Below are 57671 nucleotides of genomic sequence, written 5' to 3' on the forward strand. Positions count from 1 at the left end.
GCAGACGACCCGCTGACTTGTGTTGCTCGTGGCGGTGGTAAAGCCCTTGAAATGATTGATGTGCACGGTGGTGATTTGTTCTCTGAAGAGACCTAATTATCATCGGCTGAGCGGCTTTGTTAATGGCATTTTATGGGTTAACAAAGTTGCGAACAATTTATGAAACCAATTTTCGTTCGTGGCGTCTCTAGTCAATTTAGATTGACACTGGCAATTATTTTGTCGGTGGCATTACTGATGACTAATCATCGCCTGGATCCCATTCGCCAGTCTTTATCCTCGGTGTTAAGCCCGCTTCAATATTTAGCCAATGTACCAGGTGTGATGCTCGACTGGTCAGCCGAGGCATTTGCAACCCGCAACATGCTTGAATTGCAAAACAAACAACTATTACGCCAACAGCTGCTCATGTCAGAGCGTTTACAACGTTTTGAGCATGTTCGCCAAGAAAATGAGCGTTTACGGGCATTGCTCGGTTCACCTGTGCATATGGATTCTCGTAAAATGGTGGCCGAAGTAATGGAAGTGGCCAGCGATCCATTTAGACAGTTTGTGGTGTTAAATCATGGTTCGCAAACCGGCATTTATGTCGGTCAGCCTGTGGTTGATGGCCAAGGTGTTGTCGGGCAGGTGGTTGAAGTGAGTGAGTTTACCAGCCGTGTGTTGATGGTGTCAGATGCAACGCATGGTATTCCGGTGCGTGTTACCCGTAACGATGTGCGTGCAATTGCTAATGGCATGGGCGATATTGATCAAATTGAATTACGCCATGTGGCTAAAAGTACTGACATCATAGTGGGCGATTTATTAGTCACTTCAGGGCTAGGTAGTCGTTTTCCAGAAGGATATCCAGTAGCCCGTGTTATCAGTGTATCCCGTGATGATGGTCAGAGCTATGCAGTGATTAATGCTCAGCCTTTAGCGGCACTTGATCGCATACGTTACGTATTACTTATTTGGCCGGATGAAACCAAACCTTTTACGCTTCCAGCTGACGTACAAGAGTTGATAAAAAAGGCAGCCGAAGCCGCTGCGAATGAATCAGTATCTCAAGCTCCACCTTCAGAAACCACGACTACGCCAATAACCAGCGAGATAAACCAATGAGCGCGCATATTGCAAATGGTCGCTTAGTGGTATGGCTGACTTTATTTATCGGGATGATGTTTCAGATTATGCCGCTGCCCACAATGGTAGAAGCGTGGCGACCTGACTGGCTGCTTATGGTGATGATGTATTGGGCGATGGCATTACCGCATCGTTACAGTATTTTGACCGCGTGGTTGCTCGGCGTAATGCTTGATGTGCTATTGGGAGCCCATTTAGGCATCCGTTCATTAGCACTGTCGTTGGTTATTTATTTGGTGGTGATGTTGTGTCAACAATTACGCAATTATCCTCGCTGGCAACAGTCATTACTGCTCGCGTGTTTTATTTGTATTTATCATGTGGTGATATTTTGGGTACAGTTTGTTGTTGTTGGGGCTGCACCGTTTAATCTTGAGATGTTTTTACCCGCGATTTCGAGTTTATTTATTTGGTGGTGGGTGTTTTGGATACTACGCAATATGCGTCGCCATTATAAAGTACGTTAATTCACCCGATAGGGTGAATATTGTTTTTATGTTCGTTAATTAGAGTAAATATCAGATGACATGGGTACTGGCTTCAACATCGCCAAGAAGAAAAGAATTACTGGCTCAAGCAGGCTTTAGTCATCCCGGTTTTACGTTCGAGCTCGTCGCACCCAATATTGATGAAACGCCTTTATCGACTGAAACGGCAGAACAATATGTATGCCGTTTAGCGCTTGAAAAAGCCCTAGCAGGTTTGGCGCTCAGTGGTCATATTATCGCCCCTAAAGTACTGGGTTCAGATACAATCGTGGTGTTAAATCAGCAGATATTAGGTAAGCCAATGGACCAAAATGATGCCAAGCGTATGCTGACATTGTTATCCGGTCAAACTCATGAAGTGATGACAGCGGTGGCGTTAACGGATGGTGAACACACCTTTAGCCGATTATGTCGTACCCAAGTGAGCTTTTGTGAATTATCCGCTGCCGACATAGACGCTTATATTGCCTCAAATGAACCAATGGACAAAGCTGGTGCGTATGGAATACAAGCCTTGGGTGGTTGTTTTGTTCAATCTATTAGTGGTAGTTATTCTGCCGTTGTTGGTTTACCCCTAGTAGAAACGCGTGAATTATTAGCCTGCATGATGCAGCACACTTAATAACCTTTTGCTTTAATCGGGCATCTACGGTGGTGCAACTACTGTCAATATTCCCATTGAAGCATGACCCGAATACTGGTGGCTTATGAACATAAAAGCACAACGTAAAAAAGGCACAGAATTGCTCATCAATGTCACGCCAACTGAAGCGCGTGTTGCATTAGTCGAGCATGGTGTTTTACAAGAGGTGCATATTGAACGCCGCATGAAGCGAGGTTTGGTCGGTAATATCTACAAAGGTAAAATCAGTCGAGTATTACCTGGTATGCAAGCCGCGTTTGTTGATATAGGCTTAGAAAAAGCCGCTTTCTTACATGCTTCAGATATTGTTCCTCATACCGAATGTGTTGCCGATGTCGAAAAGGGCAACTTTGTGGTGCGTGATATTGCCGAGTTAGTGCGTCAAGGCCAAGACATTATGGTGCAAGTGGTCAAAGATCCACTCGGCACTAAAGGTGCCCGCCTGACAACGGATATTACTTTACCCTCGCGTTATCTAGTGTTTATGCCTGGCTCTAGTCATGTTGGCGTATCGCAACGTATTGAACTTGAAGAAGAACGTCAACGCCTTAAAAATATTACCCTACCTTATGTTGATGATGACGGCGGCTTTATTATCCGTACCGCAGCTGAAAATGTTGGCGAAGATGAACTCGCCCAAGATGCGGCCTTTTTGCGTCGGGTGTGGGCTAAGGTCAGTGAACGACGTAAGCGTAAAGGCGTTATATTACTGTATCAAGATTTGGCATTACCTGTGCGGATCATTCGTGATTTTGTCGGTACTGAACTTGACCATATTCAAGTCGATTCGCGCCGTACTTATGCTGAATTACAACACTTTGCCCAAGAGTTTATGCCTGAAATTGCTGAAAAAATTGAGCATTATGCGGGCCCAGCACCTATCTTTGAATTGTATGATGTTGAGAATGAAGTTCAACGGGCCTTAGGCCGTAAAGTTGAGCTTAAGTCTGGCGGATATTTGATTATCGACCAAACCGAAGCCATGACTACGGTCGACATTAATACCGGTGCATTTGTTGGCCATCGCAACTTAGAAGAAACCATTTTTAATACTAATCTTGAAGCCACTCAAGCGATAGCAAGGCAACTGCGGTTACGCAATTTGGGTGGGATTATCATTATCGATTTTATCGATATGCAGATTAAGGAACACCAAGCGCGGGTGTTAGAAAGCTTAAACGCGGCATTGGCGTTAGATAGAGTCAAAACAAGCGTCAGCGGTTTTTCGGGTCTGGGCTTAGTTGAAATGACCCGCAAACGTACTCGCGAAAGTTTAGAACATGTGGTGTGTGGTGAATGTCCGTCTTGCAAAGGCACGGGTACCATGAAAACGATTGAAAGTGTGTCATATGAAATTTTCCGGGAAATTATTCGTTTAGACCGAGCTTATAAAGCCGATGAGTTTTTACTGTATTGCTCGCCGGCAGTGTATATGAGCTTTAGTGGTGAAGAATCGCATTTGCTGGCAGAATTAGAAGTTTACATCGGTAAGCGTATTCGTTTGCAAAATGAACCCTTATACATTCAAAGTAAATATGATGTGGTGATGATGTAGTGTCGACAACTCAGGCGGTAACGATTAACAGATTATCTTGGCAAATTTTGGCTATTGCACTGGTGCTATTTGCATTGGTAGTTAGCCTTATTCGTGGTTTATTGCCTCATATTCCTGAAGTCCGTACTGAATTAGTTCATTATCTTCAAAACGAATACCAACTGCATGTGCAGATGGGTGAACTCAGTGCCGAATGGCAAGCTTTTGGGCCAGCACTGACCGTGAGCAATTTAGTGTTACTGCCACAAGATAATCTGCCGATTACCGTTATCAGCGAAAATGTACATATCAAACTCGATTTTTGGCAGTCACTTTTAACCTTGAGCCCGCAGATTGAAACCGTGGTATTTGATGGTGTTAAAGTGGCATTAAATCTCGATGAGTTGGCATCTACGGATGAGAACGCTACCGCGGGTGATATGACTAATCTTGATTGGTTGTATGGATTGTTATTAGAACAGTTAGGGCATTTTTCAATCACCGATGCGTCATTACAACTGTTTAGTAAACAACAGGATTATCGGCCGATTTTTATCGATAATCTGCTGTGGCAAAACAGTGCCAATAGTCACCAAGCGCAGGGTATGATCCATGTGGATCAACTTGAGTCGCAGCAAGAACAGTTAACCTTACGTATTGATCTTAGCGGTGATGGTTATCAACCTGATACGGTCGCAGGCCAACTTTACGTTACCGCAGATTCATTAGACTTAGGTGAATGGGCGTCTAGACAACATATTGCGCAAGAAAACACTGACAACATTGAATTTCAAGGCGTGATTAACCTTGATGCGTGGATGACATTTGCACATCGTCAGATCCAAGATGGTGTATTAGTGTTTAAACCCAGTTGGTTGCAATGGAGTGACGCTGATACCCAGCAAAAATTTGCTATCAACTCAGGTTCATTGCAATGGACACCGCAGCCTGATGGCTGGAAAATCGCCAGCCATGATTTAGATTTATCGACTAATGATCAAACTTGGCCGTCTCTTAAGTTAGCGATAGGCACTCGTGATGGTGATTTTTTTGGTTATGCCAACCAGATTACTCCGTCGAACTTAACGCCAATGCTGCCGTTAGTGCCCGGTTTGGGCAAACAGCAAGTGAACCTTTGGCAACAACTCAATCCTCAAGGTCAAATTGGCCCCATTAGGCTGTATAAAGCGGCCGACAAACCGCTTATCGGCAACGTTGAAGTTCAGCAATTACAGTGGCAAGCTTATCAGTCGATACCGGGTGTGAGTCCGATTGATGCTCAATTGACATGGGCGAATAGCCTGCTTGAATTTAGCTTGCCAGAACAAGAGTACAGTGTCGATTTTAACGGTGGTTTTAGCCAACCATTAGCGCTTCACGGCAGCGCAATGATGGGCCGTTATGATGTAGAACAACAGCGTCTTACCGTGGCTGATATTGAATTAATTAATGATGATATTACCTTGCAAGCGAGCCTGAATCTTGAGTTTGTTGACGAGATTCATATGGGGTTGGCGGCTCACTTAAGCATTGATGATGTGGCCGATGTTGGACGTTATTTCCCACAGATGGCCATGAGTCCAAAATTAGTCAGTTATCTTAATGATGGTTTAGTCGCAGGGCGAGTCAACGACGCGCAGGTAGTGTGGCATGGTGCGTTAGGCGGTTATCCCTATCAAGATCACAGTGGTGTATTCCAAGCTGCATTTCGCCTCGACAGTGGCACCTTTAAATTTCAACCTAATTGGCCAGAGGTCAGCGAACTCACGCTATCAGCCTTGTTTGAAAATGCCATGATGGATTTGCATATTGATCAGGGCAAACTCGATAACGTTGCGGTTGACGGCGCGCGAGTCTCTATCCCGCAGTTGGGTAAACAGTCTTTATTAAGAATTGAAGCGGATATCACCACCGACGCACAAGCCGCGGCCAAAGTGATTAACGCCTCTTCACTTCGTGATTCAGTAGGTGCCACGTTAGATGTGGTACAAATTCGACAGCAAATCAATACCCAATTAGATCTGGCGATCCCGTTATACAAAGGCGGTGAAAAATTGATTAAAGGCCAGGTGACCTTTGATAATAATCCGCTGTTTATAACCACTCCCGGCTTAGATTTACAAGGCGTATCTGGACAAGTTAATTTTGTGAATCAGTTGGTTGAAGGCAAAAATATCAAGGCGAGGTTATTTCAACAACCGTTGACGTTTAGTGTAAAAACCAAGAAAAACAATAGCAATTTTAGCTTAAATGTTGATATGAATGGTCGCTGGGATCTCGACACATTACCCGCCAGCTTACACAATCCATTGAGTGACACTTACCAGGGCAAAATGGACTGGAATGGTGGCTTAACCATGATTTTTGACCCAAGTGGTTATAGCTTACAAGTCTCTGCTAATTCCGATCTTATCGGCACCTCACTGGATTTACCGATGCCTTATCAAAAGTCGGCCGCTGAACCTAGAAAACTAAGCGTGGATCTTATTGGCGATAATAAACAATCATCGTTAAGCATTAAGTTGGCTAATGATGTCGAGTTTTGGGGGGAATTTAATGCCGACAGTGGCAGCCGGCTTGCTTTTTATGACGTGATGATTGGTCGTCATTTTAAATTGGGTGACAGATTAAATAAACAACAAGGCCATATACATGTAGACCTGCCTAAAGTCGATTTAGCGCAGTGGTTGCCGATTATTAATCGCTTCAGTGTTAGCGCTGAACCAGATGTTGTGAGGTCGTCGGTACGCGATCGTATTTTAACAGCAGATGAGTTGCCGGGGATGGCAACTCAAGACAATCGAGCTGAAACCACAGCGATTATTAATGCCGCAAGGTCATTCCCTCGATTAGCTGGGATTCATGCCGACATCGAGCAATTAAATGTGTTGGGACAATCATTTGATAAATTACATTTTTATGCCGAACCCACAGAACAGGTGTGGCGCTTTGACGCTGAGTCGCAACAGTTTGATGGCCGTATCGATTTTTACCCTAACTGGCGCGATCAAGGGATTAAAGTGGTCGCTAAAAAGTTGTATTTATACCCTAGCGTCAGCATGGCTGAACAAACAGAGCCGACAGCGGCATCCATGCTGCAATATCTGCCCACTTTAGCAATAGATGTGGATGATTTTAAGGTTAATGACTTATCGTTAGGGCACTTAGTGTTACAAGGCTTACCCCATGAACTAGGATACCAATTTCAAACGCTGTCATTAACGCAACCTACTGTTACCTTACAGGCCAATGGGTTATGGTCGCTTGAAAATGGCACCGATAAAACCGTGTTCGATATCAATTTACAGGCTGAAAAGTTTGATGACCTATCAAGGATATTAAACATCAATCCTGGACTACAAGATGCGCCATTGGATCTCAGCGGTCAGTTATCTTGGCAAAGTGCGCCCTATTACTTCACTCTCGACACGCTAAACGGCCAACTCAAGTTTGCACTAGGCAAAGGTCATCTTTCGGAGATTAGTGATAAAGGCGCGCGAGTGTTTTCATTGTTTAGTTTAGATTCATTATTGCGTAAATTATCGTTAGACTTTTCGGATGTGTTCGGCAAAGGCCTATATTTCAATACCTTTAACGGCAATCTTATGATCGATAATGGGGTGGTTAAAACCACCGATACTGAAATGGACGCCATTGCCGGTAACATGCGAGTACGAGGTTACACCGACTTAACCACCCAAAGCTTAAATTATGACATTCGTTTTGTGCCGCAACTTGCGTCCAGTGTGCCAACCGTGGTGTTATTGAGTACCAGTGCGTGGACTTTGGGGTTAGGGGCATTTGCCCTGACAAAAGTGTTAGAACCGGTTATTGAAGTGATCTCAGAAATTCGTTTCCGAGTCACCGGTACCATGGACAATCCGCAACTAGAAGAGCTTGAGCGTAAGAGTAAAGAAATCGAAATCCCAAAGGCAATATTACCGCAGGTAGACGAAACCAGTATAGAAACTAACCTTAATACTAACGCCAATGCTAAAGTAGAGGCTAAAGTAGAGGCTAAAGTCGAAACTGAAGTCGAAACTGAAATTGACTCAGATGTTAAAGCTCAGTAATAAAAGCTCAGTAATAAAAGCGATAGATCGTGAGGCCATACTCCATCGAGCGCGCCATCAACTCAGCTCGTTCCGGTTATCGATAATTGACCTTAAGCTGACCGACTGCCAGGTAGCGATGCTGAAGTCGGTCCAATGAGACAGGCTTGGGTTTACTCATCAACTAATGTGTTTATGCGATAAGGAGTTCGAGATGCAAATCAGCTTATTACAATCCCAAAGCGGCCGCGATGTCAAAGCCAATCTTGCGTTTATCGACTCGCAACTCAACGCCTTACCCCGTGATGCCAATGAGCCACAATTAGTGGTGTTACCTGAGTGTTGTTTATTGTTTGGCGGCCATGAAAGTCAACAGCTTGAATATGCTGGCAGTCAGCATCAAAGCGAACTAAAAAGCGCATTAGCCGCGTTGGCAAAGCAGTACCAAGTGTATGTTATTGCCGGCACCATTCCCATGCGTGCCGACGATGGTAGAGTGTTCAGCCGCTGTTATTTTTTTGATGATCATGGCGCCACCCTAGGTCATTACGATAAACTGCATTTATTCGATGTTGAGGTGAGTGATGACACCAAAACTTATCGCGAAAGTGATACCTTTCATCCCGGTGATCACATTAGTGTCATTGATACACCTTTTGGCAAAGTTGGTCTAGCCATTTGTTATGACATTCGCTTCGGCGATATATTCCGGGCTTTGCGTTTGGCGGGGGCAGATTATATTGCCCTACCTTCGGCATTTACTAAAGTCACCGGTGAAGCGCATTGGCAAGTGTTATTACAAGCGCGTGCAATTGAAACTCAATGTTATTTGTTGGGCGCAGGCCAATGGGGGCAACATAATCAAGGTAGTAGAGAAACATGGGGTCACAGTATGATAGTCGACCCTTGGGGCCGAGTCATTGCTGAGCGAGCCACTGAATGTGGCTGGGTACAAGCTAAAGTCGATTTAGCCGAATTACGCCGTATTCGTCAACAAATGCCGGTGATGGGCCATAATCGATTTATGGCGCCACAGTTGAAATAACACTGGATACTACTATTAACACTGAATTCGCAGTATGCGTTACCCATTAATAAAGAGAATTTTAATGCCATTTTTAACCCAAATAGAGCAGAGTTTATTGCAAGATGGATTAACCTTAGATGGACTACAAGGTTACTTAAATACCATTCATCAACACAATATCGATTTTTCAGACCTGTATTTCCAAGGTAGCCGTCATGAGTCTTGGGTATTAGAAGATGGCATAGTCAAAGAAGGCAGTTTTCACATTGAGCGTGGTGTGGGTGTGCGTGCCATTAGCGGTGAAAAAACCGGTTTTGCTTATGCAGACGAGATTACTCCGGCCGCCCTTGATGCTGCAGCAAAAGCTGCCCGCGGCATTGCTAGCGCAGGTGAACAACACAAGGTGCAAGCCTTTAAACGTCAAACGGCTCATAAACTGTATGACAGTGCCGATCCGATTGCGGCTATGGACGAAGTCAAAAAAATCGACCTATTAAAGCAAGCCGATGCCTATATTCGTAGCCTCGACAGCCGTATTATTCAGGTAGTGGTCAGCTTATCTGGCGTGCATGAAGAAATATTAATTGCCGCAAGTGATGGCACGTTAGCGGCAGACATTCGTCCGTTAGTGCGTTTTAACTGTAGCGTTATCTTAGAAGACAAGGGCAAACGCGAGCGTGGTAGTGCTGGTGGCGGTGGTCGTCACGATTACAGCGCCTTTTTAGCCACAGATGAAGCAGGCTTACCGTTAAGCTTTGAATTTGCCCGTGAAGCGGTGCGCCAAGCACAGGTTAATGTTAACGCTATTGATGCCCCAGCAGGTGAAATGCCAGTGGTACTAGGTAATGGCTGGCCAGGTGTTCTACTGCATGAAGCGGTCGGTCATGGTTTAGAAGGTGACTTTAATCGCAAAGGCAGCAGTGCTTTTAGCGGTAAGATGGGTCAACAAGTGGCGTCCACTTTAGTCACCATAGTCGATGATGGCACCATGGAAAATCGTCGTGGTTCATTAAGTATTGATGATGAAGGTGTGCCAAGCCAAAAAACCACCTTGATTGAAAATGGTATTTTGAAAGGTTACATGCAAGATAAGTTAAATGCCCGTTTAATGGGGCAAACACCAACCGGGAATGGTCGCCGCGAATCTTATGCGCATTTACCTATGCCGCGTATGACCAATACTTACATGAAAGCCGGTGATTCCAATCCAGCAGACATTATTAAGTCAGTGAAAAAAGGCATTTACGCACCTAACTTTGGTGGCGGACAGGTAGATATCACTTCAGGCAAGTTTGTGTTCTCGGCTTCTGAAGCATATTTGATTGAAGACGGTGAAGTCACTCAGGCGATTAAAGGCGCGACCTTAATTGGTAACGGACCTGAGGCCATGGGATTAATTTCAATGGTGGGTAATGACTTAGCCCTAGATAAAGGCGTCGGCGTGTGCGGTAAAGACGGACAAAGCGTGCCTGTTGGTGTGGGACAACCAACATTGAAAATTGATCGTCTAACGGTCGGCGGTACAGCTTAACGTTAAGCTTCTATTATTAGTATTTTGACGGCTTGCTGAGTGTGTTTACTCAGTGAGCATTTGTGATCTGAGCATCATTTAATGGCTTATCGTGGCTCATGTCAATTTACTGGTATCGATGCCAATTCTATTCGTGTCTGGGTATGTGTGGCCACTGGCGCTTATTTCTGAACCATCGGTATTAGCATCTCAAATTATTCCTGCAGTGCCTGCTATTATGGGAATGCTCGAGCTGAATCAATTAGGAGTCGGTTGGTTGGCTGTCATGCCTAAATGGCAGCAATTATGGGGTTTGTTTGCGCTATTCGTCACCATGGTCATTATGGCAATTGCGCGTAAACAGCAAGATTTTAAGGTTGCATCATAAATACCTACTACACCTGCATCATACTAAAATCAGCACCATAGCCGGTGAAGTCCGTAAGCTAACGTCACTCGGTTTAACAGATGGTATAAGCGGTGGTATCAGTAAGCTAAAATCAGCCTCTTTCACCTATTTCATCTCCAACATCCCTTTTTTGTTAACAAGGTGCCTTCACGTGTTAATAGCAGCGCTAATAGTGGGTCTGTTACAAGTTATTGCAAGGTAGTTAGCAGGGCAAAGGGTTGCTGATAACCGTTTATTATCTCGCAGTGAGGTGAAGTAAGCAGGGCTAGCGCTTAGTTAATGTGTCTGGTTAAAAGTACAATGTTTCTTGCTTGGTGCCATCGATAAAGATGTCGCACTTATCTGCCGTGCTCGATTTTGCCGATTGTATAATGCTAGCAACAATACCAAAGCGTCCACCTTGATCACCGAGTACCGAGCCAAAGTAACAATCACCTTTAAACTTCATGTCCTCAAAGTTTGCATTGAGATTTTGTGTAGGCGTCATAGGCGGGAATCTGCCTTGCATGATCGCGTCACCATTGGCGGTCAGTAGCAGTTTCTTCTTTTCTGTATCATACGAGCCGCCAAGCACGATGGTTTGTTCATTGACGACAACCGTTTTATTTTGAGCCACGATCGGTGGCTTAGCTGCACAAGCGGTGAGTAGTACGCCTGCTGTAAAGGTAAAAAGTATAGAAATTATGCGCATTATTATTCCTTAGTATGCGTCGAGAGTCATAAGTCGGTCCCTCGTGATAGTAAACTAGCCCTGTCTACATATTCATTGTAACAAGTTATTAACAAATTCCAATAAAAAAACAGCCTGCTAAATAGCAGGCTGGTTAGTTAGTTTATCGTTGTATTTTGGTTAGTTACAACAAGGTGACATAAAACGACAGCACAGTTTCAATGCCTTTAGGCGTAGTGGCTGTTAGTGTTACCAAGCTTGTACCAGCAGTACCATCATTTTCAATGCTAAATGAGGTTGATGTTCCACCTGCAGCGGTCTTGTTTGGCACGGTATAGCCAGAGAATTGCAAATCACCCTCTGTGCTAGCCACGGTTAAGGTCGTGCCAAAGGGTAATATTTGCTCAGCATTGTCGGTTAATACCACAGTAAACTGAGCAATATCGCCATTTGCAATTTCTTCATTGTTAGTGATCAAACTACCATCTCTGCTTACTGTCATCGTGGCCGTTGAACCTGACATTGTTAACACCAACGCCTTACGGATATAAGTGGTCATGGCATTGCTATCGCACAAGCTACCTTGGCACTGTGGGCCGTTAAACTTACTATCAGCCGCTTGGTATGTGTCACTCGCTTGAATATTAAAGTACGGTTCACCTGATTGATGTGTTCCTGACTCATCGTCATCTCTAAAAGCATCAGGCAAATCAACAAAACCGCCGTCATGGTAGGTTTCTACATCCATGCCGTTACCACTACACACTACAGGCGTTGTACCGCTTAAGCAGCCGTTAACTACGCCGCCATCAGCATCGTCAAATACATTATTGCCATTGGTATCGAAGAAGGTTTCGTGGCCTAAAGCATAAGCTAAAATGGTGATGCGGTGATCGCTCACCCTAGGCGATGTTGAAGTCCAAGTGACTGAACATGTTCCGTTTACTATGGTACACGATGGCTCAATTTGGCCACCTTCTGCGGTAAAGTTGATGGTGGTGTCGTCCGGTGCTGGGTTAGCAAAACTGTCAGAGGCATAAGCTGTAATAGTGACTTCTTCACCATTGTTATCTCCAGCTTCTGGGTTACCGGTCGATCTTGAAAGACTAAACCCCAACTGTTGCGGTAAACCAGTATTAACCGTTAGCTGTTCTGATTGGCTGGTAATGGTTTGATTAGTGTCGGCGTCAGTGGTTGATGCCACCACTCTTACCGGGGTAGGAATGGTGCCAGCTTGCACTCTTACACTCACTAAACCTTCTGAGTTAGTGATGCTGCTATCCGTTTCGCCGCCATTAGCAAATTGTAAGTCGCCAACTATGGTGTCGAGGCTAAAGTTAACTGCTTGTTGCGCCGCTGGTTGGCCATTAGCACTGCTCACTAAGAAGGTCACTAACGATGATTCTGTTGAACCAGTGCCGCCTGAACCTTTGATGCGGATTTGGCTTGGGTCGGCTGACACAAAGCTCACATTAGATAACGTTTGGCGTGCTAAGGCAAAAGGCAAACTTGCACTTAAACTGGTGCCATTAACGGTTGCTGTGGCGGTAATAGTATCACTGCGCTCACTATTGCCACTGCAGCTGACATCTGAAAAGGTTGAGCTAGCGGAGCCTGATAAGCTGGTAATAGGCGAGTCGAGTGAGGCATTATCATTGGTGGAACAGTCTGAGCTAAAGCTGATGCTGGTTGGGCTTTGCAAGCGTGTTAATGTGCCATCGGTGCTTTCGGTAACCAAGGTAGCAGTAATCCCAAATGTGCCACCGGCGCTAATGTTATAACGGCCATCAGTTGTTGCGACTAACGTTGTCGCTAATTCACTTTCAACAAACTCACCATTAGCATTATACGAGCCCATCTTAACATTACCATTCGTGGCAATATCGTCAGACGCTAACACTTCAAAAGCACTGCTGCTGGTGAGAGTGCTACCTTGATATTCTGTGGTGACGGTTAACAGGCTGGCACCTAACTCTGCCTCGGACGGCGTGTAGTTAAGCGAAGCAATACCTGAGGATTTTGTCAGTGCAGTTGCTGGCGCTAACGTAGCGCTACCGGCATTGAATGTCACAATTTGGTTAGCAATAGCTTGATTATTACTGTCAGTAAGCAAGGCATTGAGCTGAACTGTTTTATCAATATTAAAGCGAGTAATCGGACCGGTTGCATCACTTATCGAAACGGTTAATTTAATCGCTTCGACAGGGGTACTGGTGTCATATTCTTTAAATTGATAATTACGAGTCGCACTGACTGAATCGTCATCACTTGATGTATAAGTTGCGGTGAGGACGCCGGCATCGCTGCTGCTTGATGTGACAACTGTTGTTGCAAGACCAGAAGATAGGGTTAACACCGTTGTAGGGGCTATTGCTGCATTGGTTGTGCTAAAAGTAATGAGTGCCCCACTGACGTTGGTATTACCGAACTTGAGGTGAGCTACGGCACAAAAACTGCCATCGATATCAAAAATAAGTCCATCGGTGCTGGAATCACATTGGCCATTAACCACATTTTGATAACTAACCGATAAACCATAACTGTCATCTGATGTATCTGAGTCGGTGCCGTCTGCGGCACCGTTACAAGCTGTCAATAACAACACTGAAGTCAGTAATAACCATAGTGTACGAGCCATCATTTTGAGCCGCATTAGCAACATCCCTATTCTATTAAACGGTTTAGTCTTTTATTTCAGCTCGCAAATACTTAAACAACTCTCTTGATGATTTTGATTCAGCACCTTTAGCCAGTTCTTTATTGGCTTGGCGGATCAATTGACGCATTTTTTGACGCTCAAGTTGTGGGTATAGATCCAATAACACTTGGATTTCATCATCGCCATTAGTTAATAAGCGTTCGCGAATTTTTTCAAAAATCTGCACTTGAGCTGCTTCATTATTGTTTTTATTCAACACTTTATCGAGTGCAGCTTGAATAGGTTCATGCTCAAATCCGCGCATCAACTTACCAATGTATTGCAAATGGCGACGATAGGCTTCAGTTTTTTGTTTAATCAGTTTTGTTTTTAGAATCGCATCATACAGAAATTCATCTAAACCCATTTTGTCTAATTGAGTTTTGCTCAGGGCAATCAAACGCATGCCAAGTTCTTGAGCATCCTCACTTTCTTTTTTTACACCCGTTCTGCTGACATAGTTGTCATCATTATCATAGGGCTGCTGAAATAGCTCAGAATCGCCAACAATTTTCATAGTCATAAACCTCAAATCAATATGCATCAATGATAACATTTATTCGGCCTAGAATATGCAGAATTTATTGCTGATAGGCAGCGATATAAATGCTCGGTTATCAATCGCCATTTGAATTTGATATGCTAAGGTCAATTAGACTAATCAAAGAGTAAATTTGTGGCTTCTCATCCTTCTCCAGCGCCTAGCGCAAGTGAACCAACCCCTAGAATTGATGCTGAATTATCGGCGTTAAAAGACGCTGTCACTGTTGCGTTAGAATACGCAAAAGTGTTGGGGACTTCGGCCGCTGAAGTGGCCATCAGTAAGCAGCAAGGTTTGTCGGTTTCGACCCGTGAAAAAGAAGTTGAAACCGTTGAGTTTAATAAAGACGGTGCATTAGGCATTACCATTTACCGTGATGGCCGCAAAGGTAATTCATCAACTTCAGACTTAAGCCCTGAGGCGATTCGCCAAGCGGTAAAAGCGGCCGATGGTATTGCGAAATATACCTCAGAAGATCCTTTCAGTGGCTTGGCTGATCCCGCTTTGATGGCGCAAGATATTCGCGACTTAGAGTTATATCATCCACAAGATATCGATGCAGAAGAGCTCGCTCAGTTGGCCATTCGTGCAGAAGAAGCCAGTTTGTCAGTTGATAGCCGTATCCGTAACTCCGATGGTGCCAGCGCGAATGCGCATACTGCCGCCAGAGTTTATGGTAACAGCCATGGTTTTCTTAACGGTTATTGCAGCTCTCGCTACAGTTTAAGTTGTGTTGTAATAGGCCAAGAGTCTGATGGCAATATGCAGCGCGACTACGACTATACGGTGGCCCGTAAGTATCATGATTTACTGTCACCTGAAGTGGTAGGTTTGCAAGCAGCAAACAAAACCTTAAGTCGATTGGATGCGCGTAAAATTCCTACTGCAAAAATGCCAGTGTTATTTGCGCCTGAAATTGCCACAGGCCTCATGGGTCATTTAATTGGTGCGATTAGTGGTAGCAGTATTTACCGTAAGTCGAGCTTCTTAATGGAAGCTTTGAACACTCAAATATTCCCTGACTGGTTTAGCATTGAAGAGCAGCCGCATTTGGTTGGGGCCCTGGCTAGTGCTAATTACGACAGTGAAGGCGTGGCAACTCAAGACCGACGTATTATTGACCGTGGCCAACTAGAGACCTATTTATTAACCAGTTACTCCGCACGTAAATTGGCGATGACTAATACAGGCCATGCCGGTGGTATTTATAACTGGACCTTGAGCCATTCAAACCAAACATTTGACGACTTAGTGAAAGCCATGAATACCGGCTTAATTGTGACGGAAGTGATGGGCCAAGGCGTTAATGGTGTCACCGGGGATTATTCTCGCGGCGCGGCGGGGTTTTATGTTGAAAACGGCGAGGTGTTATACCCCGTAGAAGAAATTACCATCGCAGGCAATTTAAAAGACATGTTTATGGGAATACAAGGTGTAGGTAAAGATCGCGATTTACGTTCATCAATCCGCACCGGCGGTATTTTACTGAGCGAGATGAAGGTCGCGGGTAATTAACACCTTTTGCTGAAAAACGCATTTATGGTTTAAATGTAAAAATAATTAAAGCCTCTTATCTAATTGATTAAGAGGCTTTTTTTTGGCTTTAATTTGTCTCTTGACGCTTTATATCTTTACTTTACCTTTCTTGACAGTCGTTTACAGGCAAAGGTTGTCATAACTCTTGTAAATGTAACTAGATGGTTAATGGAGTAAATATGTTTAACAAAAAAATAAGTCGATTGATGATGGTGTCTGCAATGGGAGCCTTGTTATTAGGGTGTGGCTCAGACAGTGAAGAAAGCAGTGATGATGTCGCATATGTGCAGTTTTATAATGCATCACCTAATAGCACATCGACCTCGTTAGTGCTCGATGACTATTCATATACTGCGGTTGATTTTGCTGATTCAATGCCGCGTTATGCTTATAGTACAGGGAGTACAGAACTGGACATTTATGGTCAAGATGAAGATAGTGAAACGGTAACCGTTTACAGCGATACCATTGATTTAGCGAGCGACTCGAACCATTTGTTTGTGCTCTATGGTGACTATCACGATCCCGAACTATTGGATATTAACTATTCACGCGATGAAATGGACGAGTTAAATGCCGACGAGGATAATGACTACAGCAAAATGGAAGTGCTGGTGGCTAACGTAGCGACTGATGAAGGTACTTTTGATACCTATATTTCACTCGATACCCAAACCATTGACGAAGCTGTGATGCTCGGTAATGTGCCGTATAGCAGTTACACCAGCGAACAGATATTCGATACTGATGATTATATTGTGTATCTGACCGAAACCGGCACTAAAAATGTGATTTACACAACAGGTAGCATGAGTTTAACCTCGGAAACTGCCTATAAATTGATGATTCGCAACAGTTTTGGTGCAGGTGATATTAACGTCACTATCGACAGCATTGACTCAACTACAACGCCTGTTACTTACGCCGCGTTAGAGGCAACGGCCGATTATCGCGTGTTTAATGGTTTAGAAACTCAAAGTATTGACGTTGATGTGGCCAGTAAGCAAGAGACACAATACTTGTATGGTATTTCACCCTTCACAGTAACGGGTTACCAATCAACATCGTTTAATGATTATGGTATCACTGCTAAGGATGCGACGAGCAAAGCCAAGTTGTTCGATAACTTGCTAGTAACGTTTAACCAAGATGAAGTGAAGTCCTTACTGATTTATCAACAAGAAGACAGTTCTGTCAAAGGTATGGTGATCGAGCAAGACTTACGACCTCGAGCTTTTGAATATAAAGTCGATGTGGTCAATTTGGCTTACGATTATGATGATCTAACCGTGTATTTTGTCCGCGCTTCAGAAACTATCGAAACCGCCGAATACAGCTTAACGGATTTAGATTTTGTCGAGCAACTAAGCCTAACACTGCCTGAAGATTATTATGAGATTAACATTGTTTACGAGGCCGATAATGGCACGCAAACGTTAGTTTATCAGTCTGATGCAATCAGCTTTGATGGCGACAGTAACTATACTTTCGTGCTGACTCCAGACAGTACCAGTACTTTAGGTCATAGACTTACGTCATTACAGTAATGTTAAGTTAATTGAGAGTGAGTTAAGCCACTGTCGATAAAACATCAAAAAAGCCGATATCATCGATATCGGCTTTTCATTTAGCGCTTATATTCAAATGGACATACAAACGAGTAAGTTAGTTAGCCTAAGGCTAATTAGTGCGGTATTGGCTTAAAATTTTACCTAAATCAGCGGATGCTTTTGATAACGCTTTAACACCGCTTGAAGACTGTTGTGATAAACCCCTAATAACATTTGATTTCTGTCTTATATCCGTCAGTTCTTTGGCAATGTCATTTGCCACTGCACTTTGTTCTTCTGACGATGTAGAAATTTGGAAACTCATGTCCATAATTGAACGTGATGATTCTGAAATCGCATTAATATCAGTACCAATATTAGTGATCAAATCGCTGCTGGTTTGTGCCTGCTTAACCGTATCTTGAGTGATACTGTCGATATTGAGTGTTTCACTTTGCAGGAGTTCAATCATTTTATGAATTTCAACAGTCGCTGCTTGAGTACGACCTGCAAGGGTTCTTACTTCATCGGCAACAACGGCAAACCCTCGTCCCATTTCACCCGCGCGTGCCGCTTCAATGGCAGCGTTTAATGCCAGCAAGTTGGTTTGATCAGAAATAGCATTAATGGTGGTGATCACATCATTAATATTGGTCGCATTAATTTTTAGGGTATGGACCGAGTTTGACGTTTGTTCAATGTAGGTCGATAACTGTTTAATTTCATTAATGGCACGCTTTGCCCGGTCATAACTCTGACGTGTATACTCCGAATCTTGTTCAACTTTTTGGGTTGAATTGCGGGCAATATTAGACACTTCAGCGGCGGATGCGGTCATTTCTTCCATTGCCGTAGCAACCGAGTCAAGTGATGCATATTGTTGATCAATTTGTTCAGCACTTTGAGCCGTTTCACTGGCAAACGAGCTGGAAGTCGTTTCCAATGTTTCGGCACTTTTTTTCACTGTAACAACAAGCTCGGTTAATGTGTCCATGGCTTTATCTAGCGCACAACCAATGGTGCCGAATTCATCACGACCAGGATGGAAGCCTAAACGAGAGGTGAGATCTCCTTTGGCAATTTTTTCCGTGGTATCCCATAACACCCACAGCGCTCCACCAATAAAAGTGGCATTCCAGTAAAGCACGATAGCAAAGGGCAAGATCCATAACAATGAGAGCAATAGTGACATTAATGCAGCTTGCTTAGCATTGGCTTCTTGACCATAGACTGATTCACTCAGCGTATAATATTGGCCATCTAATGCATAAACCGCAGTAACGGTATCTTGTTGGCGTGAACTAATTTGCGAACGACCAGACACCTGTAAGCCTAAGTTTGAAGCTTGTGCAAGCTGGCTGGTAGCATCTAGTGCTTGAACGGTAGCGGCCATTTTTTGTTCTAAAACATGTAATGATTGCTGTTCAATATGTTCAATTTTATTTAAGTAACCACTAATCGATACACTGGATAAAATGATCAGGAACAGTCCGAAGACAGTCCAAAACTTATCGTTAATGGACATTTTGATAAAGAGTTTATCGATATTTCTAAAATCAACTTGTTTCATGGTTTTGGTACCTAAACCGGTAAAGACAATAAATTCAAAGACTAGATAAGCTTGTCATATTTTAATATTAAATAGACAGCTTAATCGTATTTTGTGTGTGATGAACATGACATTCAATCATCATCAATACATGATCAATATCGACAATAAATCGAATAGCTTAAGTTATTTATTGGATTTTTTGTACAATGTCTATTTAACGTACTAAGTCACTTACTGTTGGTGGAAATGTCATCGCGACAATCTGATAATGTCTGACATTTTCAAAATGATTAGATGATTAGATGAGAGGAATATACGGCACGCAACAGTATGTTGTAAGTTTTTTCTTTTTTATTTAAACAAGTGTTACAAAGTTTATTTTAACGTGTGCATATTAAAATGGGGGTTGTTTTTGTGTTAGCTACTGTTTTTAATTGGTTATTTCCCTCTCAAGTTATCCTTGTTCTTTTGCAAGCATAAAATATTAAAGTTAATCAATGAGATAGCTATTTATTTGCCTCGTTAATGTGATCTATGTTGTTTTTTATGTAATCAAAATTTGACACAATCCAGCCGAATATTACAAAAAAATAGCATTTTGATTACAAAATATGGGGTTAAAAAATGAAAGGACTGACTAAACTAACGGCGGTTTCACTCGCAGTTGCTGCAGCATTGCCAATGATGGCAAATGCAGATGTATTGATTAGTGAATACGTTGAAGGTAGTTCATACAATAAAGCGATTGAGCTTTACAACAACAGTGATGTTGAAATTGATTTAACTGGTTATAAATTAGTACGTTATAAAGATGGAGACACCGTTGCACTGGATATGGTGGTGTTAACTGACTCAATTGCCGCTAAAGGTGTCAAAGTTATTTTGAATACAAATGCAGCGATTACCTTACCAGCCTCAACCGACACTATGACGGGCGATGTCAATTTTAATGGTGGCGATGCTGTCGGCTTATTAAAAGACGGTGTGCTAGTTGATGTGATTGGTGACATTCCAACGCCAGACGGTTGGGGCAGCAATACTACATTCCAACGTAAATTAGACGCCTTAACAGCCAGCACCACTTATGATGCAACCCAATGGGTTACATTAAATATAGACACCTTTAGTGGTTTAGGCTCGCTTGACGCAGCCACCATTCCAGATACCGTCGCATTTACCTGTAATGGCGCCACACTCACCAATATTTATGATGTCCAAGGCGCTGGAGATTCTAGCCCATTGATTGTTGATGGTAGTTTTTCATCGGCTAACGAAGTGACCGTAAAAGGGATTGTTACTGCGAGAAGTGACAGTTTATATAAGGGTTTCTTTATTCAAGACATGCAAGGCGACAACTCGCCTTATACCTCTGACGGCATTTTTGTCTTTCTAGACCAAGCCGCGCCAGACACGATTCAGCCCGGTGCTGAAGTGTGTGTGCAAGGTAAAGTAAACGAGTTTTACGGCTCAACTCAGATAGACCTTAAAGCCGATCAAAAATTTGAAGTGGGCGCATTAGGCGAAGTACCTGCGGCCAGTGCATTTTATGTTGCCGATGGTGAAACCCTAGCGCAAGCATTAGAGCGTGTCGAAGGCATGAAAGTGACATTAGATGCCGGTAGTGAGATGAAAATCACCCGCAACTTTAGTTTCGATTATGATTCATATCGTAACAATATGGTGTTGTCTCATAAAGCCCCATTAATGAAGCCGACTCAAGTGTTTGAGCCAAATTCAGCTGAGTCTGTTGCATTAGGTGAAGCCAATGCTGTTAATCAGTTATTTGTAGAATCTGACTATAAGGCTAAAAGCGGCGAAGTACCTTACTTCCCAGATTTTAACGCTGAAACCGGCTATATCCGTGTTGGCGACCAACTAACAAACCTTGAAGGTGTGATTGGTTATAGCTACAGCGCATACCGTATTTTAGCGACCAACACCATTACGGCCGGTGATTTTATCCGCGCGAATGACCGTACCTATGCGCCAACAGTAGCAGATATGGGTGATATTCGGGTAGCGAGCTTTAATGTATTGAACTTCTTCAATGACTCGGTTGGTGGTGATGTTAATCCATCAAACAGCAATCGCGGTGCGAAAGTAGAAGCTGAAATGGTATTGCAGCGCACTAAAATTGTGACTGCGCTAGTGGCCATGAATGCCGATGTTGTTGGTTTAATGGAAATTGCTAACAATGGCTTTGGTGAGCTTAGTGCAATCCAAAACTTGGTTGATGCCCTTAATGCCGAATTAGCGGATGATCAAGCCTATCGCTTTGTTGAAGTTGAAGAGGCTGATAAATATGACGGCAAATTCATCGGTGGTGATGCAATTACCGTTGGTATGCTATATCGCCCCGCGCGTATCAGCTTAGACGGTGCAGCAAACGTTATCGCAACGCCAGAGCAACATGCTGCCGAAGGTGCTCAAACCCGCGAGAAAGACAGCGTGGTTGAGCAAAGCCCAGGCTATGATAAGTTCCAACGTCACAGCTTAGTGCAAAGCTTTAGCATTAATGATGAAAAACTGACTATTGTTGTTAATCACCTGAAATCGAAAGGTTCAGGTTGTATTGAAGACTGGGCTGAGTTTAACGAAGATTCAGAACCCGCAGACATGCAAGGCAAGTGTAATGCGTTCCGAGTGTCCGCTGCCAAAGTATTAGGTGAGTCACTAAAAGATGTTGAAGGTGATGTACTGGTTATTGGTGACTTAAATGCCTATGGCAAAGAAGATCCGGTTGCAGTATTGACTGACTATGATGCGTCAACAACTGATCATATTATTCGCACCGCTTCTTGGACAACCTTAAACGGTAAAGTGTACGAGCGCGAAGGTAGTGTGATTGATAAAGGTTATGGGTTAATTAACTTAAACACTCAAGCACATGGTGCAACGACTTACTCATATAGTTATAACGGTGAGTTAGGTAACTTAGACCATGCTTTGGGTAATGCGAGTTTAGCGGCTAAGTTAGTCGATATTGACGACTGGCACATCAACTCGGTTGAATCTAACCTGTTTGAATATGGCAGCAAGTACACTGGTGATTTGGTTAAATCAGAGAATGCATTTTCTGCCTCAGATCACGACCCTGTGATCATTGCATTGAGCTATCCAGAACCAGTAGTGGTATTACCTACGCCAACACCTGAACCTGTGAAAGACAGCGATGGTGGTAGTTTAGGTTACTTTGCGTTGATGTTATTAGGTGCACTAGGCTTACGCCGTCGCAGTTAATGATGAGGTGATAAAGAAGTATCATCGTTCATTGATGATGCAGAAAAAAGGATGACAACTGTCATCCTTTTTTTATGATAAAACGACTCTTGGCTAGGGGGTAACGTCAAACGGATACCTACCCATTTTGATAAGGACAGCCAATACGGTTTAAAGCATTGGCGATTCAACGCTTAAGGCTTGCTGACGACGATTTTGTATTGATTTCAGCCGCTGTTTACGACGATGCCAGTACAAATAAGGCGCCATAGGCGCCTTATTTGTAATTGGGGAAACGTTATTTATACAATTAAATCATATTGTTCACGTAATACTTTAATAATGTCTGCTTTAGGGTTAGCTGGGAGTGAAATCGTGGCTCCGGTGACTTTTTCTGCAACACCAATATAAGTACGAGATACGTTCATCATTGCTGCTAACGGTAGCTCGTTATCTCGAGCAAGGGCTTCACGTTCTGGCATTCTGTCTTTGTTTAACAAAATGTCGGCATCGTCAAAGTGATTTAATAAAAACTGACGGAAACCTTCTTTTGAGTTTTCAACAATCTTACCTTCGCGATAAGCTGCGCCATCCCAAATACGTGATGAATCAGGAGTGCCGACTTCATCCATGTAAATCAGTTTAGCGTTGCCGTCTTTATCGTTGACATAACCAAACTCAAACTTGGTATCAACAAACACTTGGTCAAGCTTGGCTAGTGCAGCAGAAATCACTTTAAAGCCTTGCTTGAGCAGGACTTCATATAGGTCGATATCTTGTGGTTTTTCAAAGCCAAATGCTTGGTAGTTGGCTTCAATGTCGCTACGACTAATATTGACGTCATCCTGTGCTGGTACACCTGGAATGCCGGTTAAAATACCTTTGGTTGACGGAGTGATTAGCAGTTCAGACAGTTTTTGATCTTTGTTTAAGCCTTCAGGCAGGGTGATGCCGCAAAATACTCGTTCACCTTTTGAATAAGCCCGCCACATAGAGCCGGTAATGTACTGACGACAAATGGCTTCCACTTTAATTGGACGGGCTTTTTGCACTATCCACACAAAAGGGTGTGGGATATCTAAGATATGGCTATCAGCTAAGCCATTTTCGGCAAATAAACTAAACCAATGGTTTGAAATGGCATTGAGTGCCGCGCCTTTGCCTGGGATGCCTTGCAAGTTACCTTCGCCATGAAAAATACAATCAAAAGCAGAAATTCTATCACTGATCACCATAATCGCTAGTGGCGTATCTTCAGGTACATCGTAACCTTTGTCGCGAATTAAGCGGCGGCTATCAGTATCGGTTAACCAGTAAACACTGCGAACTTTGCCACTGTGGACAGGCTTGTCGGTACGGATAGGTAAATCATTGTTCACGGCAAGAACGGAATCAGCAAGACTCATGCGAATGTTCCTTAGGTTGAAGGGCGTATAGGGTTTTTATGGCGGCTATGTTACCTGCATTAAGCGGGTTTGCCACGGGAAAGGGTGAGTTGAAATAGGCTTTTTTGTTATGCGAACAATCATCGACTAGTTTAGCAATATCTTGATAAAGACTTTGTCAGGTTAATCAGGCAAAATTCACTTCCTAAATAGTGCTTGGAATAACAAAAATTGAACAGCGAACAAGTAAGTATTAATAACCGTTTAGGGCTGATATTTGTGTCTATTGCGGTATTTTTCTGGGGCATTTTACCTATTGCGTTAAAGCTATCAGGTGGTTTTATTACCCCAGTAACCCTGACTTGGTTTCGGTTTGTCGTGGCATTAGTGGTGACCTTGTTAATTCAATGGCGCTTAGGGGTATTAAGGCACAATACTGCTAGAGTCGCTTCGCTGCTAGGGCGGACTGCGTCCTGCTAGGAAATGATAACAAGCGAACGCAGCGCTCACGGATAAAGTGGTCTACCACCTAGGCTCTTGGCTTGTCATCTCTTAATCTATCTCGTCACCGCTTGTTATCTCAGGAATAGGGACAGCTTCGCTGCTAAGATTTTATAGCATCTAGCCGCGCAGCGTCCTAGCAGCGTAGCGATCTAGGCTCTTGCTATAGCATCTAGCCGCATAGCGACCTAGAACCTAGAACCTAAGAATAGTGATATTAAAAAGATAATCGCCAAGTTAATGGATGCTAATGATGTTTAGACTTATTTTGTCATTAGAATAGAAAACAAAAATGGAGCCCTTAGGCTCCATTTTTTATGTCATTCAACAGAATGATTAGCCGTTGTCACGAGGCTTACGTGGGCGATCACTGCGAGCACGATCTGTGCGCGGACGACGTGGAGCACCTGCGCCGCGAGTCGTATCAGCAAAGACTTCATCACCGGCTTCACGAATGTTTAAAGGACGACCACAAACACGCACTTTTCTAAGGTGTGAAAGGATGTCTTTAGGCATTCCGTCAGGTAAATCAACGGTTGTGACTTGATCAAATAATTGAATTTGACCAATGAAACGGCTATCGATGTTCGCTTCGTTAGCAATCGCGCCAACGATGTTACCTACACCTACGCCATTTTCACGACCAACATCGATAACATAACGATTCATTTTCACGTCTGGATTATCTTTTAAGCCTTCTGCATCACCAAAACTATTTGGTGCTGGACGGCTACTACGTTCGCCACGGTCACTGCGTTCACGACGTGGACGGTCGCTGCTATTACGGTCATTACGATCGTTTCCGCGCTCGTCACGTGAATCACGCTGACGCTCTGTAATTGTCGGTAATTGTAGAGGGCGCTCTTGCTGTACTTGTTTCAACAAAGCAGCAGCCAATAAATCAGTATCAACTTCAAGCTGTTGGCATAATTCAGCAACGGCATTTTTCATGAAATCTAAGTCACCATTAATGGTCTCTTGGATTTGCTCACCTAAACGAGATAAACGACGCTCTGCAACTGACTCTGGGCTAGGTACTTTCATTGGCGAAATACGGCTGTTAGTGGCGCGTTCGATAGTGCGTAACATGCGCATTTCACGATTGGTCACAAACAAAATCGCCATACCAGCACGACCAGCACGACCGGTACGACCGATGCGGTGAACATATGCTTCTGAATCATAAGGAATATCGTAGTTTACTACGTGTCCAATACGTTCAACGTCTAGGCCACGTGCCGCAACATCTGTCGCGATTAAAATGTCTAACTTGCCGCGCTTAAGCTGCTCAACAGCACGCTCACGAGCTTGTTGATTCATGTCACCATGTAATGGTGATGAAGCATAACCACGGGCTTCTAATTTTTCAGCTAATTCAACACAGCTGTTACGAGTACGAACGAAGATGATGATACCTTCAGTATTTTCAACTTCTAATACACGTACTAACGCTTCTAGTTTGTTGTGCTGTGATACTTGCACATAACGCTGATCGATAGACTCAACAGTTGCCTGGCTTGAGGCTATGCTGATGTTCACTGGATTGTTTAAGTGCTTAGCAGCAACACGCTTAATTTGCTCAGGCATAGTGGCCGAGAATAAGGCAAGTTGGCTATCAGCTGGCTTGTGCTCTAATACCCATTCGATATCGTCGATAAAGCCCATTTTTAGCATTTCGTCGGCTTCATCTAATACTAAGGCTTTTAGGCCATCTAGCTTTAATGTGCCACGGCGCATGTGATCCATTACACGACCTGGTGTACCGACAATCACTTGTGGTCCACGCTTAAGGGCGTTTAACTGTTGTTGCATGCTTTGACCACCGTAAATCGGTAGTACGTGGAAGCCTTTCATGTGTTTAGCGTAGCTACCAAATGCTTCGGCAACTTGAACCGCTAATTCACGGGTTGGTGCTAACACTAAAATCTGTGGGGCATTGATTTTCATGTCGATTTTGTTTAGTAAAGGCAGGGCAAACGCACCTGTTTTACCGGTACCGGTTTGTGCTTGACCGATAATATCTTTACCAGCCATAAGCGGGTCGATACTCGCCGCTTGAATTGGCGTTGGGTTTTCATAACCTAAGTCGTCAAGCGAACGCAACAAAGACTCAGACAGGCCGAGTTCGCGGAAAGTTTTTTCAGATGACATTGAGTTGTAGCCTTGTGGATGCGCACGAAGTTCGGAAGCTCGTGCTAAAGTTTCACAGACAGAAAATCAACCCCGTGTCGATTTCCCGCGCCGATATAAGGGGGCGTATTATAGCAGCAACTATGCGTGTTGACCACGTAAAAACTGAAAATAAACATTAATTTGCCTATTCGAGGTTAATATTGGCCTGATTCTTGATTTTTAGTATTTGTTAATTGGTTGAAATATGAACAATTGTTACTGTGAATTAGGTGATTTATGGGGCCTTAGTCAGTTTATCTATACTGAGCATTTGATACACTGTTTCAGCTACTGCCACAACAAAGTCGATGTCTAAGGTGCTTATTGTGTCGTCTGGCGTGTGGTATTGTGCATGGGGTGGTACGCCAAAATACACCCAAGAGTAACCTGCCTTATGGAATGCATAATGGTCTGATGCCCTTAGCCAATCACTTTTTCTCATCCGCCCACTTAACAACCTCGTGTGATGAGTACGGATACACAATTGATTTTGCTGCATCAACCCTGGCTCGATAAGTGCAAAATCAGCCAGATTGTGTTGACCTTCCATGTAGATTGCCCTGCGGCGGTCTGGGTGACCTATCATGTCTAAGTTAATGCTTAATTCAATGTCCATCTGTGGTTGTTGTTGTAACAACGCCACCAAGGCATCGCTGCCATACAAACCGGGTTCCTCAGCATCGGTGGCAACAATCATTACATTGACATCATCTAACGGCGGATTGCGTTGCCATTGGGCGGCAATGGCCATCATTCCGGCAATACCTGAGGCGTTATCATCTGCTCCCGGATACATGTTGCGTGCCGTTTGACCTAAATGATCATAATGCGCGGTGATCACTCGCCATCGAGTGGAGTGGGTTTTTGCCGCAATGGTGGCGATGATATTAACCCCAGAGACGGTCGAAAATTGATGCTGATAGCTAAACGGTACTGCAAATGTTGGCTGCCAAGGTTGTAATCCCATCTCAGTAAACCGCTTTATTAAGTAGTCTTGAGTGAGACGTGCACCGTGTGTGGCAGTCTTGCGGCCTTGAAATTTCACAGAGGTTAAGATGGATATGTCTTGGGTGACTTGTTGATTGGCATCGGGCCAGGTGGTAGTGATATTAGATGAGCATTGGCGCGGTGTTTGGCTACAGCCAATTAATAAGCTGCATAATAGGCTAAAACCGGTCACCTTAAGGCGAATTTGAGCAGTAAACATGGTGTGTTATCTCCTCTTATTCGCTTAAGGCTTGGTAGTTGATCTAAGCCTCGGATTGGGCTTTTTTCGCCTTTACCCGTTTGTTGTGTAACGCAAGCTTGGGCTTTAAGAATCTGGCCGTATGCGACTCTGGATGCTCTGCGATATCTTCTGGGCTGCCGGTGGCTAAAATCATTCCGCCGCCAGCACCACCTTCAGGGCCTAAATCGATAATCCAGTCTGCCGTTTTAATCACATCTAAATTATGCTCAATCACCACCACAGTGTTGCCGTGAGATTTTAAGCGATGTAATACTTCTAACAATAGTTGAATGTCGGCAAAGTGCAGGCCGGTAGTCGGTTCATCCAAAATATACAAGGTTTTACCCGTGTCGCGTTTAGACAACTCTTTAGCTAATTTAACCCGTTGGGCTTCACCGCCAGACAAAGTTGTTGCACTTTGGCCTAAACGAATGTACGACAAGCCTACATCCATTAAGGTTTGCAGTTTACGTGCTATTGATGGAATAGCAGTAAAATAGCCACGAGCATCTTCAACCGTCATTTGCAGCACTTCGTGAATGTTCTTGCCTTTGTATTTTACTTCTAAGGTTTCGCGGTTATAGCGCTTACCTTTACAAGCATCACAAGGCACGTATACGTCTGGTAAAAAATGCATCTCAACTTTAATTAAGCCATCACCTTGGCAGGCTTCACAGCGACCGCCTTTGACGTTAAACGAAAATCGACCTACCAGATAACCCCGGGTGCGCGATTCTTGTGTGCCAGCAAAAAGTTCACGTATTGGGGTGAAAATGCCAGTATAAGTGGCAGGGTTAGATCGCGGCGTTCGGCCAATGGGGCTTTGATCGATATCGACTACTTTGTCGCAATGATCCATGCCTTTAATGCTTTTGTAGGGCGCGGGTTCGTCAACGGTGGCGCCATTGAGCATATGATGAGCTATTTTAAAGAAGGTGTCGTTAATCAGTGTCGATTTACCTGAGCCAGATACCCCGGTAACACAGGTAAATAATCCCACTGGAATGGTTAAATCAACATCTCTTAGGTTATTACCCGATGCGCCAAATAACTCAATTACCTTTTTCGGATCGATTGGGGTGCGCTCGTCACTAATGTGTATTTGCTTTTTACCGGAAATATATTGACCCGTGACAGACGCTTCACAGTTAACAATATCTTCTAGGGTACCGTCGCAAATGACTTCACCGCCATGAACACCCGCACCAGGGCCGATATCAATAATGTGATCAGCAAGACGAATAGCATCTTCATCGTGTTCGACCACAATGACAGTGTTACCTAAATCGCGCAGGTGGATTAATGTTTGTAATAAGCGTTCATTGTCGCGTTGATGTAAACCAATTGACGGCTCATCAAGCACGTACATCACGCCCATTAAACCAGCACCAATCTGGCTGGCTAAACGAATACGTTGTGCCTCGCCACCCGATAAGCTGTCGGCTGAGCGTGACAAACTTAGGTAGTTAAGGCCTACATTGACCAAAAAACCGAGGCGTTGACTGATCTCATTTAAGATTTTTTCGGCAATTTTGGCCCGTTGACCTTCAAACACGACCGTGTCGAAGTATTGTTTGGTTTCGCCAATCGACCACATCGTTAGCTGGGGTAAATTGAGTTCGCCAATAAACACGTTGCGGGCTTCTTCGCGTAAGCGCGAGCCGCCACAGCTGTTACAAGGTTGCATATTAATAAACTTAGACAGTTCGTCGCGTACCGAGTTACTTTCGGTTTCGCGGTAGCGGCGGTCCATATTATTTAAAATGCCTTCAAACGGATGGTTACGCACCACTACGTCGCCGCGGTCATTAATGTATTTAAAAGCGATGCTTTGTTTGCCAGACCCATACAGGACTATTTTTTTGATTTTGTCGCTAAGGGCTTCAAATGGCTGTTCGACGTCAAATTTATAGTGCTCGGCCAGTGAACTGAGCATTTGGAAATAATAAAAGTTACGTCTGTCCCAACCGCGGATAGCCCCGCCAGCCAGCGACAATTCGGTATTGGTAATGACGCGTTCTGGATCAAAAAATTGCTGCACGCCTAAACCGTCACAGGTTTGGCACGCGCCAGCCGGATTGTTAAATGAGAAAATACGCGGCTCAAGTTCTGCCATCGAATAGCCACAATGTGGACAGGCAAAATTAGCCGAGAATATCAGCTCTTCAATATTGTTATCTTCCATACTGGCAATTTTAGCGATACCACCAGACAGTTCTAAAGTCGTTTCAAACGACTCCGCTAAGCGCTGTTTCATGTCTTCGCGAACTTTGAAGCGATCGACAACCACCTCAATGGTGTGTTTGATGTGTAAATCTAATGTTGGAGGATCGGTTAAGTCACACACTTCACCGTCAATACGAGCACGGATATAGCCTTGTGCCGATAAGCTTTCAAGCAGCTTAACGTGCTCACCTTTACGATCGTTTACCACCGGTGCAAGCAGCATTTGGCGGCTGTCTGCTGGTAAGGCTAATACTCTATCAACCATTTGGCTGACCGTTTGCGCCGATAAAGGCTGGTTATGCGTTGGGCAACGAGGCTCACCCACTCGGGCAAATAATAAACGTAAATAGTCATAGATTTCGGTAATGGTACCGACGGTGGAGCGCGGATTGTGTGAGGTTGATTTTTGTTCAATTGAAATGGCAGGACTTAAGCCTTCAATATGATCAACATCGGGCTTTTCCATTATGCTCAAGAATTGACGCGCATAGGCCGACAGCGATTCGACATAACGACGTTGACCTTCTGCATACAAGGTATCGAAGGCTAATGATGATTTTCCTGAACCGGATAACCCTGTTATCACAATAAGTTTGTCACGGGGTATGGTTAGATTGATGTTCTTAAGATTGTGGGTTCGGGCACCGCGTATTTCAATTTTATCCATCGACTCGCTCTATGACTTGTGTAAAACAAAACAGCGATCAGTATCGCATAGTTTATTGGCGGACTTCATATCAATTTTGTCTATGGTGGTTTTAAGATACGCATCGAACAGACCTAAGGTTTAACGTGCACCCATAAAACATCTTATATCAAAAACTGTGATTTCCTTTTGAGCTAATTTATGTCGCTGTGATAATATGCGCAGCTCATAATATTGTTGAATCACTTATCAAAGGGCACCGCATGGCCAGTAATGGACTGTCAGGTTTGGAGAAAAAGGTCGCATTTTCGTTAGCCGGAGTGTTTGGTTTACGAATGATGGGATTGTTTATGATTATGCCTGTCTTCGCGCTGTATGGTCAGCATTTAGAAGGCTTTTCACCGCTGTGGGTAGGTATTGCCATTGGTGCTTATGGATTAACCCAGGCTTTTTTACAGATCCCTATGGGTATTTTGTCCGACAAATACGGACGTAAGCCGATTATTCTCGGTGGTTTAGTCTTGTTTGCGATTGGTAGTTTAATTGCCGCATCGTCTGACCACATTTATGGCGTGGTATTTGGCCGTGCAGTACAAGGTATGGGAGCCATTGCTGCAGCCGTGTTAGCCCTTGCCGCCGATTTAACCCGAGACGAACAACGCACTAAAGTGATGGCCGTCATTGGCATGTGCATTGGTTTTTCATTCGCCTTGTCATTATTAGTCGGACCGATTGTGGCGCAGTATTTAGGCTTAACAGGCTTGTTTTTGTTAACCGCAGTATTAGCCGTATTGGGTATGTTAATCGTGCAGTTTTTTGTGCCCAATCCAATTAGCCAAGCGCCTAAAGGTGATACGGTAGCGACCCCGACAAAACTTAAACGTATGTTGTTCGATCCACAATTATTTCGCTTAGATGCAGGCATTTTTATTCTGCATTTAGTGCTCACCGCGGTGTTTGTCGCCTTACCATTAGATTTGGTTGATGCGGGTTTAGTCAAAGAAAAACATTGGATGCTGTACTTTCCCGCGTTTGTTGGGGCCTTTTTCTTAATGGTGCCGCTGATCATCATTGGGGTTAAACGCAACAACACCAAAACCATGTTCCAATTGTCGTTGATGATCATGATGGTGTCACTTAGCATGATGGGGTTTTATGCTGATAATATTTGGGTGCTCAGTGGCGCCGTAGTATTATTTTTCACTGGCTTTAACTACCTTGAAGCATCACTACCGAGTTTAATTGCTAAGTTTTGTCCTGTAGGTGATAAAGGTTCGGCCATGGGCGTGTATTCGACCAGCCAGTTTTTAGGTGCCTTTTGCGGCGGCATGTTAGGCGGCGGAGCCTATCAACTCGTCGGCGCATCCGGGGTGTTTTTTGTCGCACTAGGACTGATGTGTGTGTGGTTATTCTTGACCATAGGCATGCAAAAACCTGTACTATTGAAAAGCTATACCCTTGAAGCTACAGTAAAAGATAAATCCGATGCACAAAATATGGCCAGCAAATTGTCGCAGTTAATTGGCGTCGTTGAAGCCATTGTGGTACTCGAAGAGAAAGCGGCTTATTTAAAGGTCGATGATAAATTCAATTTAAGCGAAGCGCGAGCTGTGTTAGGCTCTGTAGATTAGATCGTATTGATCGCTAAGCTTAGTATTCAGATAAGTAAACAGATAAAAATCTCAGGAGATTTCGATGGCCAGTCGTGGTGTGAATAAAGTCATTTTGGTAGGTAACTTAGGTAAAGACCCTGAGGTTCGTTACATGCCAAATGGCAATGCCGTAGCTAACTTTACCGTAGCGACAAGTGAGTCGTGGAAAGACCAGCAAGGTCAAACGCAAGAGCGGACCGAGTGGCACAACATTGTAATGTATCGTCGTCTTGCGGAAATTGCAGGCGAGTACTTAAAGAAAGGCTCTAAAGTTTATTTAGAAGGCAAATTGCAAACCAATAAATGGCAAGATCAGACTACCGGTCAAGACCGCTATAAAACTGAAATTAACGCCATGGAAATGCAAATGTTAGACAGCCGTAATTCTGGTGGTGATAATGCCAGTGGTGGTCAAGGTCAAGGTCAATATCAGGGGCAAGGACAAAACTCGGGGCAAAACCCTGGACAAAAGATGGGACAACAACAGTCTCGTCCCGCGCCAGCACCTCAAGCTCGTCCGCCACAAGCACAATATAATCAAACTGCACCTGCTTACCAAGCTCAACCAGATGCTGGCCAGCAAGGTGGTTACCAGCAACAACCGTCGCCAGCGCAACAACCCGCTCCAGCTTATGCACCAAAGCCAGCCGCTGCACCACAGGGTAATTTCCAACCACAAAATGCCCCTGCACAGCGCCCAGCCCCACAGCCACAACAAAACTTCACTCCAGATTTGGATGAAGGCTGGGATGACGATATTCCTTTTTGAGGATTACCTGAGATGTAGTTTTGTTAAGTTTGATGAATTTAATCAATAATAACAAAGCTTAACTTAAAAGTTTACAGTTTAGTCTTGCAACTACTGTAAACTTTTTTTATACTTATTTAATGGTTATGCTTCACCTTGTATTAATGTAACGTTTAGGGGCTGATGTGAAAATTAAAAGATTAATAATGGCTGATGGTGAAGCGTATTCTATCCTGCTTGGTGATGATGGTTTGCCAATGTTATATCCAAACTTGTTTGTGACAATAAGTCATAGATGTAGTTTTGACTCAAGTAATACCAGCTACATGGCTTTTGAGCACATTCGATATTTATATGAAATTTGTAAATTCCTTAATATTGATCTTATTCAGAGGTGTAAATGTGGTGATTTTCTGTCAAAACCTGAAATGGAGTATATCGTTCATTGGGCTAAGCGGACTGTGAGTACTTTTCGTCAGCATGTAGCAAATCACAAGTCTGTCAACATTGTTTCTTTTGTACCTAAATTAAATCGACTTGAAACGGCAAGGACTGTAATAGTTGTCGATCGTAAAGGTGATATTTCACTTATCACTGCATATAACCGCATAACTAACTTTGCTGAATATATTGGCTGGCTTGAGAAAATGTTTTTTAACTTAGACGACTCAAAAACGGAGACGTTATTGAAGTCCCTTCGTCCGAAGAGGTTTAATAATGATGACGAAGATGAGAATGACGCTGATAATTATAAATCCATGCGGCCTCATGAAATAATAAGAGTCTTAGATGTTGTTCGCCCCGATTCTTCGGAAAATCCATGGAAATCTGTATCACTTCGGTATCGAAATCAACTCATTATTAATATGCTTGAGTCACTCGGTTGTCGTCGTGGAGAGTTACTTAAAATTCGACCGATTGATGTAAAAAGGAGAGCAATAGATGGCCGACGATATGTACAAATCCGTTCGAATGTAGATACCGATGACTCTCGTTTAGATCGACCAGAAGGGAAAACATTAGGGCGCTTTAACCCAATGGATAAGAGGCTTGCAGATATGTATGACAATTATTTGATACATCATCGCTGTAACGCTAATGGTGCCGAACGTATCCCATATTTATTTGTTACTCATAATCATCGAGCCCCAACGAACCAAGCACTTTCTAATGCCGCCGTGAACAAAATCTGTCGCCAAATATCAGGGGTTGTAGGCTTCAAAGTGCATCCGCATTCATTTAGACATGCGTGGAATGACAAGTATAGTAAATATGCAAACCAGCGTGTTGCTGCTGGGATAGTCACAGAAGCAAAATCTGAAAGTGATCGTCAAAAGCTAATGGGCTGGGGTGAAGGTTCTAAAATGGCAATGAAATATAGTAAGCGTTTTGAAGACGAGCGCGCATTTAAAGTTGGGATGGAACTACAAGAAAAATCGAGTACTGAGATTCAATCAATTGTCGGCGTCTATGAAGAAGATATTACCTGGTAAAGGATAAAGTTAATGCTGTCTAAAAATGTTGAACTACAAAGTACACCAACAACCACAATTGCCTCCAGTGGCTTCGAATTTGATTATCTGGATGATGTTTGGATATTGAATCGCAACGTCACCGTTAATGTGAGTTTTTTAGTGCAGTTTAATGATCGGTTGGCTGAAGATGTGATTGATACTTTAGTTCATTATGCAGAGAACCATTCAGCGCATCATGTTAGCAATCTTGCTAAGTCTCTGAAATTATATTTGATGGCGAGTGACACAGATAGTTTTTCAGAGCATGGGTTTCTTGCTTTTAAATCCTCTTTGTCAAAAAAAAATCAATATAAGCTTTCCATTGTTCGAGGTTTTTTACGACAGATGCGTTATCTCGGATTTGATGAGAATATTGATGATAACGTCTATAAGTTAACCGATCGATGGACTATTCCTGGTAACGAGAAAGGTGTTGCTGTTTTATCACTTGATCCTGAAGTTGGTCCGTTTAGTTCGGCAGAATTTGAAGCTATTGGTCTCAATGCTGCCCATAAATTTGCTGAAGGTCAACTAACGACTAAGCAATACGCGACCTTACAATTATTTAAAGCAACAGGGAGACGCCCCGAGCAGATTGCTTTACTTAAAGTTAAAGATTTTTCACTAACCAGTCAATATACCGGTACTCCAACGTATGTGGTTCAAGTTCCTAGGGTTAAACAGGGAGGATTTGGTTTTCGCTCTCGATTTAGAACTTTTGGTTTAATCAATTCTGTAGGGCAAGTAATTGAACTATATATAGAAGAAGGTATTGCAGCAGTAGAATATCAGCTAGATCGAAAATTAACGCCAGCAGAAATAAATGAATTACCCTTGTTTATGTCAGACAAGACAATTAAATCTTTAAACCTTTTCTCTAATGCAGATCTTCTTCAATTTTTTAAAACAGAATTGTCACATATTACAAGCGCAGGGTTAGCCCGTTTGCTTATTAGTGCAACCAATAAACTTAGAATCGTATCAGAGAGAACTGGTCAGTTCATTCATATAAACCCATATCGATTTCGATACACATTAGGAACTCGTGCTGCAATAGAAGGCGCTGGAATCCTTACGATTGCGACACTGCTTGATCACTCTGATACTCAAAATGTAAATGTCTATGTGGCTAATTTACCTGAGTTTGCGATTGAAATATCAAAAATCATGAATCAACCTTTAGCTCAGTACGCCGCAGCATTTGCTGGAAAGTTGGTCGAAGATGAGCGTGAGGCAAATAGAATCAATGTAGGCGCTACACGTATTCCTTTGCGGGAAAAAGACTGTGATCTTGGCTCATGTGGCACAAACGCATTTTGCCAAGATTATGCCCCTATTGCCTGCTATTTATGCCCAAAGTTTATGCCATGGGCTAATGCACCTCATCATCTGATTTTAGAGTGGTTAATAGAAGAACGAAATAGATTAAAAGATGATACTGATGGTGATATGACCATCGTATCAATCAATGATCAAGTCATAGTTGCCGTATGCCAAGTCATCCAGCTTTGTAAGGATTATAACAATGTCTAAAGTTTTAATATTTACACCGCGCCATGAGCTTGATTATAGGAAAAATATTAACGACTTTATTGAGCTGTCTAGTAAGTTACCACCACTGAATAATAAGTATGATTTCGATAATAATTATTGGGCCGGTGTTGGTAATTTTACAAACTTTGGAGTGTCAAACCAAGATCGCAATCCAAACAACATATTCCATGAATCCTTATTACCATTTGCTAAGGCGTATATTACTTACGGGAGTAGCACTAAAGCAGGGCTAAATGTAAAATTTTATGCCTTGAAAGCAATAAACGCATCATTTCTTCAAGCATATGGTGCTGTCGATATAACAAAGTTAACTATTCGTGACTTAGATCAATGTGCACAAATAATTCAGCAAGCTCTTGGTGTGGGTGCAGCATATCAAGCTGGCCGAGGTCTAAAAAACCTGCTTCAGTTTCTAATTGAAAATAAGATGGTGAATCCTTTAGCGTGGAAAAGCCCAATCAAGAAGCCCGCAGACAACTCCACAGGAGATGAAGCTGATGAGATTAGACAAAAAAAAATGCCTGATGCTAACGCTCTTATGGCCCTCGCTCAAATTTCCGCAAACAAAGATCATGAGTTAAGCCATCGTGATGTGTTCACGACTTCAACTATGACTTTACTATTTTGTGCTCCAGCTCGAGGTTCAGAACCAATGTATTTGAGTTCAGAGTGCTTACATATAGAAAAGATGAAGGCTAATAGGGCCCTGGATTTAGGTCTGTCAAAAGATGACATTGAGTTACTGTTGAAAAAGCAACTCAATGAAGATGACATAACTCATAAGCGTGCAAAGTTTGATTTTGAAGATGAAATAGAATTAAAGGGATTACGGTGGTATTCAGGTAAAGGGTATGGGCATGAGAATAAATGGCTTCCGACGGTTATGATTGATGCAGCTACAACCGCTGTAGAGCGACTAAAAGCACAGTCGGCTGGAGCTCGTACCTATGCAAAGTTACTTGAGAACTCCACTGACTTCCCTCGTCATTCTATTTGTCCTGATGTTCCTGAAGATCAATTATTGACGAGTATGGAGGTAGCGTTAGCATTAGGTCTTGACTTGGAGCAATTGGGTATCTCAGATCCAAGCCATTACACAATTAAAAATTTTTTTACTTCGAGAAAAATTTCACGCGCTCAGTATACATATACACTCCGAGAGTTGAACGTTTTTGTACGGAATCGTTTACCTAAGGGCTTCCCATATGTGCCATATATAACTGGTGAAGATAATGTGAAGGTCAAATGGTCTGAGTCGCTTTATGCGGGATTTACGAATTCATTCAATATTCAGAAGCCAACTTGTTACACAGAATTAATGATGCCAACAATTAACACATTAAATGAAGACCTTGCACCAACAAAAAAAACAAGTAGAACAACAGGTAATAAACTTGAAGGTACATTTTCTATATTTCAGCGTTGGAAATATGGGGACTTATCTTTAACCTCACACCAATTACGACACCTGCTCGATACTATGGCCGCAGTAAATGGCATGGAGGGGGAAATGCGCTCTAAGTGGGCTCAGCGTTCTGATCCAAAGCATAATCGATATTATAACCATACGACTCCAGAAGAGTATGGGGCAGACTTTATCGAAGACCGAGAAACTGAACTTGCAAAGCAAGATCAATTACCTAGCTCCCAGATACTAGTGCAAGTTGCTACACCTCGAACGATTCAAGAGTTGAACACTAAAGCGTCCCTTACTGCACATACAACTGAGTTTGGCATGTGTGTGACTTCTTATTTAAGTGGATCATGCACCAAGTATAGAGATTGTATTAATTGTAATGAACAGGTCTGTATAAAGGGCGATGATGGAAAATGTGAACGTATACGTCAACGACTCTCTCGTGAGAAAAAACTATTGAAGCAAGATAAAAAAGCAGTTGATGATGGTGTTATGGGAGCTGAACAATGGTATCAGCGAAGAAAGCTTACAACAGAACGCTGTGAACAATTACTCGCTTTGATGGAAGATCCCAGTATTGAGACTGGAGCTTTAGTTAAGCTTTCTAATATAGAGGAAGTAACACAGCTCGATAGAGCTTTAGAAGCCAATAATAAAAAGCGATTACCAGAAATTATTAATTTCAAGCGAATTCAATCAGTTTCAGTCAATGAGCTCATTGGGAATACATCTACAGAACAATCTGAAGATAATATTGATGACTTGGATTATTTAGATGATTTTGATTATATGATGGAGAATTAAAGTAAATGGCTAAACATCTCACTGATAAAGATATATCCAATGTTGTCGAAACGCTAGATGATTGGCCAGTAGACTCTAAATTGTCATGGGATAGGCTTGTCGAAGCAGTAAAACATGAACACAAAATTGAGACCACTCGGCAAACATTGCAAAAACAAATCAGGATTAAAACAGCATTCCATGAGGTAAAGGGCATTGTATCGGGCAAAGTATTATCAAGTCGGCCTAAGTTACCTCCAAGCCTTAAAATTGCTAGTGAGCGTCTAGAGACTCAAAAACGGACAATCGAACGACTCGAGCGTGAAAATCGGCAACTGTTGGAACAGTTTCACGTCTGGCTGTATAACGCACATCGTTTTGGAGTGAAGGTCGAACAATTATCAGAAGCTCTACCAAGCAGGCCTTTATCAAGCAAAGTTAAACAGAAAGGTTAGTATTTAAAGTATCTGTAAATATGGCAGTTATAGAATAGCTTTTGATGTTGAAAAACTAAGAGCAATTAAAAAATGTTGAATATATCGTCAATTGTTTGTTAATAATCTTAATATTATCAATTATTAGATCCATGCAAAAACAGAAAACATGCATTCAAAACCGAAAGATCAATGGCTTACATCATATTTTCAGCTTTACATGGATCTAATATCGAATGTTTTAAAAATTCATCAAATTTATTGGTGATTTGAATAATAGTATTTACAGGCTCAAGTCTTCAAGCAAATCCACCTCGCTCAGCCGAGAGAATATACTCGATGAATAACGTTTGATTACCATTCTCACAGATAAATTTTGCTATTTGGTCACCTAATGCGGGCAGGGCAACTTCATGAGTGTGCATTTTTTGCTCACAATGAATGTTTTCAGTATAGAATCACTTCCAATCATTCTTGAGGTGATAACATTCCGAACAAACGTAGTTTGATAAATACACTCAATTTGTTCGTAAAACGTTCGCGATTTCGCCCTGCTACAATATGTTTAAGGACTATTAAATGGGATTTAAATTTACTTATGTGAAAATAATTATTCTTACTATATGTTTAATAGTTCTAGCATCTTGCGGTGTCTCCAAAAAAGAACAAGAAATGCGAAATTCCTGCATCGACTCGGCAAAGCTTCTTGATATCTATGATCAAGAAGGGAAGCATTATTCTGAAAAATCTTTCGGTAGAATTGCAATAAAACAGATTTGTTATGTGAAAGTTGAGCTTTATCTTGATGGTTATCGAATTGATAAAAATATCAACATTAACGATATACGGCTATATCAGTCTGATACTAATTCAAACTTAAAGTCTCGATATATTCGTAGCATCAAGGCTCGTTCTGAGTTTTAAATGGATAAAAACTCAAGTTCATTAACAAACTCACTAGGTAGACCAGGGCAACCGCATGAGTGTGCATTTTTTGCTCACAATGAATGTTTAAGTATAGAATCACTTCCAATCATTCAATGTAGCTTGATAAATACACTCAATTTGTTCGTAAAACGTTCGCGATCTCGCCCTGCTAATGTGGGTATCCTTCGAAGATGTCGCAAATTAATTAGGCAAAAGGTTCTCAAACTTCTCACTTATCAGAATCCAGATCAAGAGCTGACCATTTGGAGTGATTGAATTATTTCCATGTTCCATACCCAAGCGCATAATATTGATTACTTCGTAATCAAAAGTACTTTGTGAATAAGCCAACTCGTCGATTTGCAGCGACTAATAGAGCAAATTTTGACCGTACACTTGTTTATACTGCGATTCTCGAGCTATTGAACATGCTGTTGTTATGTGGGATATGGAAGCAATTAACCAGGCTATCTATGAATTACCACATGCTACGAATAGAAATGTTGGACTCGGAAGCTTTATTGATGAAATTATGAGGCAAAAATGACCTATCCACTTTAAGTTACCTACAGCAATGGGGGTTAACTGTCTAAAACATAGATTATTAGATCCATACAAAAAGTAAAAACATGCACTGAAAAACTAAAAATCAATGACTTACGTTATGTTTTCAGTTTGGCATGGATCTAATAATTTAAAACATAGATTATTAGATCCATACAAAAAGTAAAAACATGCACTGAAAAACTAAAAATCAATGACTTACGTTATGTTTTCAGGTTGGCATGGATCTAATAATTTAAAACATAGATTATTAGATCCATACAAAAAGTAAAAACATGCACTGAAAATCTAAAAATCAATGACTTACGTTATGTTTTCAGTTTGGTATGGATCTAATAATTTAAAACATAGATTATTAGATCCATACAAAAAGTAAAAACATGCACTGAAAAACTAAAAATCAATGACTTACGTTATGTTTTCAGTTTGGCATGGATCTAATAATTTAAAGCATAGATTATTAGATCCATGCCAAAAGTAAAAACATGCACTGAAAATCTAAAAATCAATGATTTACGTTATGTTTTCAGTTTTGCATGGATCTAATACCTAACGATTATAATTCATGAAGTTTATGTTAATAATAAAAAATGATACTTTTAGATACTCAAGCATAACCACCTAGCTCCGCCGAATGAATGTACTCCATGAATAACGTCTGATTACCATTCTCACAGACAAGTTTTGCTGTTTGGCCACCAAATGCAGGTATCTTTTGATGGTTAAACCAAAACATGGCTTTCTCTGCATTTCCCGCCCAGCTTAGTAAAATAGGGATTAGATACATTTGTTCTTCGACCGAAAAAAAACACTTGAGGGCATTTTTTAACTCTTGATAGTTGGTATGCGCTGTACTCATTGAGCTGCCTGTTAGGCGTCAACTAGCTTGTCCTATCGCATTGACTCACTTAAATCCATACTACTAATATGTCGTTGCCTCATCTAAAATAACACTAGTTGTGATTCTTTTAAGATGAGGTAACTAGATATGATTAAGTCTATGAGTCTAAATGCGAGAAAGGAATTGTTAGCTAGCATTAAACAAAAATATCATGACGCTAACTGGATAGATAAAGGGAAAATACTTGATGGAATAGTTGCTGCTACCGGCTATGAACGAAAATATACTATCGAATTGTTGAATACCATCAATCAGAATATCTTTCCAAAAAATCGCAAGACACCCCATCGCTACGACGAACAGCTACGACAAGCTCTACTTGCTGTTTGGTATGCGGCTAATCAAATATGCTCTAAACGTCTAGTGCCATTTTTACCCTACCTAGTCGAAGCAATGGAGCGTCATGGTCATCTACGCTTACCTATTGATGTACGAGAAAAATTGCTACAAATTAGCCCTTCTACTGTTGATAGGATCCTCAAACCTGAACGAGAAAAAATCAAACAATCTGTAAGCACTACTCGTAAAGGGAATTTATTAAAGCACCAAATTCAAGTCAGAACATTTGCTGATTGGGATGACGTTATTCCTGGATTTCTGGAAGCTGACCTCGTCGCTCATTGTGGGGGCAATACCAATGGCTCTTTTTTAAATACGCTCACATTAGTTGATATTGCCACTGGTTGGTTAGAGTGCATGCCTTTGTTACGAAAAAGCGCCAGCGACGTGATTGATGGCTTACAAGTAGCTAGTGACTTACTTCCATTCCCTATGCAGGGAGTAGACACAGATTGTGGCAGTGAGTTTATAAATTATGAATTATTAGAATACTGCGAAGAAAATAATATCACCTTTACAAGAGCAAGAACTCACCGAAAAAATGACCAGGCGCATGTGGAAGAAAAAAACGGTTCTGTTGTACGTCGATTGGTTGGTTATGATCGCTACGAAGGTTGGAAAGCCTGGGAAGCTTTGGCAAGGCTGTATCGCATAGTCAGGATGTACGTTAATTTCTATCAACCATCGCTGAAGTTACTTGAAAAAGAACGTGTTGGGGCTAAGGTATCAAAGAAATATGATGATGCAAAAACACCTTATCAACGCGTTTTACTTTCTGACCATGTTAATCAGTCTACAAAAGAGTCACTTAGGTTAGAGTATGAAAGATTAGACCCGGTTTATTTGTTAGCTCAATTAGAATCACTACAAGATGAATTGTGGAAATACTCATGGGATAAAAGAGGTCATGCTCAAGATGATTATATCGTAACTGATGACGTTGTTAAAAAACAATTATCTAAAATACCGCCTGTTATCATTACAGATAGAGTGAATCGTCATTACCATAGAAATGATAAAGTTGACTTCAGAAAATCTCCTCGGACATGGCTAACTCGAAAAGATCCGTTCGAGGATGTTTGGGATGAAATACGATTAAGAATGGAGTTAGCACCTGAAAATAATGCTAGAAAAATAATTTTGTGGCTCATGGATAAATATCCTGATAAATTTTTAATAGGGCAAACCCGAACACTTCAACGAAGACTTGCTCTATGGCGTCAAAACCAAGCGAGTCAGGAAGAAAAACTACGTGATTTGATGATTAATGAATTAGTGCCCGTTTTAAATTTTAATATCCCAGAGGAAAGTGAAATCAATCAGTAGGAAACACTATACTGCTGAAGGAGCGCTAGCCTGTTATGTCATTTGATTCTTACTTACATATGCGGTAACAAATCTTTAAATGTAGTATGTTTTTTTAATGAGGCAATACGACCGGCCAAGTTAATTGTCGTCTAATAGCTGCCCTTAAAAGTTAAATATCGTTTTAAATAAGGTCTATTCTGATTAAAAGCACACATGCATTTATAACAAATTTAATTATGTTTCACAGTAGTTTCTCGGCGTAAATAATCATGCTCGGCTCATACAGTAAAAGTAACCCATGTCATTACTGTACCTGTTTATTGATGTAGTAGGCTTGTTGGTTTTTGGTTGTAATTGATCATGTTTTTCTTCTATGATATTAATTGAAATAGTCATTTTTATACGAATGGCAGCGATATTAATACTCACTGAAAGGGACACTTTATGGATGCATTTTTGGTTGGCGGCTTTGGGGGGTTTATAACCCTTTTTTTGTTTGTTTTAGCGATACTTTGGTTCATATTGCCTTTTGCAATCTTTGGAACAAAGAATAAACTTGACGAGTTGATCGAACAAACTAGACAAACTAACACTTTACTTACTGCACTCCGAGGTGAGGTATCACTATTAACGGATGATGATGGTGTGCTGAAAGCATCCAAAAACAAATAAATTTGTCATCTAGTATCGGGGTTTTGTAAGATACATAGACTATTCTGAATACATTTGATTTTGTAACGATATCAAGTTGCTTTTACTGGACTCACCGTAAAAGTAACTTGTTGAGGCTTGCCCTGCAACGACCTTGTAAAGATAGGTTTAGAAACTACTGGTGAGTAGTGACGATCAACTTTTTCGCATTCATCTATGTGTTCAATTAATGCTTTGATCGCACTTTTATATTGTTCAGGCACTCTAATCACTATCGTTTTTTCATATCGAGTCTTACGGCCAGCACCTTTACGTACTCCACCATGCGCCCCTTTATGTTCTTCATTTTTATCGGGCATACTCAGAACTCTCTTGATTACGTAACATTATCAAGATATCTTGAATTAGTTACATAATCAAATAAAACGTTATAAGTTTTGCTCCATAAGTCGAACAGCAATGCATTATTCGATTGTAAAAATAGACTTGCACCTTGATATTTTACTGCTAATATGACTGTAATTATATACAGTGGTTATTGTGTTATGCGCGTTATACCTATACCAGCCCGTGCTGGCATCACTGGCTTTGAAAGCCCAGCGGCTGAATACTCTCAGTTAGGTATTAGCCTGGATGATTTGTTAGTAGAACATCCAAGCTCGACCTTTATTGGCGTTGCTCAGGGAGAGTCGATGCAAGATGTCGGTATCTTTGATGGTGATATGATCATTGTTGATCGCCATGAAACTGCACGAAATGGTGATGTTATCGTCGCAAATTTTAATGGCGAGTTTGTGTGTAAAATCTTGGATACTAAGCGTCGTATTCTTCTCTCATCCAATCAGCAATATCAGCCGGTCATTATTCATGAATATGATGATTTTAGTATTGAAGGCGTCGTTACTCGCTCTATTCGTTGTCATCGCCAAAGTCCGCTATTGAGTGCAAAGTAAATGTTTGCCCTAGTAGATGCTAATAGCTTCTATTGCAGTGCCGAACAAGTTTTTCGTCCAGACTGGCGTGGTAAGCCAGTTATTGTTTTGAGTAATAATGACGGTTGTATTGTTGCCGCCAATAGGCAAGCTAAAGAAGCTGGTATTGAGAAGTTTTTACCTTATTTTCAAGTTAAAGAGTTATGCACTAGGCGTGGTGTTATTGTTTGCTCTTCCAACTATGAACTCTATGCCGATCTTTCCAGTAAAATGATGAATATCATTGGTCGATTTGCTCCAGAACAACATATTTATTCTATTGACGAAAGTTTCCTTTCTTTTAAGAACACTTACCCCGCTATTAAGTGTTTACAGACTCAGGGTCAGTTAATCCGTCGTGCAGTCTGGAAGGAGGCTCGATTGGCGGTTTGTGTTGGGATAGCAGAAACTCTCACGCTGGCTAAAATTGCTAATCACGCAGCGAAGAAAATTAGGCATTACCAAGGCGTCTGCTTCATGAGTAATGAACAAGAACGTATTTCGATCTTAAAACAGCTAAGTGCAGGTGATGTTTGGGGAATTGGACGTCGAATCAGTAAAAAGCTTGAGCTAATGAATATCCATACAGCATATCAATTGGCTTGTATGCCACCTATGCTGGCGAGAAAGCGGTTTAGTATTGAAATCGAACGTACAGTTCGTGAGCTCAACGGACAAGCGTGTAAAGCGTGGGATGAGGCAAGAGCTGATAAAAAACAGATTTTCTCTACCAGGAGCGTTGGAGAGCGTATAACAGACTATGAATCGCTATTGCAGGCATTAAGCAAACATGTCGGCATTGCCGCCGCTAAAGCTCGCAAGCAAGGCTCAACCTGTAAAACCATGATGATTTTTGCTAGTAACTCACCACATGATGAACAACCTGTAAGCTATAAAGCGATAGTCCATTTTCCTAGCTCAACTAATTGCACTATAGAATTAACTCAGGGGATGAGTGGTGCAGCTTCGCAGCTTTTTCGTGAAGGAACACGATATTATAAGATTGGTATTGGGCTCATCGATTTAGTGAGTGAAGCCTATAATCAGCTCGACTTATTTAATCCTCAAAGAGCTAACCCAGCGTTAATGCATACGCTTGATAGCATCAACCATCGTTATGGCAGTGATACCGTCTTTTTAGCTGCACAAGGTATAGAACATAGATGGGCTATGCGCCGTGAACTGTTAACTCCGCAATACACAACCAAATGGCTAAGTGTGCCCTGCATTAAGTGCTAACGAGGTTTTACTTTGATTAATGTTTTCATTGTTAGTACCCCTCATATGCTTGGTCTTATTGGATAAATCAGGCATTATCTAATCACTGTTACTTAGCTGGAATTCTTCAATGAACCTTCTTAGACTGGGTCTACCTCTCCTTCTACTAGCTCTCAGCTCAACAGTTATTTATTGCCGCTGGAAATACATCTAATGATTCATTCAACAAAGCAAAGAAGATACTTGAGAGGGAGGTATATCAAGATAACCGCGTAACCATCTATTGTGGTGCTAAATTTGACGATAAAAAGAACATCGAAGTACCTATTGGTTTTATTACTTCTAAATACATTAAACGAGCAAAACGGATTGAGTGGGAACACGTAGTTCCGGCGGAAAACTTTGGCAGAGCCTTCAGTGAGTGGCGAGATGGTCACAAAAATTGTGAAGACAGCAAAGGTAAGTCGTTTAAGGGACGTAAGTGCGCAGAGAAGGTCAATCTAGAATATCGTTATATGCAATCTGACATGCATAATTTATTCCCTGCCATCGGTGCAGTAAAAGTACTTCGGAGCAACTACAACTTCACTATGTTGTCCTCTGCTGTGTCTGACTTTGGTAGCTGTGATATGCGTATAGATGACCGCAAGGCACAACCACCGATAGCCGCTCGTGGCATTATCGCCCGAACGTACATGTATATAGAGCAGACTTATCCCAAATACAAAATGAGTAAGCAACAAAGTCAATTGATGCAAGTTTGGGACAAACAAGTTCCTGTTTCGAAGTGGGAATGTAAGCGATCAAAGCATATTGAAAATCTTCAGGGTAATGTAAATACAGTAGTTGATAGCCGTTGTAAATCAGTTGGTCTGTAGGTGTCTAAATGAACTGTTAGCTCGCTTATGTCCCATTATGAGTTCATCACGATTTCTGACTTGCATCATTTTATCTAATGATAGAAACCAAATATCGACTTCGAAATCTATAAAGCAGTGACTAAAATAGATGAGCCACTACAGTGTTTGTCTAGTTAGGGGCGGTTAAGGACGGGAAATGCCATTAGAAGAAACAAAAGCCAGGATACTGGCTGCAAGTGAAACGGCAGAGGGACTGCTTGCTCAGGTTAATGATTTGTATGTCGAGGAAATACGGTCTGAAGAGAGAATATTGAAGGATGCTCTGTCTGAGTTGCACAACTCAGGAGAGATTGATCTTGTCGAGATAATAAGAAGTGTAGATAAAAGCTCCTGTGGACACAATTTTTTTACAATTCTGCATGCCTTTGAAGACGTACTACCTTCACTCAATGCAAGTGTTGAAGATGTCCTACGTTGCCTAGTGCACCTCACGCAGCAGTCTGGTAGAGATTTGGCTGGGGCCTTTGAACGCTTCTGTAGCATGGAAGTCAATCGTCCTAGAGATAGTGTTGGATTTATCCTTGCACAAAGTGAGCTAGGTACATATGCCCCTTTTCTCTCTAGTTCAATCCTTACATATGATTCAAATTGTGTGACTGAAGCTATCCAAATGACTGAAAAACTGATTTCTCATAAAAATGAGGTGGTCAGAACTCAAGCCTATTTTACCTTGGGGATGCTTGATGTTGGTGAAGCTCACGCTAATACTATTTGGGACCTGTTTAACATTTGTATCTGTAGCGAACGTGAAAGTGGCTGTTGTGCTGCAATACTTAGATCAATACTACACTTTGGACAAACATTTCCATCTTACTGGTTACAGATAGAAGAGCTAATGCCTACATTTGTTGAAGGAGCTCCTCCTGAGGTTCTCCATGAAATATCAAATATTATCGCATTTCAAAGAATCGATCTCCCCGATGGAATTCTAGGTTATTTGGTAAAGCAGTTAACCAATGTTTCACCGGAACATAATGGCACCATAAGCAACATCAATTGTATTTTAGTTAATTTGATTAAGAGTGAGTCATTTTTAAGTGCCGTTGAATTATTGGAATCGCTTTTAGCTATAGGTGTGAAAATCACTGATCTGGGCGACTTCTCTAATGAGTTACTGAGTCAGCGCAGAGATTTACTTAACCATATTATTACAAGGTGGTTCTTGTCCGGAGAATCATTACTTTGTCATGGTGTCTTAGATTTACTTAATGATGTAACTGGCAAAGATATTGAACTAAAAGCAGAGATAGCACTTTTAGATGATGGCGTGAAGCAAGTATTTGTTAGCTACAAGGCTGTAGGTTGGCTGTTTACGCGGCCTATAGCGGCGGCAAGCTTCATTCTATCTATTTACGAAAGAGCTTCGAGAACTACACGTATAGAGCTTGATAAGGTTTTGTATGACCCCTTGCTTTTAAGTTATCCAGGGGAACTTAAGCGATTCTTCCAATCATGCATTGATAAAGGCTTTCAAGTACGCCCATGTGAGCGGTTGCTTGGTAAGCTTCAGGCTTATCATTCTGATATTGATAAAATATCAGGGCTAAAAGAGTTGATGGCACCGAAAGAAAATATAAGCGTTTATTGGAAAGCATCCAACAAGAGTATGCAGGCAGCCTACGAAGATGCATCAAGAGGATCGATTATCGATCTGATAGCAACTAAGCATGCTCTATTGTATGGCAATAGCTCAATTTTCTACGTACACCAGGGGGGTAGAGGGCAAGTGCGGCAAGAGATGCAAATGCAGTCCTTTTCTCAATCAACTGAAATGCCAAGGTTGAACGTCTTTGATCCAGTGTCATTAGATTACATTTTACGAATGTACCGTTTTGAGAGATTGAAAAATGAAGCTGATTCTTAAACAATACTTAGCCTCGTTGAGAGAGCGCCAAGAATTGGATGCTGTATTGCCTGATCTATTGAGTTGTATGGGAATGAATGTGTTTATCTCACCTACTCGTGGGGTTAAAGAATATGGCGTTGATATCGCAGCAGTAGGACAAATAAATGATCAGGAAGAAAAAGTCTATTTGTTCTCGGTAAAGTCTGGGAATCTTACCCGTGAAACTTGGAATGGGAATGCAAACCAAGCTCTTAGACCTTCGTTAGATGAGATTCAGGATTCATTCATTCCCAGTCGTCTACCACCTGAACATAGGGATAAAAAAATAGTTATCTGCTTATGTTTTGGTGGTGATGTTAATTCAGGAATTAGGCAGGAGGTCTCTGGCTATGAGCGGCGGAATACGCGAGACAGTATCTCTTTTGAAGAGTGGAATGGCGATAAGCTCTCTGAGTTTATTCAACAACACTTACTGAAGGAGGAGCTATTGCCCTGCTCCAGTCAGGCTTTGCTAAGAAAATCCTTGGCTTTGCTTGAGGAGCCTGAAAGTTCAGTTAAACACTTCTCATTGTTGATTGATGAAGTTTTGTCAAATGTCACAGATGCCGATTCTGTTTCATCGTCCATAACCCGGATTAATGTTTGTTTGTGGGTTCTTTTTTCTTGGTGTCGTGACGGTGGAAATTTAGAAGCTGCATATCTTTCATCGGAGCGAGCATTACTGCTGGCTTGGGATAAGGTTAAAGACCACTACACGGGAAGGAACAAGCCTTCAAAATCATTCGATAGCATTTTAGCTACATATCAACAAATTACAGATTGCTATGTAGACCGATGTTTAATTCCGTATGTTGAACTTAAGTACGCACTCTCTCATGCGGTCCACTCGCCATGTTCTGTTGATGTAAATATCAAGCTGCTTGATGTACTAGGACGCTTGGCGATCAAAGGGCACTGGACTTTGGACTCACTGTTAGAGAGTTATGCAGAAAGTCCACCGACTGATGGAGAAAGTGAAGAGCAGGAAGGAATTCGCCTACGCCTCCAAGAGATAACCGAGTCAATTAATCTCTTGGTTGTTAATAATCCAATGTTGCTGTCTCCGTACAAAGACTCACAGGCTATTGATCTTGGCTTAGCTTTAATCTTGCTTTCAAGTAATTCTGATCTTGATGAGTTTGTGAAGAGTTGGATATCGGAAGTGGTCTATATGTGCACTTTCTCTTTCGAGAGTGATGGTATGTATCCAATTGTGTATAATTCTTATGAAAAGCTGCTTGAGCATAAAAATAGAGATAAGGCCGATAGTAACTATAAGAATAAAGTTACGGAAGCTAGTGTCTTATACCCACTCTTAGCGGTTTTTTGCTCTCTGTATAAACTAGATTCAGTAAGCCAAAACTTGGAGCAGTTTGCCAAAGATAAACTTACACATAGTACGCTACAGTATTGGTATCCAAACCAAAACAGTGAGCAAAATATGTACTCTAACTCGGATAGGCATGGTTCTGCGACAACTGACTTCCCTATGAATGGAAGCGCAGCGATAGAGCGCATAAAGCAAGAATGTGGCAATGCTGATTCGTTCAAGAAAATGTCAGCAGTCACTAAAGGGAAGGATCCTTTGATATTGACAGCGTGTCGTTGCTACCGATATCCAGTTCCTTTTCATTACCTTGAGGACTGGCTCAATGTATCTGAGTAAATAGCAAAGTCTGAGATTATTAGACTCTTTTTGTGGTAAGTGAAATTCAATGATTAGTAGAGCATTATCACTACTAATCTGTGTTTCGCTAAACATATAACTCATTTTTCCCCATAATGAGTTTCGATTATTTTATGTTAGCTTTCCTATTGCCAAAGTTGACTTACTTTTTCTTATGCAACAATGTGTACTTTCAGTTGACGAGTCATCAACTTTAATCGGACTGAACTAACTATCCTTTTGGGAGCACGGATGTACATAGAGCAGGTTGCAAAGGAGCTAGAACGGTTATCAAATGCAGTTGATAGTGGTTTTTTTGATGACGCTAGAGAAGGAACCGAGAACCTACATGAGCGAATAATTGATGGACTGGATAGAAACGCTACCCCCCTGTGTCAGGATTGTTGTCACCCCTTAAAATCATCCAATAATTAAATAGAGGGGGCGGTCAATGAGAGCTCAATGGCACGATATTCATCTGAACGTAAAGAAGCAGTTTTAAAGAAGTTATTGCCTCCCCACAATATGACCGTCATGGAAGTGGCACGTAGTGAAGGGATCGCCTACCAAACCCTGTATCATTGGCGCGATAAAGCTAAAAAAGAGGGTCGCCCAGTGCCAGGTAAAAAATTGACCAGTAATGATTGGTCGGCCGAAGCTAAGTTTGCCGTTCTCATTGAAACAGCGCCAATGTCTGAAGCTGAAGTAAGCCAATATTGCCGAGAAAATGGTTTGTTTCGAGAACAAGTTCAGCAGTGGAAACAAGATTGTTTAGGGGGCTTTACGACAAGTGAAGTTCAAGCCAAAACGATTAAGCAGCAAGCCAAATCAGACAAAGCAGAAATCAAATCCCTGCAACGAGAGCTACGCTACAAAGAGAAGGCGTTAGCAGAAACAGCGGCTTTACTGGTGCTTAGAAAAAAGCTCAATGCGCTTTGGGAGGACGACAACGAGGTGTAATGGTCTAATGAAACTGTAGAGATTTATAGCTTAAAATAAGCAAAATCTTAAAGGTATTTATTATGATTAGAAAAACTAAAATCACTGTCAGCCCTCTTCAAAAATTAGAATATGCCAAGCTGATGGTCGAACAGGGTTACACGAACAAGCAAATTGAAGATATGTCAGGTGCAGGTAAATCTGCGGTGTCTAGATGGAAAGTGCAGTACCAGGCTGAATTAGCCGGTAAAACACCGAAAAATGTCAAAGCATTAACTGAAGAACAACGAAGAATACAGCTTCTAGAAGCCCAACTAAAACAAGCCATGAGGGATAATGATATCTTAAAAAAGGCTGCAGCTTTCTTCATTCGAGACAATCAAAACTTAAAATGATGCGCGAAGTAAAGAAAGCAAACCCAGGCTTTAAAATGAGTGAATTATGCCGAGTATTCGAGATCAGTTGTAGTAGTCTCTATTACAAACCGATCCCAAAAAGCGTTGAAAAACAGGCTCAGATACAATTGATAGAGCAAGCTTTCTCTGAGTCACACTCGACGTATGGCAAACGTCGAATACAGGCTGATTTATTAGATTTAAATTGTAAGGTTGGGGTTTACGCCATAGCTAGCGTAATGAAAAAATTGGGATTAATAGCGATTAAGCCAAAGAAAAAGCATTACTATCCAAATCAAGGTGAGGAGCAAGTTTACGCACCTAATTTGCTTAGACGACAGTTTAACCCTACGACTTATAATACCCATTGGGTGGGTGATATTACCTATATAAAATCACATCAGGGGTGGAGTTATTTAGCCTGTGTACTTGATTTAGGGACCAAAGAAATCGTTGGGTATGCCTTATCAAGCCAACCCAATGCAGCGTTAGCGACAGCGGCATTAAATAACGCGATACAACGTCAGAGGCCAAATACACAGGAGTTGATGTTTCACTCAGACCAGGGTTGTCAGTACTCAGCTAAGGTGTTCAGAGAAAAGCTAAAGCACTTAGGCATTGAACAAAGTATGAGTCGTAGAGGAAATTGTTGGGATAATGCGGTGATGGAACGATTTTTTAGGAGTTTAAAGACTGAAAGATTAAACCGTTTAGCTTTTACCAATCACAGCGCAGTAGTGAGCGTGGTTGAGCAATATATTCAGTTCTACAATTACAAACGCAGACATTCGGCAATAGATTATAAGACGCCACATCAGAAATATAATGAGTTAAAAAAAGCGGCTTAAAATCTCTCCAGAAATACTTGACCATTACAAGGAGAGTTAACGCCTTTGCCTAAGCGCATAACATTGGTGAATTTAATACAAGAAGCGTATGCCCACGGTGCACGTCTTTACAAGGCTTGCGCTGAAGCAGAGCTAAGTAAGCGGACGTATCGGCGCTGGTATCGAGCAGGAAAAGTACAAGCTGATTTAAGGCCCTCGGCGGTAAGACAGGAGCCAGCCAACAAGCTTAGTGATGACGAGGAAAAGCTGATACTGGCAACCTCGAATGAGGCAAGGTTTGCGAGTCTACCTCCCTCACAAATCGTGCCGACGCTGCTTGATGAAGGGGTCTATATCGCTTCAGAGTCGAGTTTTTACCGAGTGTTAAAAGCCAATGCTCAATTAAATCGACGTGGACGAAGCCAAAGCATAACAAAAAGAAGTAAACCAGATGCTTATGTTGCAGATGGGCCGAACAAAGTGTGGTCTTGGGATATCACTTATTTAGCTTCGGTCATCAAAGGACGCTTTTATTATCTATATATGTTTGAGGATATTTATAGCCGTAAGGTTGTGGGTTATGAAGTCCATGAACGTGAATGTGGTGAGCTAGCGGCCGAGTTAATGCAACGCAATATGCTGCGTGAGCAATGCTTTAAGAAGCCACTGGTATTGCACTCAGATAATGGTGCTCCGATGAAGTCGTTAACAATGAAAGCCAAGCTTGAAGAGTTGGGCGTTACCGCGTCATTAAGCCGCCCGAGTGTCAGTAACGATAACCCTTACTCCGAGTCGCTGTTTAGAACATTAAAGTATCGGCCAGAATGGCCTAGCTCTGGCTTTAAAAGCATCACCGAAGCACGAGAATGGGTCGAAGTATTTGTGACTTGGTACAATACTAAGCATAAACACAGCAAGCTCAACTTTGTGTCACCGAGTGAGCGTCATGCGATGCAAGACAGGACTATTTTATCTAAGCGTAAGATAGTGCTAGAGGAAGCGAGGTCAAGAAATCCTAAACGCTGGCCAAACGGTATAAGGAATTGTGACGCTGTAGGTGAAGTCACACTGAACCCAGATAAGAAGTCTGAAACAGAAACAAGAAATGCAGCTTAAAATTTAAGTAAAGAGTGCCAACTACCTTGAAAAACACCGCGTGTACACCTTTATTAGTAATGGCTCTCATATCCCGTTCGGTTTTACTGAGGCGGAATTTGTTCGTTTAGGTCGAAACATGTGCACTTCAATGTGTTATTTTGTCATCAAGAAGTACAATGCCTAAAATGTAATTAAACGAAACTAAAACAGTGGGTTATGTTTCGCTTTGTTCCACATATTTACCCACTTTTTTGTCCGCTTATTGCGGCGTTATGTACAAAATTTAAGGTACGTATAAAGTGTTAGACAATTATTTCGATTATATAAACAAAAGATTCACAGTTAGCTTCACTGAGCACGATATGCCTCCCGTTTTGTGTCCACATTGTTTTACTGGTGAGATTAAGTTGGATATTAAGACGTTTTCATTTGAGGAAAACCCTGATTCTAAAGCACTTCATTCTGACCCTGATTTTGAAGCGGATTGGATTGAGTATAGGTATTCGGGCTCTTTCCTTTGCCAAAACTGTAACGGTCGTACATACAGCTGTGGAACAGGTCGGCATCATGTATTCCCACCTCAAGGTCCTGGCGAAGAATATGAGGACTTCCCTATTTTTTATCCGAAGTATTTTGAGCCGGCAATTCCTTTATTTCTAATCCACAATAAATGCCCGAAGTCAGTTCAAGACTTGTTGTTTTCATCGTTTAAACTAGCATGGACCGACGTCTCCGCTTCAGCAAACAAACTAAGGATAGCCCTTGAAACCTTGCTTAATACAATTGATCCCGAGCTGGCGAAAATCAAAGTACTGCACAAAAGAATAGAAGCTTTTAGTAAATTGCAGCCTGAAGTCTCTGAATTGTTAATGGCAATTAAATGGTTAGGGAACGAAGCGAGTCATGAGGGCTCGCTAAAAGAACACGATCTGGCTTTTGCATATGAAGTTATGGAATTATCGATTAACCGCCTTTTTGATGATTCTGAGGATAAAATTAAGCAGCTAGTAGAACTAGTTAACAAAAACAAAGGTAAGCCATTCCAAGAGTGGTAAGTGTTGGTGTGGTTTTGCACATAATCGGGTAGCCGGAGGTATCTAGCCTCCAGCCCCACACCACCCTGCATGCGGCTCCGCACAGGGTGGTTCATTTAAAACACCTAACTCACTTTTTGGTTAGAATAATGAACTGCGATCCATCCATCTCTTAGTGAATATAATCCTGCTTTCTTCAGATACTCATTACTCAGCGCTTGTTGTACCCCGGTGTTTTAGAGCTACACCATACTTATTGGAATGAGAAACTTATAATATAGTGATTTAGTTCTAACCCACTTTTGTCCAATTGTGCGTTACGATGTCGAATATTCTGGTCTTGGCCAATCTCTTGGAATGCTGAATTATGTTTCACAACAGGATTAACGAATTGAGAGCACATGTCCTACCAGGGTAACCGCATGAGTGTGCGTTTTTTGTTCACAATGAATAGTCTCAATACAGAACTACTTCCAATCACTCATGAAATGATAACGTTCTGAACAAATGTAGTTTTAAAAACATACTGAATCTGTTCGTAAAACGTTCGCGATCTCGCCCTGCATGTCCTACCCTGTATAATGTTAGATGCTATTATCGAATCCAACGTGATCTAACTTTGCTCTATTTTCATTGGCCACGACCACATTAATTATTGATGGTTACCATAAATTGTACCCTTTGCTCATGCATAAAGAGATGCGGTAATTTCTGTAGTTTTGTAATGTTTATGGTATTAATTTATTAAATTATTACATTAAACATTACATATTTATGTTTAATTGTCACAAATTTATTTCTTTCAGTTACTTATGTTTGGCTTCTACTCTCAAGGTAAGCATAACCGTTTTAGCCCAAAACTTTTAGGAAGTGTAAAGACGTAAGTCGTTTTTGATGAGTAAAGCCACGTCTGTCGTGGCTTTTTTGTATCTAAACCCAGCAATTAGCTGGGTTTTTTTATGTTAATTCGTAAGGGGGAATGATAAGAATGGTTAAATTGACTACGAAGACTGATACGGCTTGGCTTCATCATAGGCAAGTACAGCAAGGGTCGTGGTCGATTTTTATTTTAGAAACATAAATCTTTGTTTTTGCTATGTACTGCGTAGAATTTGAATGGGTAAGTGTGCTTACATAGGAAAGGGAGTTCAGTTGTCAGTTATAGACATAAGGAGGAGGCGTTGGCTAGAAAAGGGAGCGGTTTAAGGTTAGCTATTAAAGTTGTTAAGGCTATCGATAAGGCTGGCAAGCAAGCAGCCAGAGATGCCGAGCGTAGGCAAAAGGCACGAGCAAGAGAGCAGGCTAAAGCTGATAGAGAGTATCAGAAGCGATTAAGGGAGCGAGATCGTGATGCAATTCGTGCGGAAAAAGATAGGGCTAGTCGATCTAAGCAAGCTGAAAAGTTAAATGCTGCTCAAGCCAAGCAACAGTTCAAAGATTCGCTTATTGATGCCCAAGAAGAATATGCTGAGAGATGCTCAGAAAGAGCCGCTTTACGTAAACAATTTATTAATGCAGTACTAAGGTAGTAATTATGGATAACAATCTCCTTATCGTTATAGCTATTGCTGTTTTAGCCGTAATTATTAGCTTTTTCGTTGCCAATCATCACTTCAATAAAAAACTAAACGAATATAAAAATAGTGTTAATCAAAAGCTCGGTGAACACAAAAGTATTGATGAAGCTTTGCACCAAATAAATGCAAAGATGGCACTTGTTAAAATTGAGCTTGATGATGACTCCAAAGAATTGGAGCGTGTGCAAGTAGAGACCGCTGAGTTACAAGAACTGAAGAAAAATGAAAAGCAGTTATTAGAGAATGTTCAGTTGCATACATCAGCGATATCTAAGTTAGAAACTGATGAAGAAAAGCTTGTGTTAAGCATATCTAAGCTTGGTGCGGAGCAGGAAGAGTTAATGGGGATGTTAGATTTATATTCTCGCTTGGATGAATATACATCATGTGGCCATTTTGAAATGCCAGACTACCTCTATGAAACTTCAGTTAGGTTTGTTGAGGAAATCAAAGATGTCAGGGTTCAGCAGAAAGAAATGATTAAAGAGAAGGAAGCTGTCACTTACCCAGACACGACAATCATCTCAAATGATAAATCGTTCAATAAAAAGATTCTAGACGGCCAAGTTAAGTTGATGCTAACTGCATTTAATACAGAATGTGATTTTCTTATTGGTAAGGTTAGCCCAAGTAGTTTTGGTCGAACTTTGGAACGCATAGAAAAGCTTGCGAATACTCTTGAAAAATCGGCGGCTACATTGGAATGTGGTTTCGACATCAGTTATGTGGAGCTGAAATTTGAAGAGTGCAAACTCCAATACCAATATACATTGAAGAAACAAGAAGAAGTCACAGAGCAAAAGCTAATAAAAGAGCAAATAAGGGAAGAGCAGCGTGCTATTAAGGAGTATGAGCGAGCCATTGCTGAAGCTGAAAAAGAAGAAAAAATGTATAGGGATTTATTGGATAAAGCACGAAAAGAGCTATCAGGAGTCTCTGAAAATGAAAGGGCTGTCGCAGAGTTGCGTATAGCTCAACTTGAACTGCAATTGCTAGAAGCTGAGGCTAAAGAGAGTCGAGCTAAGAGTATGGCTGAGCAAACTCGAAAGGGTCATGTTTATGTAATTAGTAATATTGGCTCATTCGGAGAAGATGTATACAAAATTGGTATGACTAGGCGTTTAGAGCCTATGGATCGTGTCAAAGAGTTAGGCGATGCAAGTGTACCGTTCCCATTCGATGTGCATGCAATGATATACGCTGAAGATGCTCCTGCACTTGAAACTGCTCTTCATCGCACATTTACATCATTAAGGGTTAACGCTGTAAATCTTAGGAAGGAATTCTTTCAGGTAGATCTAGATTCTATAAAAGAGGCTGTTGACGAAATGGACGGTATAGATATTGAGTTCAAGATGACAGCTTTAGCTGAGGACTATTACGAAAGCCTTCGTCTGCAAGAAAGATTAGTTGCCTAGTCTCGGTTAGAGGTAATACCTATCGTTCAAAGGTGGGGTTTATTTAAACAAAGCGGTAGTAGTGGCGCACAACAGAAACTTTGTGCTTCACCATTGAGGGCGTCACAAATAATTTACCGCCGCATAATACTAAGCTGATGCCGTAAGTTGTTGTGTAGAGTTTTTAATTGGAAGAGACAAATGATAAATCAACAAAAAATATATGGTTTGAGAAAA

At 41.7% G+C, this 57671-nt stretch carries 40 protein-coding genes and 4 pseudogenes (2 of these 44 cut by a window edge); 34 read left to right on the forward strand and 10 right to left on the reverse strand.

Annotated elements, in window-relative coordinates:
* From EGC80_RS06265 to EGC80_RS06305, 9 genes and pseudogenes are all read left to right on the forward strand, one after another.
* Nucleotides 1-96: the 3' end of a rod shape-determining protein gene (locus EGC80_RS06265; protein ID WP_124013457.1), read on the forward strand. The gene continues 954 nt to the left of window position 1, outside the view; 96 of the gene's 1050 nt are visible here — the last part of the coding sequence; the start codon falls outside the window, past its left edge; it ends in the stop codon at nucleotides 94-96.
* Nucleotides 97-159: 63 nt separating this feature from the next.
* Nucleotides 160-1107 carry a rod shape-determining protein MreC gene (gene mreC / locus EGC80_RS06270; RefSeq protein ID WP_101033815.1) on the forward strand — a complete coding sequence of 316 codons (948 nt, stop codon included), beginning with the start codon at nucleotides 160-162 and terminating at the stop codon, nucleotides 1105-1107.
* Nucleotides 1104-1595: a rod shape-determining protein MreD gene (gene mreD / locus EGC80_RS06275; protein ID WP_124013458.1), complete on the forward strand. Its 492-nt coding sequence runs from the start codon at nucleotides 1104-1106 to the stop codon at nucleotides 1593-1595. The genes mreC and mreD overlap by 4 nt, the downstream gene beginning before the upstream one ends.
* 55 nt (nucleotides 1596-1650) lie before the next feature.
* Nucleotides 1651-2238: a Maf family protein gene (locus EGC80_RS06280; protein WP_124013459.1), complete on the forward strand. Its 588-nt coding sequence runs from the start codon at nucleotides 1651-1653 to the stop codon at nucleotides 2236-2238.
* Between the two features lie 85 nt (nucleotides 2239-2323).
* Nucleotides 2324-3814: a ribonuclease G gene (gene rng / locus EGC80_RS06285; protein ID WP_101033818.1), complete on the forward strand. Its 1491-nt coding sequence runs from the start codon at nucleotides 2324-2326 to the stop codon at nucleotides 3812-3814.
* A complete protein-coding gene (locus EGC80_RS06290; protein ID WP_233768602.1) occupies nucleotides 3814-7866 on the forward strand; it encodes a YhdP family protein in 4053 nt (1350 codons plus the stop codon). The genes rng and EGC80_RS06290 overlap by 1 nt, the downstream gene beginning before the upstream one ends.
* A gap of 193 nt (nucleotides 7867-8059) precedes the next feature.
* A complete protein-coding gene (locus tag EGC80_RS06295; RefSeq protein ID WP_101033820.1) occupies nucleotides 8060-8890 on the forward strand; it encodes a carbon-nitrogen hydrolase family protein in 831 nt (276 codons plus the stop codon).
* A 64-nt stretch (nucleotides 8891-8954) separates the two neighbouring features.
* Nucleotides 8955-10403: a metalloprotease TldD gene (gene tldD / locus EGC80_RS06300; protein ID WP_101033821.1), complete on the forward strand. Its 1449-nt coding sequence runs from the start codon at nucleotides 8955-8957 to the stop codon at nucleotides 10401-10403.
* Nucleotides 10404-10503: 100 nt separating this feature from the next.
* Nucleotides 10504-10770, forward strand: a pseudogene (locus EGC80_RS06305) (ABC transporter permease); the annotation flags it as partial.
* A gap of 310 nt (nucleotides 10771-11080) precedes the next feature.
* Here EGC80_RS06305 and EGC80_RS06310 read toward each other — a convergent pair.
* The 3 genes from EGC80_RS06310 to yjgA all read right to left on the reverse strand — a co-directional run bounded on the left by EGC80_RS06310 (nucleotide 11081) and on the right by yjgA (nucleotide 14676).
* On the reverse strand, nucleotides 11081-11482 hold the full coding sequence (locus EGC80_RS06310) for a hypothetical protein (protein WP_101033822.1): 402 nt from the start codon (nucleotides 11480-11482) through the stop codon (nucleotides 11081-11083).
* 163 nt (nucleotides 11483-11645) lie between these two features.
* Complete coding sequence (locus tag EGC80_RS06315; RefSeq protein ID WP_124013460.1) at nucleotides 11646-14114, reverse strand: Ig-like domain-containing protein; 2469 nt, start codon at nucleotides 14112-14114, stop codon at nucleotides 11646-11648.
* A gap of 28 nt (nucleotides 14115-14142) precedes the next feature.
* A complete protein-coding gene (yjgA, locus tag EGC80_RS06320) occupies nucleotides 14143-14676 on the reverse strand; it encodes a ribosome biogenesis factor YjgA (RefSeq protein WP_101034789.1) in 534 nt (177 codons plus the stop codon).
* A 159-nt stretch (nucleotides 14677-14835) separates the two neighbouring features.
* Here yjgA and pmbA point away from each other — a divergent pair, with 159 nt between their 5' ends.
* Nucleotides 14836-16215, forward strand: coding sequence for a metalloprotease PmbA (gene pmbA / locus EGC80_RS06325; RefSeq protein WP_124013461.1), 1380 nt, complete (start codon nucleotides 14836-14838; stop codon nucleotides 16213-16215).
* A 200-nt stretch (nucleotides 16216-16415) separates the two neighbouring features.
* Entirely contained in the window at nucleotides 16416-17783 is a 1368-nt protein-coding gene (locus EGC80_RS06330) for a hypothetical protein (RefSeq protein WP_124013462.1), read from the forward strand.
* A gap of 133 nt (nucleotides 17784-17916) precedes the next feature.
* Here EGC80_RS06330 and EGC80_RS06335 read toward each other — a convergent pair whose 3' ends face one another.
* On the reverse strand, nucleotides 17917-19356 hold the full coding sequence (locus tag EGC80_RS06335; RefSeq protein ID WP_124013463.1) for a methyl-accepting chemotaxis protein: 1440 nt from the start codon (nucleotides 19354-19356) through the stop codon (nucleotides 17917-17919).
* A 606-nt stretch (nucleotides 19357-19962) separates the two neighbouring features.
* Here EGC80_RS06335 and exeM point away from each other — a divergent pair.
* Nucleotides 19963-22578: an extracellular exonuclease ExeM gene (exeM, locus tag EGC80_RS06340; protein ID WP_124013464.1), complete on the forward strand. Its 2616-nt coding sequence runs from the start codon at nucleotides 19963-19965 to the stop codon at nucleotides 22576-22578.
* 281 nt (nucleotides 22579-22859) lie between these two features.
* On the opposite strand, the gene EGC80_RS06345 is transcribed toward exeM, so the two are convergent.
* Nucleotides 22860-23963, reverse strand: coding sequence for a phosphoribosylaminoimidazolesuccinocarboxamide synthase (locus tag EGC80_RS06345; RefSeq protein ID WP_124013465.1), 1104 nt, complete (start codon nucleotides 23961-23963; stop codon nucleotides 22860-22862).
* Between the two features lie 210 nt (nucleotides 23964-24173).
* Between EGC80_RS06345 and EGC80_RS06350 the strand changes: the two are divergent.
* Nucleotides 24174-24371: pseudogene (locus EGC80_RS06350) on the forward strand (DMT family transporter); the annotation flags it as partial.
* 408 nt (nucleotides 24372-24779) lie between these two features.
* On the opposite strand, the gene EGC80_RS06355 reads toward EGC80_RS06350, so the two are convergent.
* From EGC80_RS06355 to uvrA, 3 genes are all read right to left on the reverse strand, one after another.
* Nucleotides 24780-26594, reverse strand: coding sequence for a DEAD/DEAH box helicase (locus tag EGC80_RS06355; RefSeq protein WP_101033829.1), 1815 nt, complete (start codon nucleotides 26592-26594; stop codon nucleotides 24780-24782).
* A 256-nt stretch (nucleotides 26595-26850) separates the two neighbouring features.
* A complete protein-coding gene (locus EGC80_RS06360; protein ID WP_124013466.1) occupies nucleotides 26851-27822 on the reverse strand; it encodes a M20/M25/M40 family metallo-hydrolase in 972 nt (323 codons plus the stop codon).
* A gap of 43 nt (nucleotides 27823-27865) precedes the next feature.
* Nucleotides 27866-30736: an excinuclease ABC subunit UvrA gene (gene uvrA / locus EGC80_RS06365; RefSeq protein ID WP_124013467.1), complete on the reverse strand. Its 2871-nt coding sequence runs from the start codon at nucleotides 30734-30736 to the stop codon at nucleotides 27866-27868.
* 242 nt (nucleotides 30737-30978) lie between these two features.
* Here uvrA and EGC80_RS06370 point away from each other — a divergent pair, with 242 nt between their 5' ends.
* The 7 genes from EGC80_RS06370 to EGC80_RS06400 all read left to right on the forward strand — a co-directional run bounded on the left by EGC80_RS06370 (nucleotide 30979) and on the right by EGC80_RS06400 (nucleotide 39741).
* On the forward strand, nucleotides 30979-32346 hold the full coding sequence (locus tag EGC80_RS06370) for an MFS transporter (RefSeq protein ID WP_124013468.1): 1368 nt from the start codon (nucleotides 30979-30981) through the stop codon (nucleotides 32344-32346).
* Between the two features lie 64 nt (nucleotides 32347-32410).
* Nucleotides 32411-33136, forward strand: a complete 726-nt coding sequence (locus EGC80_RS06375; RefSeq protein WP_124013469.1) for a single-stranded DNA-binding protein — start codon at nucleotides 32411-32413, stop codon at nucleotides 33134-33136.
* A 185-nt stretch (nucleotides 33137-33321) separates the two neighbouring features.
* Entirely contained in the window at nucleotides 33322-34608 is a 1287-nt protein-coding gene (locus EGC80_RS06380) for a site-specific integrase (RefSeq protein ID WP_124013470.1), read from the forward strand.
* A gap of 12 nt (nucleotides 34609-34620) precedes the next feature.
* Nucleotides 34621-36162: a site-specific integrase gene (locus EGC80_RS06385; protein WP_124013471.1), complete on the forward strand. Its 1542-nt coding sequence runs from the start codon at nucleotides 34621-34623 to the stop codon at nucleotides 36160-36162.
* The gene (locus EGC80_RS06390; RefSeq protein WP_124013472.1) at nucleotides 36155-38404 is read left to right on the forward strand and encodes an integrase; all 2250 of its coding nucleotides are present in this window, start codon (nucleotides 36155-36157) and stop codon (nucleotides 38402-38404) included. The genes EGC80_RS06385 and EGC80_RS06390 overlap by 8 nt, the downstream gene beginning before the upstream one ends.
* Nucleotides 38405-38409: 5 nt before the next feature.
* Nucleotides 38410-38838 (forward strand): hypothetical protein, encoded by a 429-nt coding sequence (locus tag EGC80_RS06395; protein WP_124013473.1) that lies wholly within the window; start codon nucleotides 38410-38412, stop codon nucleotides 38836-38838.
* A gap of 558 nt (nucleotides 38839-39396) precedes the next feature.
* A complete protein-coding gene (locus EGC80_RS06400) occupies nucleotides 39397-39741 on the forward strand; it encodes a hypothetical protein (RefSeq protein WP_124013474.1) in 345 nt (114 codons plus the stop codon).
* Between the two features lie 1174 nt (nucleotides 39742-40915).
* Here EGC80_RS06400 and EGC80_RS06405 read toward each other — a convergent pair.
* Nucleotides 40916-41167 (reverse strand): hypothetical protein, encoded by a 252-nt coding sequence (locus EGC80_RS06405; RefSeq protein WP_124013475.1) that lies wholly within the window; start codon nucleotides 41165-41167, stop codon nucleotides 40916-40918.
* A gap of 129 nt (nucleotides 41168-41296) precedes the next feature.
* Between EGC80_RS06405 and EGC80_RS06410 the strand changes: the two genes are divergently transcribed.
* Together EGC80_RS06410 and EGC80_RS06415 are read left to right on the forward strand one after the other, a co-directional pair.
* Nucleotides 41297-42874 (forward strand): integrase catalytic domain-containing protein, encoded by a 1578-nt coding sequence (locus tag EGC80_RS06410; RefSeq protein WP_124011562.1) that lies wholly within the window; start codon nucleotides 41297-41299, stop codon nucleotides 42872-42874.
* Between the two features lie 426 nt (nucleotides 42875-43300).
* Nucleotides 43301-43528, forward strand: a complete 228-nt coding sequence (locus EGC80_RS06415) for a hypothetical protein (protein ID WP_124013476.1) — start codon at nucleotides 43301-43303, stop codon at nucleotides 43526-43528.
* Nucleotides 43529-43599: 71 nt separating this feature from the next.
* On the opposite strand, the gene EGC80_RS06420 is transcribed toward EGC80_RS06415, so the two are convergent.
* Nucleotides 43600-43866, reverse strand: coding sequence for a hypothetical protein (locus EGC80_RS06420; protein ID WP_124013477.1), 267 nt, complete (start codon nucleotides 43864-43866; stop codon nucleotides 43600-43602).
* A 186-nt stretch (nucleotides 43867-44052) separates the two neighbouring features.
* On the opposite strand from EGC80_RS06420, the gene EGC80_RS06425 reads away from it, so the two are divergent.
* The 12 genes and pseudogenes from EGC80_RS06425 to EGC80_RS06485 form a co-directional block, all read left to right on the forward strand.
* On the forward strand, nucleotides 44053-44460 hold the full coding sequence (locus EGC80_RS06425; protein WP_124013478.1) for a LexA family protein: 408 nt from the start codon (nucleotides 44053-44055) through the stop codon (nucleotides 44458-44460).
* A complete protein-coding gene (locus EGC80_RS06430; protein WP_124013479.1) occupies nucleotides 44461-45717 on the forward strand; it encodes a Y-family DNA polymerase in 1257 nt (418 codons plus the stop codon). It abuts the gene before it with no gap.
* Nucleotides 45718-45887: 170 nt separating this feature from the next.
* Nucleotides 45888-46574, forward strand: a complete 687-nt coding sequence (locus EGC80_RS06435) for an endonuclease (protein WP_124013480.1) — start codon at nucleotides 45888-45890, stop codon at nucleotides 46572-46574.
* 178 nt (nucleotides 46575-46752) lie between these two features.
* Nucleotides 46753-48480, forward strand: coding sequence for an aspartyl/asparaginyl beta-hydroxylase domain-containing protein (locus EGC80_RS06440; RefSeq protein ID WP_124013481.1), 1728 nt, complete (start codon nucleotides 46753-46755; stop codon nucleotides 48478-48480).
* Nucleotides 48464-50167, forward strand: a complete 1704-nt coding sequence (locus EGC80_RS06445) for a hypothetical protein (RefSeq protein ID WP_124693460.1) — start codon at nucleotides 48464-48466, stop codon at nucleotides 50165-50167. Before EGC80_RS06440 ends, EGC80_RS06445 begins: the two co-directional genes overlap by 17 nt.
* Before the next feature lie 462 nt (nucleotides 50168-50629).
* Nucleotides 50630-51123: pseudogene (locus EGC80_RS06450) on the forward strand (transposase); the annotation flags it as partial.
* A 66-nt stretch (nucleotides 51124-51189) separates the two neighbouring features.
* Nucleotides 51190-52349, forward strand: a protein-coding gene (locus EGC80_RS06455; protein ID WP_407695556.1) for an IS3 family transposase whose coding sequence is annotated in 2 segments (ribosomal slippage) — nucleotides 51190-51463 and nucleotides 51463-52349 — 1161 coding nt in all. Because the reading frame shifts where the segments join, the coding sequence is not laid out codon by codon here.
* Between the two features lie 27 nt (nucleotides 52350-52376).
* Nucleotides 52377-53444 (forward strand): annotated as a pseudogene (locus tag EGC80_RS06460) (IS3 family transposase); the annotation flags it as partial.
* A gap of 389 nt (nucleotides 53445-53833) precedes the next feature.
* Nucleotides 53834-54481 (forward strand): DUF4145 domain-containing protein, encoded by a 648-nt coding sequence (locus tag EGC80_RS06465; RefSeq protein WP_233768603.1) that lies wholly within the window; start codon nucleotides 53834-53836, stop codon nucleotides 54479-54481.
* A 1160-nt stretch (nucleotides 54482-55641) separates the two neighbouring features.
* Nucleotides 55642-55989: a hypothetical protein gene (locus tag EGC80_RS06475; RefSeq protein ID WP_124014340.1), complete on the forward strand. Its 348-nt coding sequence runs from the start codon at nucleotides 55642-55644 to the stop codon at nucleotides 55987-55989.
* 5 nt (nucleotides 55990-55994) lie between these two features.
* A complete protein-coding gene (locus EGC80_RS06480) occupies nucleotides 55995-57455 on the forward strand; it encodes a DUF4041 domain-containing protein (RefSeq protein ID WP_124014341.1) in 1461 nt (486 codons plus the stop codon).
* A gap of 180 nt (nucleotides 57456-57635) precedes the next feature.
* A protein-coding gene (locus EGC80_RS06485; RefSeq protein WP_164839430.1) for a hypothetical protein crosses the window boundary here: on the forward strand, nucleotides 57636-57671 show its beginning. The gene runs 435 nt beyond the window's last position; the window shows 36 of its 471 coding nt (coding positions 1-36); its start codon is at nucleotides 57636-57638; its stop codon lies off the right edge, out of view.

Origin of the sequence: Shewanella psychromarinicola (assembly GCF_003855155.1) — a bacterium.
Classification (GTDB): Bacteria; Pseudomonadota; Gammaproteobacteria; order Enterobacterales; family Shewanellaceae; genus Shewanella; species Shewanella psychromarinicola.

Coding starts and splice junctions, on each gene's coding strand:
- mreC (WP_101033815.1), top strand. CDS start 160: ATGAAACCAATTTTCGTTCGTGGCGTCTCTAGTCAATTTAGATTGACA.
- mreD (WP_124013458.1), top strand. CDS start 1,104: ATGAGCGCGCATATTGCAAATGGTCGCTTAGTGGTATGGCTGACTTTA.
- EGC80_RS06280 (WP_124013459.1), top strand. CDS start 1,651: ATGACATGGGTACTGGCTTCAACATCGCCAAGAAGAAAAGAATTACTG.
- rng (WP_101033818.1), top strand. CDS start 2,324: ATGAACATAAAAGCACAACGTAAAAAAGGCACAGAATTGCTCATCAAT.
- EGC80_RS06295 (WP_101033820.1), top strand. CDS start 8,060: ATGCAAATCAGCTTATTACAATCCCAAAGCGGCCGCGATGTCAAAGCC.
- tldD (WP_101033821.1), top strand. CDS start 8,955: ATGCCATTTTTAACCCAAATAGAGCAGAGTTTATTGCAAGATGGATTA.
- EGC80_RS06310 (WP_101033822.1), bottom strand. CDS start 11,482: ATGCGCATAATTTCTATACTTTTTACCTTTACAGCAGGCGTACTACTC.
- EGC80_RS06315 (WP_124013460.1), bottom strand. CDS start 14,114: ATGCGGCTCAAAATGATGGCTCGTACACTATGGTTATTACTGACTTCA.
- yjgA (WP_101034789.1), bottom strand. CDS start 14,676: ATGAAAATTGTTGGCGATTCTGAGCTATTTCAGCAGCCCTATGATAAT.
- EGC80_RS06330 (WP_124013462.1), top strand. CDS start 16,416: ATGTTTAACAAAAAAATAAGTCGATTGATGATGGTGTCTGCAATGGGA.
- EGC80_RS06335 (WP_124013463.1), bottom strand. CDS start 19,356: ATGAAACAAGTTGATTTTAGAAATATCGATAAACTCTTTATCAAAATG.
- exeM (WP_124013464.1), top strand. CDS start 19,963: ATGAAAGGACTGACTAAACTAACGGCGGTTTCACTCGCAGTTGCTGCA.
- EGC80_RS06345 (WP_124013465.1), bottom strand. CDS start 23,963: ATGAGTCTTGCTGATTCCGTTCTTGCCGTGAACAATGATTTACCTATC.
- EGC80_RS06355 (WP_101033829.1), bottom strand. CDS start 26,594: ATGTCATCTGAAAAAACTTTCCGCGAACTCGGCCTGTCTGAGTCTTTG.
- EGC80_RS06360 (WP_124013466.1), bottom strand. CDS start 27,822: ATGTTTACTGCTCAAATTCGCCTTAAGGTGACCGGTTTTAGCCTATTA.
- uvrA (WP_124013467.1), bottom strand. CDS start 30,736: ATGGATAAAATTGAAATACGCGGTGCCCGAACCCACAATCTTAAGAAC.
- EGC80_RS06370 (WP_124013468.1), top strand. CDS start 30,979: ATGGCCAGTAATGGACTGTCAGGTTTGGAGAAAAAGGTCGCATTTTCG.
- EGC80_RS06375 (WP_124013469.1), top strand. CDS start 32,411: ATGGCCAGTCGTGGTGTGAATAAAGTCATTTTGGTAGGTAACTTAGGT.
- EGC80_RS06380 (WP_124013470.1), top strand. CDS start 33,322: ATGGCTGATGGTGAAGCGTATTCTATCCTGCTTGGTGATGATGGTTTG.
- EGC80_RS06385 (WP_124013471.1), top strand. CDS start 34,621: ATGCTGTCTAAAAATGTTGAACTACAAAGTACACCAACAACCACAATT.
- EGC80_RS06390 (WP_124013472.1), top strand. CDS start 36,155: ATGTCTAAAGTTTTAATATTTACACCGCGCCATGAGCTTGATTATAGG.
- EGC80_RS06395 (WP_124013473.1), top strand. CDS start 38,410: ATGGCTAAACATCTCACTGATAAAGATATATCCAATGTTGTCGAAACG.
- EGC80_RS06400 (WP_124013474.1), top strand. CDS start 39,397: ATGGGATTTAAATTTACTTATGTGAAAATAATTATTCTTACTATATGT.
- EGC80_RS06405 (WP_124013475.1), bottom strand. CDS start 41,167: ATGAGTACAGCGCATACCAACTATCAAGAGTTAAAAAATGCCCTCAAG.
- EGC80_RS06410 (WP_124011562.1), top strand. CDS start 41,297: ATGATTAAGTCTATGAGTCTAAATGCGAGAAAGGAATTGTTAGCTAGC.
- EGC80_RS06415 (WP_124013476.1), top strand. CDS start 43,301: ATGGATGCATTTTTGGTTGGCGGCTTTGGGGGGTTTATAACCCTTTTT.
- EGC80_RS06420 (WP_124013477.1), bottom strand. CDS start 43,866: ATGCCCGATAAAAATGAAGAACATAAAGGGGCGCATGGTGGAGTACGT.
- EGC80_RS06425 (WP_124013478.1), top strand. CDS start 44,053: ATGCGCGTTATACCTATACCAGCCCGTGCTGGCATCACTGGCTTTGAA.
- EGC80_RS06430 (WP_124013479.1), top strand. CDS start 44,461: ATGTTTGCCCTAGTAGATGCTAATAGCTTCTATTGCAGTGCCGAACAA.
- EGC80_RS06440 (WP_124013481.1), top strand. CDS start 46,753: ATGCCATTAGAAGAAACAAAAGCCAGGATACTGGCTGCAAGTGAAACG.
- EGC80_RS06445 (WP_124693460.1), top strand. CDS start 48,464: ATGAAGCTGATTCTTAAACAATACTTAGCCTCGTTGAGAGAGCGCCAA.
- EGC80_RS06480 (WP_124014341.1), top strand. CDS start 55,995: ATGGATAACAATCTCCTTATCGTTATAGCTATTGCTGTTTTAGCCGTA.